Genomic DNA, 57,671 nt, shown 5'->3' on the forward strand with positions numbered 1-57,671 from the left:
TCGATGAACACGTACAGTGCCGCCAGAAGGGCGTCCAGGTCGGAAGTCACACTCAGGCCAACGGGCGCCCTTCGCCATGGTCGCGACCAGCCCAGACATCGGACTCAATCATCTAGGGGACAGCTCAGGGAAGGACAAGGGATCAGCGGCCCCCGATGGCCTGATCCCCCGCCTAGCATCGAAGGCAGCAGCTCGGGGGAAACGGAAGGAGAAGGAGATGGCCGTGCGGGAGATTTTCGAGGGACTGCCCTGGTGGGTGAAGTGGGTCGCGGTGCCGGCCATCGCCCTGGTCGTGTTCGGCGGGCTGATCCTCTCGCTGCTCGGTTTCGTCATAGGGCTCCTCTTCAAGGTGCTGCTCTTCGCCGCGCTCGTCGGCGGACTCATCTATGTCGTACGGAAGTTCATATCCTCGTCGCCCTCGTCGTCCTCGCGCAGCGACTGGTAGTCCGGGCACAGCAAGGGGCCGGTCCGGGCGCGCGTAGCGCGGTTTCGCTCGGCAGGGGGAATCTTTCGGCCATGAGGGTCGCCGAGGCGCAGTCGGCGTTAGAGTCCGGAACAGCGATGCGGGGTGCGTCCGCTCCGGGCAACCCTGCTTCCCCCTCGGGGGCTCCCCCCACGCGCCTCGGGAGTTGGACCTTGGCCACGGCAGTCAGCAGCCCCGCACCTACCCTCATCGGCTCCGTGCAGCGGGCGATGCGCCTCCTCGAGGCCGTCGCCGCCCACGCGGACGGAGCGCCCGCCAAGCAGCTGGCCAGAGAGGCCGGACTGCCCCTGCCCACCGCGTACCACCTGCTGCGCACCCTCACGCACGAGGGCTATCTCCGCCGGGACCAGGGCGTGTTCGTCTTCGGTCCCGCCGCCGAGCGGTTGACGAGCAGCGGGGCGGAGCAGAATCGTCGCAGCAAGATCGGCGATGTGCTCGCGCACTGGCGGGACGCGATCGGAGTGCCGGTGTACTTCGCGGTGTACCGCGACGGCGAGGTCGAAGTCGTGGACATCGCCGACAATCCGGGAAGCCCCGCGGTCGAGGAGTGGGCGGACTTCCGGCAGACCGCGCACGCCCACGCGATCGGCCAGTGCCTGCTCTCCCAGCTGGACGAGGAGCACCGGCGTGAGCACCTCGACCGCTACCCCGCCCAGTCGATCACGCCGTACACGGTCCAAGACGGCGGGACGCTGATGCGGCGCCTGGAGCGGACGGGGCGGATGCAGCCCGTCGTGGAACAGCAGGAGTACGCACTGGGGACGGTCTGCGCCGCCGTGCCGATCACCGTCGGCACCACGGCGGCGACGCTCGCCATCTCGCTGCCGCTGCACCAGCGCGGCCGACTCCTTCCGGCGGTGCGTGAGTTGCAGAGTGAGCTCGGCCGGAAGCTCGCCACGCTGGCGTTCTCTATCAGTATCTGAAAACTCACTCCTTGTGATTTCTTCAGTACGTTGAGCAAGATGCCATCAGGGTCGGGAAGATGGTTGCGGCCCAACTCAACGGCACAGCAACGGGGTAGGCGATGCGCGAGTCCGTCCAGGCAGAGGTCATGATGAGCTTTCTCGTGTCCGAGGAGCTCTCGTTCCGTATCCCGGTGGAGTTGCGATACGAGACACGCGACCCCTTCGCTGTGCGGCTGACCTTCCACTTGCCCGGCGACGCCCCGGTGACCTGGGCCTTCAGCCGCGAACTCCTGGTCGACGGAGTGGGCGGCCCGTGCGGTGACGGCGACGTCCACATCGCGCCCGAGGGACCCGAGCCGCTCACCGACGCCTTGATCCGCCTTCAGGTCGGCGGCGACCAGGCGCTGTTCCGCGCGGGCATCGCACCCCTGCTCGCCTTCCTCGACCGTACGGACAAGCTGGTCCCGCTCGGCCAGGAGCGGACACTCGCGGACTTCGAGGCCAACCTCGACGAGGCACTCGGCCGGATCCTGGCGGAGGAGCCCAGCACGGGCTGAGCCCCTCCCTGACCCCGACCGGCTGCGCTGAAACGCTTCGGCGCAGCCGGTTGTCGCTGTCGTACGGGCTCAGCGCTTGCGGCGCCGGCCGCGACCGCCACGTACCCCGGCACGCCCCGCCGCGGATGAACTCGCCTGCACCACCGCCGGCTTGTCGGCCGAGACCAGCAGGGCCGCGAGCGCCGTCGTCACCGGGACCGAGGCGACCAGGCCGATCGAACCGATCAGCGTGCGCACGATCTCCTCGGCCACCAGCTCACTGTTGGCCACCGTGCCCACGCTGCTCTGCGCGATCGAGAACAGGAGCAGCAGCGGCAGCGCGGCACCGGCGTACGCGAGCACCAGGGTGTTGACCACCGAGGCGATGTGGTCGCGGCCGATCCGGATACCCGCGCGGTACAGCTGCCGGGCGGTCATCGTCGGGTCGGCGTGGTGCAGCTCCCAGACGGCCGAGGTCTGCGTGACCGTCACATCGTCGAGCACACCGAGGGAACCGATGATGACGCCCGCGAGCAGCAGACCGCTCATGTCGATGTCCGGGTAGAGGCCGTGGATCAGGCCGGTGTTGTCGTCGGTGTTGCCGGTCAGGTGCGCCCAGCCGATGAAAAGCGAGCCGAGCAGCCCGATGAGCAGCAGCGAGACCAGCGTGCCCAGGACCGCGACCGAGGTTCTCGCGCTGAGGCCGTGGCACATGTACAGCGCGATCAGCATGATGGCGCTCGCCCCGATCACCGCGACGACCAGCGGATTCGAGCCCTGCAAGATCGCCGGCAGGATGAACAGGGTCAGCAGCGCGAAGCTCACCGCGAGCGCGACCAGGGCCATGAAGCCGCGCATCCGCCCCACCACGACCACGGCGAGCGCGAAGATCGCCGCGAGGATCCACATCGGAACGCTGCGGTCCACATCGGTGACCGAGTACTGCAGCTCCTTCGGCGCCCCGGGCGCGTACGCCACGACCACTTCCTGGCCCTGCTCCAACTGCCGCGGCGCGTCCGGCTGGACGACTTCGACGAAGGTGCGGCCCGTGTCCTTGCCGCTGGTCACCTCGATCGTGGCCTTGGCGCACATGCCGGTCTGGGAGCGCTGCGCCTCCTGGCCCTCGGGTGTCGAGGGGTCGCCGGTGGGCGGGACCTGCGAGGCGTTGACGTCCTTGCAGTCGACCTGGTCGAGCTGGACCACGCGGGCCGACTGCGTCTCGCGGTCGAAGCCGACGCCGCTGCGCTCGTGCGGCGGGGCACCGCCCGGCCAGAGCACGGCGAGGCCGACGAGCACCGCGGTGGCGAAGGGGATGAGGATCGCGGCGATGACCTTGCGCAGATGCTTCGAGACCGGTTCGGCCGGGCCGTGGCTGTGCGAATGCCCGTGAGCGTGGGGCGGTTCGGAGGGTGGCGGAGGTGGCTGCTGCGAGGTGGTCACCGACCGATCATCGCAAGAACGGCAGGGGCCCTCTGTTCAGCGTGGCCGTACGGGCGCTAGCGTGGGGGCCACCTTTGCAATCGCGGGAGCTCGGAGCACCGGGCTGAGAGGGCGCTTACCTCCGTACGGGATGGCTGGCCAATGCCAGTCCTTCGGATACGGAAGCCGCTGCGTCGACCGCCGAACCTGTTACCGGGTAATGCCGGCGTAGGGAGTAGGTCTCATGACCACATCGGACGCACGCACGCCTGCCTCCAGCAGCGACGAGAACAACGTCGGCACGGAGGCCGGGAAGTCCATCGGCTGGCACAAGGCGTATGTCGAGGGTTCGCGCCCCGACCTGCGCGTGCCGGTCCGACAGGTGCACCTCACCAACGGCAAGGCCGTGACCCTGTACGACACCTCAGGGCCGTACACCGATCCGACAGCCGATACCGACGTCCGCCGCGGCCTCGCGCCGCTGCGGGAGAACTGGATCGTCGCCCGCGGCGACACCGAGGAGTACGTGGGCCGTCCGCCGCGCCCCGAGGACGACGGCATCAAGCACACGTCGCCGCGCGGGGGACTGAAGAACCTTGACGCGGTCTTCCCCGGCCGCCCCCGGCAGCCGCGCCGGGGCCGTGGCGGGCAGGCGGTGACGCAGCTCGCGTATGCCCGTCGCGGGGAGATCACGCCCGAGATGGAGTTCATCGGGATCCGCGAGAACCTCGACCCCGAGGTCGTACGGGAAGAGGTCGCCGCGGGCCGCGCGGTGATCCCGGCCAACGTCAACCACCCCGAGATCGAGCCGATGATCATCGGCAAGCGGTTCCTGGTGAAGGTCAACGCCAACATCGGGAACTCCGCGGTCACGTCCTCCATCGAGGAGGAGGTGGACAAGATGACCTGGGCCACAAAGTGGGGCGCCGACACGGTCATGGACCTCTCCACCGGGCGCAACATCCACACCACCCGCGAGTGGGTCCTTCGCAACTCCCCCGTGCCGATCGGCACCGTGCCGCTCTACCAGGCCCTGGAGAAGGTCGACGGCAAGGCCGAGGAGCTGACCTGGGAGATCTACAAGGACACGGTCATCGAGCAGGCCGAGCAGGGCGTGGACTACATGACGGTCCACGCCGGCGTCCGCCTCCCGTTCGTGCCGCTGACCGCCAACCGCAAGACCGGCATCGTCTCGCGCGGCGGCTCGATCATGGCCGCGTGGTGCCTCGCGCACCACAAGGAGAGCTTCCTGTACGAGAACTTCGCGGAGCTCTGCGAGATCCTCGCCGCGTACGACGTGACGTACTCGCTCGGCGACGGGCTGCGCCCCGGTTCGATCGCGGACGCCAACGACCGTGCGCAGTTCGCGGAGTTGGAGACCCTGGGCGAGCTGAACAAGATCGCCAAGGCGCATGACGTACAGACCATGATCGAGGGCCCGGGGCATGTCCCGATGCACAAGATCAAGGAGAACATCGACCTCCAGCAGGAGATCTGCGAGGAGGCGCCGTTCTACACGCTCGGCCCGCTGACCACGGACATCGCGCCCGCCTACGACCACATCACGTCGGGCATCGGCGCCGCGATGATCGGCTGGTGGGGCACGGCGATGCTCTGCTACGTCACGCCCAAGGAGCACCTGGGCCTGCCGAACAAGGACGACGTGAAGACCGGCGTGATCACGTACAAGATCGCGGCGCATGCGGCGGACCTGGCGAAGGGCCACCCCGGCGCCCAGGACTGGGACGACGCGCTCTCGGACGCCCGTTTCGAGTTCCGCTGGGAGGACCAGTTCAACCTGGCCCTCGACCCGGACACGGCACGGGAGTTCCACGACGAGACGCTGCCGGCGGAGCCCGCCAAGACGGCGCACTTCTGCTCCATGTGCGGCCCCAAGTTCTGCTCGATGAAGATCAGCAGGAGCATCAACGAGCAGTTCGGCGGTGAGGAGGGCGCGTCCCAGGAGGAGATCGAGGCGGGCATGCTCGAGAAGTCGAGGGAGTTCGCGGCGGCGGGCAACAGGGTGTATCTGCCGCTCGCCGACTGATCGTTGAGCGTGGGCCCCGGGGAGTCTTCACTTCTGGTGGCCGGGGCCCACGCGGCCGTACGGGAGTCCGTGCGGCGCATGTCGATCAGCGCGTGGAGAGCGTCCCGTCCACCCCGATGTGCACGCGCCCCTGCGGACTACCCGGCGCACACCTGCGGCCGTTGGGATACGTGGGCTTCGGGACGACGGCGATCTGCTCGTCGACCACCGTCGCCCCGGACGCGTCCTTGAGAACGACCGTCACGCGGACCGCCGTCTTCCCGTCCTTCGGCAGATCGGGTACGACGGCGAAGCCGGGCCAGGGAGAAGCGGGCTCCGACGACGAGCCGTGGTTCTCCTCCTCCCGCAAGCGCAGGCCCCCCTCGCGGCAGCTGCCGTCCCAGCAGGCGGTGAGCCCCGCGTCGGCGACCTTGTCCGCCAGCTTCGGGGCTACGACCACCCGGATGCCGGAGAGCGAGCCCCGCAGGGTGCAGATGCGCTCGCCGGTGCCGCAGGCGGTGAGCAGCAACAAGGCGGACAGAGGGGCGGCGGCGCGGACGACGTCTCCGTGTTTCACGTGAAACCGTCCTGCCGTGGAGCCCCGCCGCCGACCTGACCCACTAGTCCGGCCGATGTTCCGGCCCGCCGAAGTCCGGGCTGGAGAAGTCCGGGCTGGAGTAGCGGGGGCGCGAGCTTGATGTGTCCGAGGGGCTCGACGGTCCCGTGTCCGTATCGCCCTCGGGGCTGCTGAACCCTGGCCTGTTGTAGCCGAGCGAGGGCATTCTCGTACCGGACGGGGCTGGTCCGGGGTCGGGGGTGCCGCGTGGCTGGGCCAGGGCCTCGCGCAGGAACGGCACCAGGCCACGTTCCAGGAGGGCGTCCCGCCAGACCTCCCTGGCGTGCGACACCTCCTCGTTGAACTCCTCGGGTGGGCCCGCCGCCTGAGCCGTGGAGCCGTTGCGCAGCGCCGTGAGGAGCAGGCCGCCCGCGGCGACCAGAATCCCGGCCGCGGTGAGCGCGCCGAAGATCCAGCCGGCGGTCAACAGCGTGTCCGCGAGGGCGGGTTCGGGGCTGATCATCTTCAGGATGTACCCGACGAGCAGGAAGATCGCCGCCGCCGTGCCCGCGAGCACCGGGGCGAGGACGGCGAGCACGGCCACCAGACCCGCGCCCGCGGTCTCGGTCACCTCGCCCATGGTGGTGGCCAGGCCGACGGAACCGCCGGTGGGTTCGGAAGTGTTCGGCTCCCGTGCGGACGCGGTGGAACGAGTGGGATCGCGCAGTTCCTCGCGGACCTTGACGTAGTGCTGGTACTCCGTCGCCGCGGCGGCGGTGATCAGGGCGGTGGCGTTCAACGCCATCGTGCGCAGTTGCTCGGGATTCAGCCGCTCGCCCACAGCGGCGAGTTCCGGACGGTGTGGTGCGGTGCGCAGCGCCTCATCGAGGATCCGCTCGTAGTCCTTGCGGTCCTCATTCAGCAGGTGCGGAGCGCTGTTCATGTGCATCCCCCGATGCTCCGTAGGGCCCGGACACCCGTGTGCTCACGGGCGGTTGGGCGGAAACGGAGGAGAGCCTGCTACGGATAAGCAGATGGTAGAGCGGTTACGGCGCGCCGTGACAGGGGGTTTGAAGAATTCGGCCCCTGGTCAGGGCCGTCCCCTGCGTTCTGCGCCTGCCCCGTCAACCGTCAGTTATCCAGGGGGAGTTGGCACACAAGGAGTTTTCCGGCCATGGTCACGCCGCCGTCCATCGCGATGGCGAGGCCGTCCGCGTACACATGCGGCCCCTCGACCTGCGGCGCGCTGTCCTCGCCCTCCTCGGACCCCACTTCGCCGAGGAGATACGGGATCGGGCTGTGGCCGTGCACGATGCGACGGCCGCCGAAGGCGCCCAGGAGCTGCTGGACGGCCTGCGAGCCGTCGTCGCGGAAGGCGAAGCGCTTGGTGAACTTGCGGAACAGGTCCCAGCACTCGTCGGCGTCGTTACGGGTGAGCGCCTCGCGGATGGTGTCGTTGACGGCCTCGATGGAGTCGCCGTACTCCAGATACGTGAGCGCGTCCGAGTGCACCAGGAGGTGGTCGTCCTCCAGCTCGATCGCGTCGAGCCGGGACATCCACTGCAGATGCACGTCCTGCAGCCGGTCCATGTCCGACTTCTGGCCGCCGTTGAGCAGCCACGCCGCCTGGAACGTGGCGGTGCCCGCGCCGGAGTTGACCGGGGTGTCGCCGAAGCGCTTGGCGCCGAGCAGCAGCAGCTCGTGATTGCCCATCAGCGCCTTGCAGTACCCGCCGGCCGCCGCGGCCTGTGCGGAGAGCCGCATCACCAGGTCGATCACGCCGATGCCGTCGGGACCGCGGTCCGTGAAGTCGCCGAGGAACCAGAGCCGGGCGTTGCCCGCGGCCCAGTCCCCCTCCTCGTCGATCAGGCCCTGCTCGCGCAGCGCGGCGATCAGCTCGTCGAGGTAGCCGTGCACATCGCCCACGACATAGAGCGGGCCGAGGCCGTTCGACGTGCCGGCGGGTTCGCCCGCGGGCGTGACGTGCACCTGGACGGTGTCACCGCGGTTGATGACCGGCAGATCGCGCTGTGTCGGCGTGTACGCCTCGGGCAGCTCGCCCTGCGCGGCGTCCTGGCCGGTGTCCGCAGCGGGCTCCTGGCCGGCCTGGTGCACATAAGCGGGTACGCGGAAGTCGCGCACCGTGTCCGTACGCACCGCGGGTACCTGACCGGCCCCCTGAGTCATCGACCCCTCCACCACCGTCGCGCCGCTTTTCTCCACCGGGTTCGGACGGCCTGGTCGCAGCGGTCCGCGGTGTCGTGCGCCCATCATAGGAATGCGGCTCGCACTGTGTGATGCACCAGGGGTGTTCAATGTGGCCGGAACCCAGGGTTGACCGGGGTTTTCTCCCGAATTGGGGGTAACTCTGCCCGGCGGCCGTGAACCTCGGCCGCCCGCCCGCTCCCGAAAGCGCGCCCGTGGGCGTCCCGAAAGTGCGCCGGCGGGTGTCCCGAAAGTGCGCCGGTGGGTGTCCCGAAAGCGTGCCGGTGGGCGTCCCGAAAGGCGCGCTTCCCTCCCCCGAGGGAGCGCTGTCCCCGCCCCCGAGGGAGCGCTACCCCTGCCCCGAGGGGCGCGGTGGGCTGACCGTCGTACGGGGTGGCCGCCGCTGCGACGAGGTCCGCACGATCAGCTCCGTCGGTATCACCTGCTCGATGGGTTGAGTCGTGTCGACGCTCTCGATGGCGTCGATGAGCAGTTGGACGACGGCCGTGCCGATCCGCCTCGGTTTGAGCGAGAGCGTGGTGATGGGCGGTTCGGTGCTGGCGTAGACCGTGGACTCGCTGCAGCAGACGAGCAGCAGATCGTCCGGTACGCGCATTCCGTACCGCCGGGCGGCGGCGAGCAGATCGGTGCCGTTGGGGTCGAAGAGTCCGTAGACGGCGTCGGGGCGGTCCGGGCGGGCGAGCAGCCGGTCGGCGGCGACGGCCCCGGCGCAGGGGTCGTGCGCGGGATAGGCCTCGTAGACCGGGTCCTGGCCGATGCGGCGGCACCAGCGCAGATAGGCGGTGGTGGAGAGTCGGGTGTACGTGTCCGTGGTGGTGCCGGTGAGGAGACCGATGCGGCGGGCGCCGGCGGCGGCGAGGTGGTCGAGGATGCCGAGCACGGCGGCCTCGTGGTCGTTGTCCACCCAGGCGGTCACCGGCAGCGAACCGGCCGGGCGTCCGTCGGAGACCACGGGCACGCCCTGCCGGACGAGTTCGCTGACAACCGGGTCCTGGTCGGAAGGGTCGATGACGACGGTGCCGTCGAGCGCGACGTTCGACCAGACGTCGTGGCGGGAGGTCGCGGGCAGGATGACCAGGGCGTATCCCCGGTCGAGTGCGGCGGAGGTGGCGGCTCTGGCCATCTCCGCGAAGTACGCGAACTCGGTGAAGGTGAAAGGTTCATCCCCGTACGTCGTCACGGTCAGGCCGATGAGTCCTGACTTGCCGGTACGGAGGGTTCGGGCCGCTGCGGACGGGCGGTAGCCCAGCCGTTCGGCGACCTCGCGGACGTGTTGGCGGGTGGCGTCGGGGAGCCGGCCCTTGCCGTTGAGCGCGTCGGAGACGGTCGTGATGGAGACGCCGGCAGCGGCGGCCACGTCCCGGATGCCCGCCCGGCCCTGCCGGTTGCCCCGAGTCTGTGCCCGGCTCACCTGGTGCTTCCCTGCTGCTGTCATGGCGAGCCGATAGTAGGGCTCATGAGGGTGGTCGTCGGGAGTGCATATTCACGCGTTGACAGGCACGTTTCTGCATGGTGAAACTCCCTCAACAGCCTTTGAATGCAAGGGAGTTGAGGGATTTCATGCTAGTCCGTGGCCTGTCGGCGCCCGTGTGCCTGGCGCGGGGCGGAGGTCTCGAAGAGGTCTCAACTCACCTTCACGGGGGACGCGCGCCACGGCGCAAGCCACCGGCGCACGGCTCAGCAGGGGGCGCTCCCCCCTCCCGGCACGCCGCGTGCGAGCGGCCGCTCCGGTCGTCCACGGCGCGGTTGTCCACAGGCACGGCGGTTCGTCGCTGCGGTTGTCCACAGGGCATTCGCACGGCGGCCGAATCCTCATAGGGTGAGCAGTATTCGAACCAGGCGGTACGAGGAGGAGCTGCAGTGAGCGAGAAGACCCCGAGGCTGCGTGCCGAGCTGGACGGCGTCCCGACGTACAAGCCGGGCAAGCCCGCCTCGGCCGGCGGCCCGGTGGCGTACAAGCTGTCCTCGAACGAGAACCCCTACCCCCCGCTCCCCGGAGTGATGGAGCAGGTGACGGCCGCCGCCGACAGCTTCAACCGGTACCCGGACATGGCGTGCACGGGCCTGATGAACGAGCTGGCGGACCGCTTCGGCGTCCCTCTCGCGCATCTGGCCACGGGCACGGGCTCGGTCGGCGTCGCGCAGCAGCTGCTGCAGGCCACGAGCGGCCCCGGTGACGAGGTGATCTACGCCTGGCGCTCCTTCGAGGCGTACCCGATCATCACGCAGATCAGCGGGGCGACCTCGGTGCGCGTGCCGCTGACCCCGGGGGAGGTGCACGACCTGGACGCGATGGCGGACGCGATCACGGACCGCACGCGCCTGATCTTCGTCTGCAACCCCAACAACCCGACCGGCACGGTGGTGCGCAGGGCCGAGCTGGAGCGGTTCCTGGACCGAGTGCCGAGCGATGTGCTGGTGGTCCTGGACGAGGCGTACCGCGAGTTCATCCGCGATCCGGAGGTCCCGGACGGCATCGAGCTCTACCGCGACCGCCCCAACGTCTGCGTGCTGCGCACCTTCTCCAAAGCGTACGGCCTGGCGGGGCTGCGTGTCGGCTTCGCGGTCGCCCATGAGCCGGTGGCGGCGGCGCTGCGCAAGACGGCGGTGCCGTTCGGCGTGAGCCAGCTCGCGCAGGACGCCGCGGTCGCCTCGCTGCGCGCGGAGGACGAACTCATGGGCCGCGTGGGCTCGTTGATCGGTGAGCGCACGCGCGTGGTCGAGGGGCTGCGGAAGCAGGGCTGGACGGTCCCCGAGACCCAGGCCAACTTCGTCTGGCTGCGCCTGGGGGACCGTACCGGCGACTTCGCGGCGGCCTGCGAGAAGGCCGGTGTGGTCGTGCGGCCGTTCGCGGGCGAGGGCATGCGGGCCACGATCGGCGAGCCCGAGGCGAATGACATCTTCCTGCACACGGCGGAGGCCTTCCGCAAGGAGCTGTAACGCCCCCGCGCCCCCGCGCCCCTGCGGCCCCACGCCGCCACGGCCCCGCGCCCTCACGGCCCCGCGCCCTCACGGCCCCGAGCCCTCACGGCCCGATGCCCGGCGGGTCGGTTTCGTCCGCCGCTCCGTCAGTCGGCGACCAGTTCCACCCGGATCGGGTCGCCGCTGCGGACGGTGGCGAGTTTGCGCGGGTCGTCGTCGAGCGCGCCGAGCAGATTGCAGGGGCTGGCGAGGCGGCACTCGTCGCCGCGGGATATCGGGGTCGGGCCGTACGGCAGGGCGAGCGCGTCGCCGTCGGTCCAGAAGGCGACGGTGCCGGGCTCGACGACCTGCTGGGCGTCGGGCTCGCGCTCGACGCTGATCCCGGTGTCGAAGTAGACCTCCTCACCCCAGGTGTTGGCGGTGGCGGAGAGCGGCAGGGCCTTGTGGAGCGCCTGGGTGGTCGGGGTGTCCTCGAGCGTCGCGGTCAGGTGCCCGGCGGGCCAGGAGATTCGGATCTGCATGCCGCGGATTCAACAATATGTTGAAGTTCTTGGGAAGGGGTCCGGCGGCGCGGCTCACCGCGTCCGGCGATACAGCCCGCCGCACGTCCGGCACCGCAGTCCGCTGCGACCGCGAGTAAGGGACCCCCCGGAGGAAGGCGTCGGAACCGGTACGACATAATGCTTGTGAATGTGAACGCGTTCACAAGCCTGCCCTGGTTGATCCCGTGATGGACGGGTTTGAAAGGGGCAAACTGCCGCTGTCACCACGGCGACGTAAGGAGAGTGACGACGTGGACCTGGCTTTGGCGCCGGAGACCATGGCGCGATGGCAGTTCGGTATCACCACCGTCTACCACTTTCTCTTCGTCCCGCTCACGATCTCGCTCGCCGCGCTCGTCGCCGGCCTGCAGACCGCCTGGGTGCGGACCGAGAAGGAGAAGTACCTCAAGGCCACCAAGTTCTGGGGCAAGCTCTTCCTGATCAACATCGCGATGGGTGTCGTCACGGGCATCCTGCAGGAGTTCCAGTTCGGCATGAACTGGTCCGACTACTCGCGGTTCGTCGGTGACATCTTCGGGGCCCCGCTCGCCTTCGAAGCGCTCATCGCCTTCTTCTTCGAGTCCACCTTCATCGGTCTGTGGATCTTCGGCTGGGACAAGCTCCCGAAGCGGCTGCATCTGGCGACGATCTGGATGGTCTCGATCGGCACGATCCTCTCCGCGTACTTCATCCTGGCGGCCAACTCCTGGATGCAGCACCCGGTGGGCTACCGGATCAACGAGGAGCGCGGCCGGGCCGAACTGACCGACTTCTGGGCCGTGTTGACGCAGAACACCGCCCTGGCGCAGATGTTCCACACGCTCACCGCGGCCTTCCTGGTCGGCGGCGCGTTCATGGTCGGCATCGCCGCGTACCACCTGGCGCGCAAGAAGCATGTGCCGGTGATGAAGTCCTCGCTGCGGCTCGGGCTCGTCACGATCACCATCAGCGGGCTGCTCACCGCGGTCAGCGGCGATGTGCTCGGCAAGATCATGTTCGAGCAGCAGCCGATGAAGATGGCCGCCGCCGAGGCGCTGTGGGACGGCGAGGACTCCGCGCCGTTCTCGATCTTCGCGTACGGCGATGTCGCGCAGGGCCACAACAAGGTCGCCATCGAGATCCCCGGTCTGCTGTCGTTCCTGGCGCACAACAACTTCGACGAGCACGTCCCCGGCATCAACGACCTCAACAAGGAGATGCAGGAGAAGTACGGGCCCGGTGACTACCGCCCGAACATCCCGGTCGCCTACTGGGGCTTCCGCTGGATGATCGGCTTCGGTATGGCCTCGCTCGCCATCGGTGTGCTCGGGCTCTGGCTGACGCGGAAGAAGTTCATGCTGCCGCAGTCGATGCGGGTGGGTGAGGACGAAGTGCCCCATCTGGTGCTCTTCAAGAAGGCGTTGAGCCCCAAGTTCACCCGGTGGTACTGGGTTGTGGCCCTGTGGACGATGCTCTTCCCGCTGATCGCGAACTCCTGGGGCTGGATCTTCACCGAGACGGGCCGTCAGCCGTGGGCGGTCTTCGGCGTCCTCAAGACCTCCGCCGCCGTCTCCCCCAGCGTGTCCCAGGCCGAGGTCATCACCTCGCTCGCCGTCTACACGCTGCTCTACGCGGCGCTCGCCGTGATCGAGGTCAAGCTCATCGTCAAGTACGCCAAGGCCGGCCCGCCCGAGCTCACGGAGGCCGACCTCAACCCGCCCACCAAGATCGGCGGCGACGACCGTGACGCCGACCGGCCCATGGCCTTCTCGTACTGAGCCTGAGGAGCTGCTGAGGCATGGAACTTCACGACGTCTGGTTCGTACTGATCGCGGTCCTGTGGATCGGCTACTTCTTCCTGGAGGGCTTCGACTTCGGGGTCGGGATCCTGACCAAACTGCTCGCGCGCGACCGCAAGGAGCGGCGGGTTCTGATCAACACCATCGGTCCCGTCTGGGACGGCAACGAGGTGTGGCTGCTCACCGCGGGAGGCGCCACCTTCGCGGCCTTCCCGGAGTGGTACGCGACGCTGTTCTCCGGCTTCTATCTGCCGCTGCTGCTGATCCTGATCTGCCTGATCATCCGCGGCGTGGCCTTCGAGTACCGCCACAAGCGGTCCGAGGACCGGTGGCAGACCAACTGGGAGCACGCGATCTTCTGGACCTCGCTGCTGCCGGCGTTCCTCTGGGGCGTGGCCTTCGCCAACATCACGCGCGGGGTGAAGATCGACCGCGAGATGGAGTACGTGGGCACCTTCTGGGATCTGCTCAACCCGTACGCGATCCTGGGCGGCCTGGTCACGCTCTCGCTGTTCACGTTCCACGGCACGGTGTTCACGGCGCTCAAGACCGTGGGTGACATCCGGATGCGGGCACGGAAGCTGGCGCTCGGGCTCGGTCTTGTCACGGCGGCTCTCGGGCTCGGCTTCCTGATCTGGACCCAGGTCTCCAAGGGCGACGGCACGAGCCTCGTCGCGATGCTCGTGGCGGTGCTCGCACTCGTCGGGGCCGTCGGGGCCGTGAAGGCGGGGCGCGAGGGCTGGTCTTTCGCGCTCTCCGGGATCACGATCGCCGCGGCGGTTGCGATGCTGTTCCTGACGCTCTTCCCGAATGTCATGCCGTCGACGCTCGACCCGTCCTGGAGCCTCACGGTCTCCAACGCCTCGTCGAGTCCGTACACCCTGAAGATCATGACCTGGCTCGCGGGCATCGCCACTCCGTTGGTGCTGCTCTATCAGGGCTGGACCTACTGGGTGTTCCGCAAGCGGATCGGCACGCAGCACATCGCCGATGCGCACTAGCCGGTAGTAGTCGGAACTAGTCGGTACTAGGGGCTGTTTCACGTGAAACCGATCGACCCGCGCCTGCTCCGGTACGCCCGGGCCACTCGCTTCTTCCTGATCGCGGTGGTGGTCCTCGGGCTCGCCGGGGCGGGCCTGGTCGTCGCCCAGGCGATGCTCATCGCCGAAGTGGTGGTGGGGGGCTTCCAACAGGGGCTCGACGCAGGCGCGTTGCGTACCCCGCTGCTGCTGCTCGTGGCCGTCGCGCTCGGCCGGGGCTTCGTCGGCTGGCTCACCGAGCTGGCCGCGCACCGGGCGAGCGCCGCGGTGAAGTCGGAGCTGCGCGGGCGGCTGCTCGAACGGGCCGGGGCGCTCGGGCCGGGGTGGCTGAGCGGGCAGCGCACCGGTTCGCTGGTCGCGCTCGCGACGCGCGGGGTGGACGCGCTCGACGACTACTTCGCGCGCTACCTCCCGCAGTTGGGCCTCGCGGTCGTCGTGCCGGTGGCGGTGCTCGCGCGGATCGTCACCGAGGACTGGGTCTCGGCCGCGATCATCGTGGTGACGCTGCCGCTCATCCCGATCTTCATGATCCTGATCGGCTGGGCCACCCAGGCGCGGATGGACCGGCAGTGGAAGCTGCTCTCCCGGCTCTCCGGGCACTTCCTCGATGTGGTCGCCGGGCTGCCGACACTGAAGGTCTTCGGCCGGGCCAAGGCGCAGGCCGAGTCGATCCGCCGGATCACCGGCGAGTACCGGCAGGCGACGATGCGTACGCTGCGGATCGCCTTCCTCTCCTCGTTCGCCCTGGAGCTGCTCGCCACGCTCTCGGTGGCGCTGGTCGCCGTGACGATCGGCATGCGGCTCGTGCACGGCGACATGGATCTGTACATCGGGCTCGTGGTGCTCGTCCTCGCGCCCGAGGCGTATCTCCCGCTGCGGCAGGTCGGCGCGCAGTACCACGCCGCCGCCGAGGGGCTCGCGGCCGCGGAGGAGATCTTCGACGTGCTGGAGACCGAGGTTCCGGCCTCGGGTGACGGGCCCGCGCCGAGCGGAGCGGTGCGCTTCGAAGGGGTCACGGTCCGGTACCCCGGGCGGGCCGGTGCCGCCGTCGAGGGTGCGATGTTTCACGTGGAACCAGGCGAGACCGTCGCGCTCGTCGGCCCCAGCGGCGCCGGCAAGTCCACGCTTCTGCATGTGCTGTTGGGGTTCGTACGGCCCGACGAGGGGCGGGTCACCGTCGGCGGCACCGACCTCGCCACCGTCTCGCTCGACGCCTGGCGCGAGCGCATCGCCTGGGTCCCGCAGCGCCCGCACCTCTACGCCGGGACGATCGCGGAGAACGTACGGCTCGCCCGGCCGGAGGCGAGCGACGAGGCGGTGCGGGAGGCGCTGCGGGACGCGGGAGCCCTGGGTTTCGTGGACGCCCTGCCCGCGGGGGTGCGGACCGAGCTGGGTGAGGACGGGGCCGGGCTCTCGGCGGGGCAGCGGCAACGGCTCGCGCTGGCAAGGGCGTTCCTCGCCGACCGGCCCGTACTGCTTCTCGACGAGCCCACCGCGGCGCTCGACGGCGAGACCGAGGCGGACGTGGTGGACGCGGTGCGCCGCCTCGCCGTCGGCCGGACCGTGCTGCTCGTGGTGCACCGGCCGGCGTTGCTGGCCGTCGCGGACCGGGTGGTGCGGGTCGAGGAGCCGGAGCCGGTTGCTTCGGGCACCTCGGCCGCGTCGCCGTCGCCGCAGCCGGCCGCCACGAGATCCGACGCGGCCGACGCCGATGTGGTCGTCGGCTCGGCGCCCGGGGACGAGTACGCGCCCGCCGCGCACACGGACACCGCGGGCATGGCAGAAACCGCTGCCGCCGAGCACCCTCCCGCCGGCCGGGTGCTCGCGCGCGTACGGGCGATGGCGCACGAACGCCATGGGCGGCTGCTGCTCGGACTGTTCCTCGGCAGCCTCGCGCTGGGCAGTGCCGTCGGCCTGATGGCGACCTCCGGGTGGCTGATCTCCCGCGCCTCCGAACAGCCGCCGGTGCTCTATCTGATGGTGGCCGTCACCGCGACGCGCGCCTTCGGCCTCGGCCGGGCCGTCTTCCGGTACGCGGAGCGCCTGGTCACGCACGACGCCGTGCTGCGGATGCTGGCCGACACCCGCGTCGCCGTCTACCGCCGCCTGGAGCGGCTCGCGCCCGCAGGGCTTCGGCAGTCCCGGCGCGGCGATCTCCTCGCCCGACTCGTCGGCGACGTGGACGCGTTGCAGGACTACTGGCTGCGGTGGCTGCTGCCCGTCGGCACGGCCGTCGTCGTCTCCGCAGGCGCCGTCGGCTTCACCGCCTGGCTCCTCCCGGAGGCGGGCGCGCTGCTCGCCGTCGGACTGCTCGTCGCCGGGGCGGGGGTGCCGCTCCTGAGCGGTGCGCTGGCCCGCCGGGCGGAGCGCCGGCTCGCCCCGGCGCGCGGAGTGCTCGCCACCCGCGTGGCCGATCTGCTCACCGGTACCGCGGAGTTGACCGTGGCCGGTGCGCTGCGGGCCCGTACGGCACTGGCGCGGGACGCCGACAAGGAGCTGACCGGCATCGCCTCCCGCGGGGCCACCGCCACCGCGCTCGGAGCGGGACTCTCGGCGCTCGCCTGCGGCCTTACCGTCGCGGCCACCGCGCTCGTCGGCGTCGGCGGCGTCCGCGACGGGCGGCTCGACGGGGTCGCCCTCGCGGTCGTCGTCCTCACTCCGCTCGCCGCGTTCGAGGCGGTGACCGGGCTGCCGCTCGCCGTGCAGTTCCGGCAGCGGGTGAAGAAGAGCGCGGAGCGGGTGTACGAGGTGCTCGACGCGCCGGAGCCGGTCCGCGCGACCTCGGCGGAGGGTGCCGCACCGCCCGCCGACCCCTTCCCCGTTCAGGTGACCGGGCTGCGCGCCCGCCACCCGGGCCAGGTGCGGGAGGCGCTCGTCGACGTGGATCTGACCCTGCAACGGGGCCGCCGGGTCGCCGTCGTCGGGCCCTCGGGCTCGGGTAAGACGACGCTCGCGCAGGTGCTGCTGCGGTTCCTGGACGCCGAGTCGGGGACGTACCGCCTCGGGGGGACGGACGCGGAGGCGCTCGACGGGGACGCGGTGCGCCGGGTCGTCGGGCTGTGCGCGCAGGACGCCCACCTCTTCGACAGCTCGATCCGCGAGAACCTCAGGCTGGCCAGGACCGACGCCGACGAGGACGCGCTGCGCGGCGCGCTGGCCGAGGCGCGGCTCCTGGAATGGGCCGACTCCCTGCCGCAGGGCCTGGACACGCTGGTCGGCGAGCACGGCGCGCGGCTCTCCGGGGGCCAGCGGCAGCGGCTCGCCCTGGCGCGGGCGCTGCTCGCCGACTTCCCCGTCCTCGTACTGGACGAGCCCGCCGAGCATCTCGACCTGGAGACCGCGGACGCCCTCACCGCCGACCTCCTCGACGCGACCGAGGGGCGGACGACATTGCTGATCACGCACCGGCTCGCCGGGCTCGACGCGGTGGACGAGGTGATCGTTCTGGACGAGGGCCGGGTCGTGCAGCGCGGCACGTACGCGGAGCTGGTGGGGCGCGCGGGGCCGCTGGCGCGGATGTGGGAGCGGGAGCGGGAAGTGGGCTTGTTGCTCACGTGAACCGGCGTCGGGGTTGCCGACACGGGGCTCCGCCCCGGGCCCCGTCCTGGGGGCTTCGCCCCGGGCCCCGTCCTGGGGGCTTCGCCCCGGGCCCCGTCCTGGGGGCTTCGCCCCGGGCCCCGTCCTGGGGGCTTCGCCCCGGGCCCCGCTTCGTCATTCGGCTGCGGCGCCGTCGTGGTTGCTCGCGCAGTTCCCCGCGCCCCTTGCGGGGCCTGGGTCCCGTACCCGACTTTCCTCGGCAAATAGGACTTACTACTCTCAAGGGCATGTCAGCCCCCGCAGTACCCGAAGACCCGCCCCCCTTCCCTGAGCGGGTGGACACCGGATCGGTGGCCGCCGAGCTGGCGGCGCGGAGCCTGCAGGCGCTGCCCGAGGAGCTGGCGGCGCGGTTGCCGCAGCTGCTGGAGGCGATGGTGTCGGTGGGCAGCGGGCTGCGGCTGCACTCCACCCTGGACCGGATCGCGGAGACCGCCGCGAGCCTCACCGGCGCCAGATACGCGGCGATCGGCGTGATCAACGACCAGGGCGACGGGCTCGCGGACTTCGTCACGTACGGCGTGACGCAGGAGGAGCGGGAGCTGATCGGGGAGCTGCCGGACGGGCGCAGCGGCATCCTCGGTGCGCTGATCCAGGACCCGGTCTCACTGCGCCTCGACGATCTCACCGCCGACCCGCGCTCGGTCGGTTTCCCGCCGAACCATCCGCCGATGCGCACCTTCCTCGGCGTCCCGATCCGGGTCGGCGACGAGGTGTTCGGCAACCTCTATCTGACCGAGAAGCAGGGCGGCGACGGCACGTTCAGCGTCTACGACCTGCACATGGTGAAGGTCCTCGCGACCGAGGCCGGGATCCAGATCGGCAACGCCCGGCTCTACGAGGCGACCCGGCAGCGCGAGCGGTGGATCGACGGTTCGGTGGCCGTCACCACGGCGCTGCTCTCCGGGGCCGACGCGGACGAGGCACTCAACGTGGTCGCCGAACAGGCCCGCAAACTCGCCGACTCGGAGGCGGGGCTCGTCCTGCTGCCCGCAGCCGAGGGCGGCCTGGAGATCGTCGCCGTCTCCACCGACCGGCCGCTGCGCCCCCTCGGCGTGGTGATCCCGCCGGAGTCGCCCGCGGTGGACCATCTGCTCGCCGGGGAGCCGGTGTTCATAGACGACGCGGCCGCCGACCCGCGCATGATCACCGACCTGGCCAAGGCGTACGGGCCCAGCATGCTGCTGCCGCTGCACAGCGGCGGCCGGGTGCTCGGCGCCCTGGCCACGCCGCGCTCGCCCGGCGCCGCACCGTTCACGGAGGCCGAGAAGGTCCTCGCCGGGCAGTTCGCCGCGCAGGCCGCGCTCGCCCTGATGATGGCCGAGGCGCAGCGCGACCGGGAGCGGCTCGCGGTCTTCGAGGACCGCGACCGGATCGCCCGTGACCTGCACGATCTCGTGATCCAGCGGCTGTTCGCGACGGGCATGATGCTGGAGAGCGCACAGCGCCGCTCGGTGGTGCCCGAGGTACAGGTCGGCGTGGGCAAGGCTGTCGACGAGCTGGATGTGACGATCCAGGAGATCCGGACGGCGATCTTCGCGCTCCAGCAGGGTCCGACGGAGGCGCCCTCCGGCCTGCGCACCCGGGTCCTCCGGGAGATCAACATGGCCGCCGTGCCGCTCGGCTTCAAGCCCGCGCACCGTTTCGTCGGCCCGGTCGACTCGGTGGTCGGCGAGCTCACCGGCAAGAACCTCATCGCGGCCCTGCGCGAGGCGCTGTCCAACGCCTTCCGGCATGCGCGGGCCTCCCGGATCGAGGTCGTCGTCGACGCGGAGGTGACGCTTCCGGACGGCACTGCGGGCGTACGGCTCGCGGTGGCCGACGACGGGGTCGGCATCCCCGAGGGCGGCCGCCGCAGCGGCCTGAAGAACCTCAAGCGCCGCGCGGAGTCCCTGGGCGGCGACAGCTGGTACGGGCCGGGGCTCGGGACGGATGCGTACGAGGCTGCATTCGGGGCCGACGAGGCGTTTGGGGCCGATGGGTACGGGGGCGGCGTACCCGGTGCGTACGGGAGCCGTGAGCCCGGTGGCGACAGTGGTGGTGAGCCCGGTGTCGACGGTCGTGGTGAGCCCGGTGTCGACGGTGGCGTCGGCCCGGCGGGCGGGAAGCGGATCCGGGGCGGTACGACGGTGGTGTGGCAGGCCCCGCACTGACGCGCGCGGGTAACGGGCGGGGCGGGGGCGGTTCGGGGTCCTGTGCCCCGTCCGGCAGAGTCCGCTTGGCCTGTACGGGGCACAGGCCGACCCGTGCGCACCCCTCGCCCGCGCGCCACGGGTGGTGGCGGGTGACGATCCGGGCATGCGCTCTTGTTCACGCCGAACGCCGCACGTGCCGGGGCTGCGCCTGCCGATGGCGCTGTCCGCGATCCTCGGGCTCCTCGCGCTCCTCATGGCAGGCGCTCCGGCCGCCACCGCCTCGGACGGGCCGAGCGCCAGCGCGGACGTGGCGCGGCTCTTCGAGGAGGCCGCGAAGGCCACCGAACGCTACGAGGCGGGCCGCAGGGCAGCCGATGTCCAGCGCGCCAAGGCCAGAAAGCTGGAGCGGCTCGTGGACCGCGAACGGCATCAACTGCGGCTGCTGCGCGAGGACTTGGGGCGAATCGCGCGGAACCAGTACCGCACCGGTGGCGACATCTCGTACACCGCGCAGCTCCTTCTCGCCGACGACCCGGACGCGCTGATGCGGGGTCAGCGGGCCTCATGGCAGGCGGATCTGGCGATGAACAACGCGATCGGCAAGGCCCAGCGGACCGCCCGCGCCCTGGACAGCGGCGAGCAGCGGGCGCAGGCCGCCTGGCGCGGGCTCGACGCGCACCAGGCCGACCTGGCGCAGCTGAAGCGCGGCATCGAGCGGAAGCTGGAGCAGGCGCAGTGGACGCTGCAGAACCAGGCCGACGAACAGGTCACCGCCGGCCGCTGCCGGGGCGCCGTACGCCTGGACGAGCGGGAGCCGGACACGGGGCGGCCGTGGGTGGCGCCGGTGGAGGAGTACGAACTCTCCGCCGGATTCGGGGGTTCCGGCGAACGCTGGGCGAGCCGGCACACGGGGCAGGACTTCGCCGTCGGCATCGGGGCGCCGGTGCGGGCGGCCGGGGCGGGTCAGGTCGTGCGGGTCACGTGCGGCCAGGGCTTCGGCATCGAGATCGTGGTGCGGCACAAGGGCGGCTACTACACGCAGTACGCGCATCTCGCGGCCGTCACCGTCGACCAGGGCGAGCGGGTCCGTACGGGCCAGTGGCTCGGGCAGGCGGGCACGACCGGCAACTCGACCGGCCCGCATCTGCACTTCGAGGTGCGGCTCACTCCCCACTTCGGCTCGGGCGTGGACCCGCGAACGTGGCTTGCGGAGCGGGGAGTCGATCTCTGAGCGGCACCCCCCAGCCCCGAGGCCGGGGCTGCCGTCACGGCGGTTGCTGAAACGTTCAGGCGCCGGTGCGCTGCGCGAGGATCCGCTCGATGACCACCGCTACGCCGTCCTCGTTGTTGGCGACGGTACGGCCGGATGCGGCGGCGATGACGTCCGGGTGGGCGTTCCCCATCGCGTACGACGTACCCGCCCAGGACAGCATCTCGACGTCGTTCGGCATGTCACCGAAGGCCACGACCTCGTGCGGGGCGATGCCGCGCTCGGCGCAGCACAGGGCGAGGGTGCTGGCCTTGGAGACGCCGGCCGCGCTGATCTCCAGGAGCGCGGTGGGGCTGGAGCGGGTGACGTTGGCGGTGTCGCCGACGGCCGTACGGGCCAGGGCGAGGAACGCGTCGGGGGACAGCTCGCCGTGGTGGGCGAGGATCTTCAGGACCGGCTGGTCGGCCTGGCCGGAGTCCTCGGCGAGCAGCTTCTCGACGGGGGCGATGGTGACCGCCGGGTCGAGGTGCAGCGGCGGGTAGGCCAGTTCGTGGCCGATGCCGCCCGTGCGCTCCACGGCGAACGAGGTGCCGGGCGCGGCAGCGCGCAGCAGGGCGACGACCTCGAGGGCGTTGGTCCGCTCGATGGCGCGGATCTTGACGAAGCTGTGCGTGCCCGCGCCGCCGTGCAGGTCGACGACGGCGGCGCCGTTTCCGCAGATCGCGAGGCCGTGGCCGTGTACGTGGTCGCTGACGACGTCCATCCAGCGGGCCGGGCGGCCGGTGACGAAGAAGACCTCGATCCCGGCTTCCTCGGCGGCCCCGAGCGCGGCGACGGTCCGCGCCGACACCGACTTGTCGTCGCGGAGCAGAGTGCCGTCCAGGTCCGTGGCGATCAGCCGGGTGCGCTGAGCGGGGGCGGAGGCGGAGGCAGGGGCGGGGTCAGGGCCGAGGTCGTCCGGTCGCGTCGAGGTCACTCCCGCATTCTTCCGCATATGCCGCACGGCCGGGCGGCTGGGTGCACATCTGAGTACGGGGCAGCGCAAACGCAGAGGCTGATGGCTCCGGAGGCGGAGGCTCCATCACGGTGCCGGATGCCGGATGCCGGATGCCGGGTGCCGGATGCCGGATGCCGGGTGTGGGTGCGGGTGCGGTGCGGGTTCCTCCGGAAGAAACGCCGCGGACCGGACCGTACGCTGGCCGCATGACCTCTCCGCTGCGTCTGAGCACCGTGATCCTGCCCATCCACCGCTGGCACGACGGCGGCAGAGCGCGCTGGCAGCGGGCCGAGGAGCTGGGGCTGCACGCGGCGTACACGTACGACCACCTCGCCTGGCGGAGCTTCCGCGACGGGCCGTGGTTCGGCGCCGTGCCCACGCTGACCGCCGCCGCGGCCGCCACCTCGCGGCTGCGCCTCGGCACCCTCGTGACCTCGCCGAACTTCCGCCACCCGGTGACCCTCGCCAAGGAGTTGATCACCCTCGACGACGTCTCCCAGGGCCGGATCACCCTCGGCATCGGTGCAGGCGGCACCGGGTTCGACGCCACCACCCTGCGCACCCCGGACGCCGAGCCGTGGACCCCGCGGGAGCGCGCCGACCGCTTCGGCGAGTTCGTCACGCTCCTGGACCGCCTCCTTCGCGAGCCCGCCGACGTGACGTTCGCCGGTGACTTCTACGCCGCGACCGAGGCCCGCAACCTGCCGGGCTGTGTGCAGCGGGGGCGGCTCCCGTTCGCCGTCGCCGCGACCGGCCCGCGCGGACTGCGCCTCGCCGCCCGCCACGGCCAGGCCTGGGTGACGACGGGCAACCCGAAGCTGTACGAGGAGGGCACCCCCGAGGAGTCGTACGCGGCCCTGCGCGGTCAGCTCGACGGGCTCTCCAAGGCGTGCGCGGACTCGGGCCGGGACGTGGCGGAGCTCGACAAGGTCCTGCTCACCGGGTTCACGCCGGACTTCCACCCGGTGCACCGGCGCGGTCGGCGGCCGATCGACTCGTTCGACGCGTTCGTGGACTTCGCGGGGCGGCATGCGGAGCTCGGCTTCACGGAGATCGTCGTGCACTGGCCGATCCCGGACTCGGACTTCGCGGCGGACGAGCAGCTCTTCGAGCGGATCGCCATGGAGGCGCCGGGTCAGCTCTGAGCGGCGGGCTGCCGGACTGCACCGGAAAACCGTCGGTCAGCTCCGAGCCGTCGGCTGCCGTCAGCTCTGAGCCGTCGGCATCCGGACTGCACCCGGCAAACTCCCGCCCGCGCCGACCTGCCGTGGTTCAGGCCCGCAGCCGCAGATAGCGCGGCGGCACCGCCTGGGTGAGCCAGACGCCGTTGGCGCTGCGGCGGAAGGTGTGGCCGTCCGCGTGCATCGCCCCCGCGTCCACGCTGAGAACGATCGGCCGGCCGCGGCGGGCGCCGACGCGGGTCGCGGTCTCGCGGTCGGGCGAGAGGTGGACGTCGTGCCGGTTCATGGGCCGCAGGCCCTCGCGCCGGATCGCCGCCAGGTGCGCGGCGACGGTGCCGTGGAAGAGGTACGCGGGCGGCGTCGCCGTGGGCAGGGCCAGGTCCACGTCCACCGAGTGGCCCTGGTTGGCGCGGATCCGCTCGCCGTCGATCGCGAACCGCTGCTTGTCGTTGGTGGCGACGACCTCGTCCAGCTCGTCGCGGCCGATCGGGAAGCCGTGTGCGGCGGCGGCTTCGAGGAGCGCGCCGATCTCCGTCCAGCCGGCCGCGTCGAGCGTCAGCCCGATCCGCTCCGGCTCGTGGCGGAGGTGTCTGGAGAGGTACTTCGAGACCTTCACGAGGCGTCGGTCATTCATGTGGCAAGGGTGCCCCGGGCCCGGATAAGTTCTCCAACTCTTTACCGTCGGAATGCATGATCCACAGCCAACCCGGGTTATCCACAAGCGAGTTGGCGTTTCTGTGGACAACAAACCTTGTCGCTAGGCCAGTTCGTCAAGTCCCGCCGCATAAGGTGGGGTTGCGGTCAATTCATCCAACTTGCGTGTGTGGATCTCCCGTTCGGCCGCAGCTGACACGAACGCGGCGACGTTCTCCGTGCCAACCAGCTGTTGCACGGCCTGAATTGTCGTGGCGGGCAGGGCGACCGGCGACTCCTCGGAGAGGGAGGTGGGCGGAGGCGTCCCTCCGAGGTGCTCTCTCAGGTGGCGGGTGGCGAACATCCGCATGGCGCGGGCCAGTTCGGCGTCCACCGTCTGCTGCGCGAGCGGCCGCAGCCGCCGCACGAGATCGGCTGCTTCCTCCGCCTCGTCGTCCGTCGGCGGCAGGTGCCCGCCGATGTAGCGCGCGAAGACATGCTCGGTCGTGAAGTCGAGGAATCTGGACGCGATGTACTCGACGTGGATGCGCAACTCCCTCAGGTGACCGGAGATTGCGATCAGCGGGACGCCCGCCGCGTGCAACTCCGCGGCCACAGCGAGCTCTTGAGGGCTCGGGACCAGGAACTCGTCGGCCCTGCCCGGGATTCGCTCCAGTACGCCGAGCTCCACGGCGTCCTCCACCGCCGCGTCGTCGGGCGCGCCGCCGAAGCGTTCGTCGAGCTCGGCGCGCGTGATGCGGCCGACCTTCTCGTCCGTCCACGGGCCGTCGACCTCCGCCACGAGGCCCAGGACGCCGCCGAGCCCACGGCCCGCGTCCCAGGCCTCCAGGAGTTCCTTTATCGAGGCCAGGGTGAAGCCCCGCTCCAGGAGGTCGGCGATCTGGCGCAGCCGGGCCAGGTGCGCGTCCGTGTACACATTGGCCCGGCCGCGCCGCTCCGGGCGGGGCAGCAGGCCACGGTCCTGATACGCGCGGATCGTGCGCACGGTGGCTCCGCTGTGGTGCGCCAGGTCCTCGATCCGGTACTCGACTGCAGGCCGCAAGTCCCGGCCACCTCCCCTGTCTGCTCGGCTTCTCGGTTTCTCGGTTTCTCGGCTACTCAGCTTTGCGTGCGTCCGCCGCTCTCCTCGGCGCCCATTACACCGGCCGACCGCCACCGGACCACACCGAGGGTTGCAACCGGACCACGCCGACGGTTGCCACCGGACCACACCGGTCGACCGCCACCGGACCACACCGGTCGACCGCCACCGGACCACACCGGTCGACCGCCACCGGACCACACCGGTCGACCGCCACCGGACCACACCGACGGCCGCAACCGGGCCACACCGGCCGACCACAACCCGGACTACACCGGCGGCTGCAACCGGGCTATCGCCCGCAGGGCCTTCGGCGCGAAGCGCGACAGGGCGTGGGCGCCGCGTGCCTCCGGGGTCACCGGGACGACCGCCTGATTTCTGACCACCGCGTCGAGCACCGCGCCCGCGACCTTCTCCGGCGGGTAGTTCCGCAGGCCGTACAGCCGCGAGCTGCGCTTCTGGCGGCGCTTCTCCTCCTCCGCGTCGACGCCCGCGAACCGCGCCGTGGCCGTGATGTTGGTGTTGACCAGGCCGGGGCAGATCGCCGAGACCCCGATCCCTCGACCGGCCAGCTCGGCGCGCAGGCACTCGCTGAGCATCAGCACCGCGGCCTTCGACGTGCTGTACGCGGGCAGGGCCCTGGACGGCTGGAAGGCCGCGGCCGACGCGGTGTTGACGATGTGGCCGCCCTGGCCGCGGTCGGCCATCTGCTTGCCGAAGATCCGGCAGCCGTGGATCACGCCCCACAGATTGACGTCGAGAACCTTCTTCCAGTCGTCCGCCGTCGTGTCGAAGAACGAGCCGGAGAGGCCTATCCCGGCGTTGTTCACCAGGACGTCCACCACGCCGTACTCCCTGGCGACCTTCTCGGCGAGCTTCTCCATGGCCTGCTCGTCCGAGACGTCGACGGTCTCGCCCCAGGCCGCCGGGGCGCCGATCAGGCCCGCAAGCTCGGCCGTGCGCGCCGCGCCCTCCGCGTCCCGGTCCACGGCGACGACGCGGGCCCCGGCCTCCGCGAAGGCGAAGGCGGTGGCGCGGCCGATGCCGCTGGCCGCGCCGGTGACCAGGACGAGCTGGCCGGCGAACCGGTCCGCGTACCGGCCGGAGGCAGCCGCACCGCGGGGCGCGACGGCGGCGCCCTGCGCGCCCCGCTCCCCGAGGTCCTCGGTGGTGGTCACGAAGTCCGTGATCCAGGCGGCCAGTTGGTCCGGCCGGGTACGCGGCACCCAGTGCTTCGCGGGCAGCGTACGACGGGTCAACTGCGGGGCCCACAGCTCCAGTTCGTCGTAGAGGCGCGGGGAGAGGAACATGTCGCCCTGCGGCGTGATCAGCTGCACGGGCGCGTGGGCGTACGCGTCCGCGCGCGGCCTGCTGAGGCGGGCGCGGACGTTGTCGCGGTAGAGCCAGGCGCCGTGGGCCGCGTCCGAGGGCAGCGACGACGTCGGGTACCCGTCCTGCGGGACGTTCTCCATGCGCTGCAGGATCTTCGGCCAGCGGGCGCCGAGCGGACCGCGCCAGGCGAGCTCGGGAAGGACGGGGGTGTGCAGCATGTACACGTACCAGGACTTGGCGCCCTGGCCGAGGAGCTGGCCGACCCGGCGCGGGGTCGGGCGGGCCATGCGCTTCTTGATCCAGTGGCCGAAGTGGTCGAGGGACGGGCCCGACATCGAGGTGAAGGAGGCGATCCGCCCCTCCGTGCGCTTGACCGTCACGAACTCCCAGGACTGCACCGAGCCCCAGTCGTGCCCGACGACATGCACCGGGCGGTCCGGGCTGACCGCGTCGGCCACCGCCAGGAAGTCGTCCGTCAGCTTCTCCAGGGTGAAGCCGCCGCGCAGCGGCACCGGGGCCGTCGACCGGCCGTGGCCCCGGACGTCGTACAGGACCACGTGGAAGCGGTCCGCGAGGCGCGTCGCCACCTCGGACCACACTTCCTTGGAGTCCGGGTATCCGTGGACAAGCAGGACCGTCGGCTGTGTGGCGTCGCCGAGCTCGGCCACGCAGAGCTCCACCCCTCCCGTACGGACCCAGCGCTCGCGCGCGTCCTTCAACAGCCCACCGTTCATTACGAGTTCGCCCTCTCGGTCCCGCTCACTGTGATCCGTGCTCATGCCGTGATCCGTGCTCATGCCGTGATCCGTGCCCATGTGCTGCCCGCCCTTGCCCAGCCGGTCCTCGTGAGGCTCCGGCTCGTCCCGCCTGCTCACAGTGACCTCGCCTCCGCCCAGCGCCGTACGTGCGGAAGGTCGTCGTCCAGCCAGAACGCGCTCTCCTGCGGGTCCTTGGAGTCCGTGACCACCAGGATCTCCTCGAACTTCGCGCCCGTCCCCCGGAACCCGAGGTGCGGCTCGACCGCCCACAGGCCGGGCTGCGGCGGGTGGTCGGAGAACTTGTACGGACTCCACAGCGGGGACCAGCCGTCCCGGTGGCCGTGCAGCGCGTCGCTCGCCAGGCCCTTCAGGGACTGCGTGCCGAAGCCGAAGACATTCGGCGAGAAGCGGCGCTGCTGCACCCGGTCGACCTTGTGCGCGATCACGCCGAAGGGATAGGCGCGGTGGCGGTTCGCGTACCCCTGGCGGTTCATGAGGCGCTCCACGTCCTCGTAGATCTCGCGCAGCGAACGGCGCTCGCGGACCTCGCGCAGGATCAGCTCGCGGTGCTCCTCCAGATCCGCCATCAGCCGGTCCTGCACCGGGTTCGGGCCGAGGCTGCCCGAGTACCCGATGTCCGCCGTGAAGCCGTTGAACACCGGGGCCATGTCGAGGATGAAGGGCATCCCCGGCTCCAGCCTCCGGCTGGTCGGGAAGAACTGCAGCGGGATCCTGAAGCCGGCGAACGCCGTGCGGTCCCCGAACCAGGCGAAGGGCAGGTGGAACCAGTCACGCACCCCGTGCTCGCGCAGCCACTCCCGCTGCATCCGCGCCGCCTCGCGCTCGGTCACGCCCGGCACGAGCTGCGCCGCGACCGCTTCCGCGCAGGCGTAGGCCAGGGACTGCACTTCCCTGAACCCTCGCAGTTCCGCGCCGAGTTCCGTGTCCACCGCTGAGGTCATGCCACCGTCCGTCCCGTGAAGTCCCGCCGGTTCCCGCCTTGCTGCGCTACGCGTTCGTAACGTGACACTGATGAATGTGACAATGACTGACGGCTACGTCAATAGGTGTGCACAGACCCTGTGGACAACGCTGTGCAACGCCTTCCGGGTGTACCTCAGCCCTATAGCCCCTACGGGTCCGTACGCCTGGAGTCGGACACGTATCCAGTCGTCTGGGCTGACGCCCGCTGTGAAGCGCGCCACTACCGTCGAAGCGTGACTGTGATCGCGACCGAAAGCCTCAGCAAGCGGTTCCCCCGGGTGACCGCGCTCGACCGGCTCTCCGTGGACATCGGCCCGGGTGTGACCGGGCTCGTGGGGGCCAACGGAGCCGGCAAGTCCACCCTGATCAAGATCCTGCTCGGACTCTCCCCCGCCACCGAGGGCCGCGCCCAGGTGCTCGGCCTCGACGTCGCCACCCACGGCGGCGACATCCGCGAGCGGGTCGGATACATGCCGGAGCACGACTGCCTGCCGCCCGACGTGTCCGCCACCGAGTTCGTGGTGCACATGGCCCGGATGTCCGGCCTGCCGCCCACCGCCGCCCGCGAGCGCACTGCCGACACCCTGCGCCACGTAGGGCTCTACGAAGAGCGCTACCGGCCCATCGGCGGCTACTCGACCGGCATGAAGCAGCGGGTCAAACTGGCCCAAGCCCTCGTCCACGACCCGCAGTTGGTCTTCCTGGACGAGCCGACCAACGGCCTCGACCCGGTCGGCCGGGACGAGATGCTCGGCCTGATCCGCCGCGTCCACACCGACTTCGGCATCTCCGTCCTGGTGACCTCGCACCTGCTCGGCGAGCTGGAGCGCACCTGCGACCACGTCGTCGTCATCGACGGCGGGCAGCTGCTCCGCTCCAGCTCCACCAGCGACTTCACCCAGACCATGGCGACGCTCGCCGTCGAGGTCACCGACACGGACGAGCACCCCGACGGCACCGCGGTCCTGCGCGGCCGGCTCGAGGACCGCGGAATCAAGCTGCACGCGCGCGTGGAGGAGGGCCTGCCGGGCGCGGGACACGTACTCCTCGTAGAGGCGACCGGTGAGGAGACGTACGACATCGTGCGCGACACCGTCGCCGAACTCGGCCTCGGCCTGGTCCGGATGGAACAGCGCAGGCACCACATCGCCGAGGTGTTCCACGTCGACGACCAGCAGCAACCCGTACCCCAACAGGTGGACACCCAGGCCCCGTTGCAGCCTGCGGCACAGCGAGGAGGCGGCAGCCGTGACGGCAGCTGACACCCGGCGCCCGGACGGGGCGCAGACCCGGATCCACAACATCGGATACCGGTCGTACGACGGCCCCAGGCTCGGCCGCGCCTACGCCCGCCGCAGCCTGTACTCGCAGTCCCTGCGCGGCGCGTACGGTCTCGGCCGCAGCGCCAAGTCCAAGGTGCTGCCGATGATCCTGTTCGCCGTGATGTGCGTGCCGGCGGCGATCGTCGTGGCCGTCGCCGTCCAGACGAAAATGACGAGCCTGCCGCTCGACTACACGCGGTACGCGATCACCACCCAGGCCGTCATCGGCCTGTTCCTCGCGGCCCAGGCCCCGCAGTCGGTCTCCCGGGACCTGCGCTTCAGGACCGTGCCGCTGTACTTCTCGCGCCCGATCGAGCGCGGCGACTACGTGACGGCGAAGTACGCGGCGATGGCCTCGGCCCTGTTCATCCTCACCGCGTCACCGCTGATCGTGCTCTACCTCGGCTCCCTGCTCGCCAAGATGGACTTCGCGGACCAGACCGCCGGGTTCGCACAGGGGTTGGTCTCCGTGGCACTGCTCTCGCTGCTCTTCGCCGGACTCGGCCTGGTCATGGCCGCGCTGACGCCGCGCCGCGGCTTCGGCGTCGCCGCCGTCATCGCCGTACTGACCATCTCGTACGGGGCGGTCTCCACCGTGCAGGCCATCGCCGACGTGCAGGGCTCGACGGGCGCGGTCCCGTGGCTCGGGCTGTTCTCGCCGATCACGCTGATCGACGGCGTGCAGACGGCGTTCCTCGGGGCGACCTCCGCGTTCCCCGGCGGCCACGGTCCCGGTACAGGTACCGGCGCTATCTATCTTCTGGTCGTCCTCGCGCTGATCGCCGGCTCGTACGCAAGCCTGATGCGCCGCTACCGAAAGGTCGGGCTGTGACCCCCGCACCGTCGCCCACCACCACCCTTCCAAAGAATGGGCTGCGCCCATGAGCACCCTTCACATCGACCACGTCTCCCGCTGGTTCGGGAACGTCGTCGCGGTCAACGACATCACCATGAGCATCGGCCCCGGCGTGACCGGCCTGCTCGGCCCCAACGGTGCCGGAAAGTCCACCCTCATCAACATGATGGGCGGCTTCCTCGCCCCCTCCACGGGCACCGTCACCCTCGACGACCGGCCGATCTGGCGCAACGAGGAGATCTACAAGGAGATCGGCATCGTCCCCGAGCGCGAGGCGATGTACGACTTCCTCACGGGCAAGGAATTCGTCGTCGCCAACGCCGAGTTGCACGGCCTCGGCGACAAGGCGGCAGGGCGGGCCCTCGCCACGGTCGAGATGGAGTACGCGCAGGACCGCAAGATCTCCACGTACTCCAAGGGCATGCGCCAGCGCGTGAAAATGGCCTCCGCTCTTGTGCACGATCCGTCGGTGCTGCTGCTTGACGAGCCCTTCAACGGCATGGACCCGCGCCAGCGCATGCACCTCATGGACCTGCTGCGGCGCATGGGCGCGGACGGCAGGACCGTGCTGTTCTCCTCGCACATCCTGGAGGAGGTCGAGCAGCTCGCCTCGCACATCGAAGTGATCGTCGCCGGCCGGCACGCCGCGAGCGGTGACTTCCGGCGTATCCGCCGCCTGATGACGGACCGCCCGCACCGCTATCTGGTGCGCTCCGACGACGACCGGGCGCTTGCCGCCGCGCTGATCGCCGACCCGTCGACGGCGGGCATCGAAGTCGACCGCGCGGAGGGCGCGTTGCTGATCCAGGCCGTCGACTTCGGGCGGTTCACACAGCTCCTGCCGAAGGTCGCCAAGGAGCACGGCATCCGCCTCCTGACGGTCTCGCCCTCGGACGAGTCCCTCGAGTCGGTCTTCTCGTACCTCGTCGCGGCCTGAAGGGAGCCCCCGACATGTATGACCCCACCGTCGCCCGGCTCACCTACCGGGCCCTGCTCGGCCGCCGCCGCGCACTGATCCTGTTCTCGCTGCCGGTCCTGCTGATCGTCATCGCCTCTCTGGTACGTGGTTTCACCGGCGTCGACGACCAGGTCGCCGCGGACGTCCTCGGCGGCTTCGCGCTCGCCACGATGGTCCCGCTGATCGGTGTCATCGCGGGCACCGGCGCCATCGGCCCGGAGATCGACGACGGCTCGGTCGTCTATCTGCTCTCCAAGCCGATCAAGCGCCCCACGATCATCGTCACCAAGCTGATCGTGGCCATCGCCGTGACCATGGCGTTCTCGGCGATCCCCACGTTCATCGCGGGGCTGATCCTGAACGGCAACGGCCAGCAGGTGGCGATCGCGTACACCATCGCGGCCCTCGTCGCCTCCATCGCGTACGCGGCGCTGTTCCTGCTGCTCGGCACGGTCAGCAAGCACGCCGTGGTGTTCGGCCTGGTCTACGCCCTGGTCTGGGAGGCGCTGTTCGGCTCCCTGGTCGAGGGCGCGCGGACGCTGAGCGTGCAGCAGTGGTCCCTCGCCGTGGCGGAACGCGTCGCGCGCGGCGACCTGGTCAGCTCCGATGTCGGACTGCCGCTTGCCGTCGTCCTGCTGACCGGTGTGACGGTCCTCGCGACCTGGTACGCGGGCCAGAAGCTGCGCTCGCTCACGCTGGCCGGGGAGGAGTAACTCCCTTTGTAGTGCGGGTTTTCGGCCCGCCACCGCAGTACGTGTTTTCGGTACGCACGAGAACGGCCACCACGCGCGCGTGGTGGCCGTTCTTACATAGGGGTCAGACCGTACGGTCCCGAGCCGCGAGCAGTCCGACGGCCAGGGCCGCGGCGCACACCCCGAGAACGAGGCAGATCGGCACGGTCCAGCCGCCCGTCGCCTGGTGCACGGCACCGGCCGCCAACGGGCCCGCCGCGGCGAGGAGATAGCCCACCGTCTGCGCCATCCCGGAGAGCCGGGCCGCCGTCGTCGCGTCGCCGGAGCGGAGCACGATCAGCGTCAGGGCGAGCCCCACCGCACCGCCCTGCCCGACACCCAGCACAGCCGACCACAGCCAGGCACCCGACACCGGCGCGACCATCAGCCCGGCGTACCCGGCCGCGACCAGCGCCGTCACCAGGGCGACCAGCGGCCGCTGGCTGCGCATCCGGCCGGCGAGCAGCGGAACGCCGAACGCGCCCGCGACCTGGATGAGGTTGTTGAACGCGAAGATCACGCCGGCCGTGGCGCGGCTCATCCCGTGGTCCGTGAAGATCGTCGGCATCCAGGCGATCAGGACGTACGACCAGAGCGACTGCAGGCCCATGAAAAGCGTGACCTGCCAGGCGAGCGGGGAGCGCCACACGCTGAGCGCGGGCCGCGCGGCGGGGGCCGCGCGCACCTCGTGCCCGGTGCGGCCGCGCGCGATCAGGACCTGCGGCAGCCACGCGACGGCGGCGACCGCGGCGAGAAGCGACCAGAACGCGAGCGAGGCCTCCCAGCTGTCGCCGAAGGCCTTCTCCAGCGGCACGGAGGCGGCGGCCACGACCGTGGCACCGGCGATCATCGCGCCGGTGTAGACGGACGTCATGGACGCGGCGCGGTCCGGGAAGTCCCGCTTGATCAGGCCCGGCATCAACACGTTGAGCAGGGCTATCGCGGTGCCGACCAGGACACCCCCGCCGTACAGCGCGCCCACGGTCGGCACGACCCGTACGAGAATCCCCACGCCGAGCAGCAACAGGGCGCAGAACAGCACCACTTCGGTGCCGAAGCGCCGGGCGAGCCAGGGAGCCACGAGCGCGCCGACGCCGAGGAAGAGCACCGGCACCGAGGTCACGAGGCTGGTCGCCGTCGAGGAGAGCCCGAAGGCCTCGCTGATCTCGCCCACCAGCGGCGAGACGCTCGCGAGCGCGGCCCGCATGTTGAGCGAGGCGAGCACGATCCCGATGAGCAGCACCACGGGGTGCGCCAGCAACTCCCGCCGCGCGGCGAGCCCTCGGGGCGAGGGGCGGACGTCGGCCTCGGCGTCCAGGAGGAGCTGTTCGGCGTCGCCGGGCGCGGTATCGGGGCGTGACAAAAGAGGGCACCTTTCTCGGGCGTACGGCTGTACGGGCCCGTACGTGTGTGGGGGGTGTGGGGGGAGAGGGGCGGCGCGAGTCAGCGCACGCCGAGCTGCCGGAGCGCGTCGATGGGCACCTTCAGGAGCGCGCGCACGGCGGCGTCGGCCGCGACCGGGTCCCCGGCCTCGACGGCGTCGACGAGGGCTTCGTGCACGGCGATGTCCACGGGCGGCATGTCCTGGTCCCCGAGCGCGTGCACGAGCACCTCGTGCACCCGTACCGAGAAGAAGCGGTAGACCTCGATGAACGCGGTGTTGTGGGTGGCCTCGACGACCGCCAGGTGGAAGGCCATGTCGGCGTCCGCGTCCCGGTCGCCCTCCTCGTGCAGCGTGGCGAGCGCGGCGCGCAGCCGCAGCAGGTCGTGGGTGTCGCGGCGCTCGGCGGCGAGCCGGGCGGCCTCCGCCTCCAGGGCGACACGGACCTCGGTGACCTCCAGGGCGCCCGCGTGCCGCATGCCGCGCAGTACGGCGGAGGGGTCGGCGGCGGAGCGTACGAACGTGCCGTTGCCCTGCCGCGACTCCAGCAGCCCCGCGTGCACCAGGACGCGGACGGCCTCCCGGACCGTGTTGCGGCCGACGCCGAGCTGTTCGGCGAGCGTGTGCTCGGTCGGGATGCGGTCGCCGACGGTCCACGCGCCGCTGGTCAGCTGCGTGCGGAGCTGGTCGACGACCGTGTCCACGAGGGACTGCCGTCCTGCGGCCTGCAGCGCCATGCGCGTACCTCTCTGTTTGCCCTGTTGCCCAGTCATCCTACAACTCGGTCTGTGGAGGGCTTGCGGGGATCAAATGGAGCCCCTCCGGCGATTGAGGAGGCCCGTCCGGCAGGACTTTCGGGAAGGGGCGGGGCGGGGAGGGAAAGTCTCCCTACCTCAAGCGCTCCGCCAGCACGCCCGCATGGCTCCGCTCAAGATCCTTGACCGCCGACAGCAACGTGACCGTGCCCTTCGCGGCCAGCCCCCGAACCTCGGCGAGCGCCGCCCGGGCTGCATCCCCGTCAAGCTCCGCCTCGTAGCGGGAACGGAACTCCTCGAACTCGCCCTGTCCGGGCCCGTGGAACCACCGGCGCAGCTCCGTCGACGGAGTGAGGTCCTTCGGCCAGACGTCGATCCGCGCGTCCGCCTTGCTCAGGCCGCGCGGCCACAGGCGGTCGACGAGGACGCGCGTACCGTCCTCGTCCTCCGGTGTCTCGTAGACCCGGCGGAGTCGGACGGTACGCGCGGCGGTCATGATCCAGGTCCTCCGAAAGATCCCCGGTCGGCGAGCAGCCGCTCCAGGACGAGCGCGATCCCGTCGTCCTCGTTGGACGCCGTCACCTCGTCCGCCACGGCCTTGAGTTCCTCGTGGGCGTTGGCCATCGCCACGCTGTGCGCGGCCCAGCCGAACATCGGGACGTCGTTGGGCATGTCGCCGAACGCGATCGTGTCCTTGGCCTTCGCGCCCAGGCGCCGCGCGGCGAGCGAGAGACCGGTCGCCTTGGAAAGCCCGAGCGGCAGCAGTTCCACTATGCCGGGGCCCGCCATGGTCACGCCGACCAGATCACCGGCGATCCGCCGCGCCACTTCGGCGAGCGCGTCGTCGGAGAGGCCGGGGTGCTGGACGTACAGCTTGTTCAGCGGGGCCGACCACAGGTCCGCAGAGTCCGTGAACTCCACGACCGGAAGCGGGCCTTCCTGCACGCGGTAGCCGGGGCCGACGAGCACTTCGCCGTCCACGCCGTCCCGGCTCGCGGCGAGCGCGAGCGGGCCGATCTCGGCCTCCAGCTTGGCCAGGGCGAGCCCGGCGAGCTGGCGGTCGAGCGTCACGGAGGTGAGCAGCCGGTGCTCGCCCGCGTGGTAGACCTGCGCGCCCTGGCCGCACACCGCGATGCCCTCGTACCCGAGGTCGTCGAGGATGTGCCGGGTCCAGGGCACGGCCCGGCCGGTGACCACGATGTGCGCCGCGCCGAGCCCGCAGGCGGTTTCGAGCGCGGCGCGCGTACGCGGCGAGATCGTCTCGTCGGACCGCAGAAGCGTGCCGTCGAGATCCGTCGCGATCAGCTTGTACGGGAAGGTGCCCGGCTCGGCCGCGGGCGCCAGGGCGTCCCGCTGGGCGGCGGCCTGCGCGGCGGCGCCGGCCTTCATCGAGCCGACGGTGACGACGCGCGCGGCGTCGGCGTCCCCCGCGGTGGCCTCCGGACTCTTCGGACCGTCCGGACTGCCAGGACCCTCCGGACCCTCCGGACCAGGAAGTGAACTCACTTGGCGACCGGCTCCAGTACCTCACGCCCGCCGAGGTAGGGGCGCAGTACCTCGGGCACGCGCACCGAACCGTCGGCCTGCTGGTGGTTCTCGAGGATCGCCACGATGGTCCGCGGCACCGCGCACAGCGTGCCGTTCAGCGTCGCGAGCGGGCGGATCTTCTTCTCGTCGCGCATCCGGATGGAGAGGCGGCGCGACTGGTACTCGGTGCAGTCGGACGTCGAGGTCAGCTCGCGGAACTTGCCCTGCGTCGGGATCCAGGCCTCGCAGTCGTACTTGCGGGCGGCCGAGGAGCCGAGGTCACCGGTGGCGACGTCGATCACGCGGAACGGCAGCTCGAGCGAGGTCAGCCACTGCTTCTCCCACTCCAGGAGCCGCTTGTGCTCGGCCTCGGAGTCCGCCGGGTCGACGTACGAGAACATCTCGACCTTGTCGAACTGGTGGACCCGGAAGATGCCCCGGGTGTCCTTGCCGTGCGAGCCGGCCTCGCGGCGGAAGCAGGGCGAGAACCCGGCGTAGCGCAGCGGCAGCTTGTCCGCGTCGATGATCTCGTCCATGTGGTACGCCGCGAGCGGGACCTCGGACGTGCCGACCAGGTACAGGTCGTCCTTGTCCAGGTGGTAGACGTCGGCGGCGGCCTGGCCGAGGAAGCCCGTGCCGGCCATCGACTGCGGGCGGACAAGGGCTGGGGTCAGCATCGGCGTGAACCCGGCGGCCGTGGCCTGCGCCAACGCGGCGTTCACCAGGGCGAGTTCGAGCAGGGCGCCGACGCCGGTGAGGAAGTAGAAGCGCGAGCCGGAGACCTTGGCGCCGCGCTCGACGTCGATCGCGCCGAGGAGCGTGCCCAGCTCCAGGTGGTCCTTGGGCTCGAAGCCCTCGGCTCCGAAGTCGCGGATCGTGCCGTGCTGCTCCAGCTCGACGAAGTCCTCCTCGCCGCCGACCGGGACGTCCGGGTGCACGAGGTTGCCCAGCTGGAGCAGGAGGCGGTCGGTCTCGGCCTTCGCCTCGTCCTGCTCTGCGTCGGCCGCCTTGACGTCGCCCTTCAGCTGCTCGGCGCGCTTGAGGAGCTCGGCCCGCTCTTCCGGCGAGGCCTTGGGGATCAGCTTGCCGAGCTGCTTCTGCTCGGCGCGCAGCTCGTCGAAGCGGACGCCGGACGACCTGCGGCGCTCGTCGGCGGAGAGCAGAGAGTCGACGAGCGTGACGTCCTCTCCACGGGCGCGCTGAGAAGCGCGGACACGGTCGGGGTCCTCACGGAGCAGGCGAAGGTCAATCACGCGCTCCAGGCTACCGGTGCGTGCGCGGGGCCCTCGACCGTATTCCGCTGCGCCGTCGCCGGGGGCAAGCCGGGGGTCAAGCCGGGGGCAAGAGAGCGGTCCGTGAGCTGCGCTTGTCCACAGGGGGTGGACCTCGAAGGAAAGTTATCCACAGGCTGTGCGAAAAGTCTGTGGATACCGGAAACGATCATTCCGGAAGCGAGATGCGGACCGAAGAATTCCTGGCGCAAACCCCTCGCATGCTCACTTTCGAGTGGAAAGGGCTCGCTCTAAAGCGTTAATGAAAGGAATTGAGTGGACGACGGCTGACGTGCGGGACTGTGGAAGGGAATGGGGCGACCGGGGCGATTTGTCGACCAAGCCAGGGGTTGGTGTCGACTTGTCCCCAGGTCGAGAAGCCCACCTGTGGATAACCCTGTGGACAGAGAAAAATCCGCAGGTAGGACAAGGTGAAAGAGGAGAGGGAGAGGCGGAGTGAAATGCGGGGAGAGGCGGAGTGAACGAGGGGAGAGAGGGAGTTGAGGGGAGAGAGGGAGTTAACGAGGGCAGAGAGGGAGTGAACGAGGGGACGGGCGGAAAACTCAGGCCCGGCCGTCCTGGACCCGGGCCAGCCAGTCCGCCGCCGACGTGAACTCGGCGTCCGTCGTGCCCGCGCGCAGCGTCCGCACCTCGGCGGGCGTCACACCGGCGCGCGGGTAAGAGCCGAGGAAGCGCACCTTCGGCGCGATCCGCTTCAGCCCCATCAGGGCCTCGCCGACCCGGCGCTCCGCGATATGCCCCTCGGCGTCCACGCAGAAGCAGTAGTTGCCGATGCCCGCGCCCGTGGGCCGGGACTGGATCAGCATCAGGTTGACCCCGCGCACCGAGAACTCCTGGAGGAATTCGAGCAGCGCGCCGGGGTGGTCGTCGTCGAGCCAGATGACGACGGAGGTCTTGTCGGCACCGGTCGGCGCCGCGGGCCGGGCCGGGCGGCCCACGAGCACGAAGCGGGTCTCGGCGTTCTCCGCGTCGTGGATCTCGGTGACCAGCGGTTCGAGCCCGTACGTCGCGGCCGCGAACTCACCCGCGAACGCGGCGTCGTAGCGGCCCTCCTGCACCAGGCGCGCACCGTCCGCGTTCGAGGCCGCCGACTCCCACAGCGCGTCCGGCAGATGGGCCGCGAGCCAGTTGCGGACCTGCGGCTGGGCGACCGGGTGACCGGTGACCGTCTTGATGTCGGACAGCTTCGTGCCGGGCCGGGCCAGGAGCGCGAAGGCGATCGGGAGCAGCACCTCGCGGTAGATCATCAGCGGCTCACCGGTGGCGAGCTCGTCGAGGGTCGCGGTGACGCCGCCCTCCACGGAGTTCTCGATCGGCACGAGCGCCGCCGCCGCCTGGCCGCCGCGCACGGCGTCGAGCGCGGCGGGCACGGACACCATGGGCACGAGCTCACGGGTCGCCGCTTCGGGCAGGGTGCGCAGGGCGGCTTCGGTGAAGGTGCCCTCGGGTCCGAGATACGTGTAGCGCGTGGCCGACATACCGTCACCTTAATGCGCCGATCGAGAGGGCGGCGCCGCCGTCTTCAGGACTCGAGCAGCCGCTGCCCCACGTATTCACCGGAACGTGCACCTCCGGGCACCGCGAACAGGCCGCTCGACTCGTGCCGGATGAACGCCGACAGCGCATCGCCCCGGTCGAGCTTGCGCTGCACCGGTACGAAGCCACGCATCGGATCGGCCTGCCAGCAGATGAACAGCAGGCCCGCGTCCGGCACGCCGTCCTCGTCGTACCCGTCGTGGAAGGAGAACGGTCTGCGCAGCATCGCGGCGCCGCCGTTCTGGTCCGGGCGGGAGATCCGGGCGTGCGCGTCCGCGGCGATCAGCAGCTTGCCGTCGGGGCCGGTCTTGTCAAGCGCGGGCTCCGTCGTCTCCGAGCCGCCGGTCAGCGGGGCGCCGTCGGACTTCTTGCGCCCGATGACCTGCTCCTGGTCGCTCAGCGAGAGCTTCTCCCAGTCGTCGAGGAGCATCCGGATCCGGCGTACGACCGCGTAGGAGCCGCCCGCCATCCAGGCCGGGTCGGCCGAGCCGTCCGCCGGGACGAAGATCCGCTTCTGGAAGTCGGCGTCCGACTCCTTCGGGTTGTTGGTGCCGTCGACCTGGCCCATCAGGTTGCGCGTCGTCATGGGCTTCTCCGTCGCGCCGGGCGTGCGGTTGAAGCCGTTCATCTGCCAGCGCACCCGCGCCGCGTCGCCCGCCTCCCGCTGCAGGGTGCGCAGCGCGTCGAAGGCGACCAGGGCGTCGTCGGCGCCGATCTGCACCCACAGGTCGCCCTCGCCGCGCTTGGCGTCGAGCTGGTCGGAGGAGAACGCGGGCAGCGGGTCGAGCGCGAACGGCCGCTGCTTCTCAAGGCCCGTACGGCCGAAGAGGCTGCGCCCGAAGCCGAACGTCACCGTCAGCGAGGACGGTCCCGCGTCGAACGCGACCGCGGAGTCGTCCGCCGCCGTGCGCCCCGCCATCAGCCGGCGGGCCGTTGAGGACCAGCGGCGCAGCAGCGCGGCGGCCTCCTTGCGGCCCGCGCCCGGCGCCAGGTCGAAGGCGACCAGGTGGCCGCGGGCCTGCATCGGCGTGGTGATGCCCGGCTGCTGCTCCCCGTTGAACGGCACCGACGTACGGCCCACCGAGGCCAGGCCCGCCCCGGGCTCGGACTGCGCCGCCGCGTGCCCGGCCACACCGCCGACCGCGCCGAGCGCGATCCCGCCGACCCCCGCCGCGCCCACCGTTCCGAGCAGCCGCCGCCGGGACAGCTCGACGGTGGACCCGCCGGCCGCCTCCGGCCCGGTGTCCTGCGGCGTACGGGTACGGGTGGAGGCCTCTTTCTGCGTACGGGTACGGGAGGAGTCCTCCTTCCGCGTACGGGTACGGGAGGGGCTCTCTTCGCGGTCGTCAACAGCCATGGCGTCAGCCGATCTTCACGTTCTTGTGGACGGTCACTTGGTCGATGTCCGAGGTGCGCACGGTCACCGAGAGCTGCCAGTTGCCCGGCATCGGCACCTGCACGCCCGCCGAGCTCCAGTGGCCGGTGGAGATCCGGTCCGGCTCGACCGGGAGCGGCCCGATGTCCTTGGCCTTCAGGGTGAGGGCGACCTTCAGCTCGGGTACGTCGAAGGCCTTGCCGTTCGGGCGCTCGGCGTAGACGTGCAGCGTGTTGCTGCCCGTACGACCCGGGTCGAGGTCGATGCGGACGGTGCCCCTGCCGTCCTGGCCGCCGGTGTCGAAGGGCAGCGTCATGTTCACGGGGCGGTTCGGCACGGCGCTGCCGGTGGCCGCGCCCGCCCGGTCCACCTGCTCCTGGGTACGGCCCGGCTCGGTGGTGGTCAGGGCCGTGGTGACGGCGAGCAGGACGACGGCGACGGCCGCCTCCACGAGCACCGAGCGCCTGAGGCCCGCACGGTCCGGGTCGGCGTCCCTGATCCGCTTCTTGCGCGCGGTGTGCACGGCGGCGCGCTGCCGGGCGAGTTGAGCGGCCCGCTCGGGGTCGGCGTCGTGGTCAGCCTCGGGTTCGGGTTCGCGTCCGGGTTCGCGTCCGGGATCGGGTTCGGGTTCGCGTCCGGAGCCGGGCACGGGCTCGGGTTCAGGTCCGGCGTCCGGGGCGTTTTCAGGTCCGGCGTCCGGGGCGGCGTTCGCGTCGGCCTCGGGTGCGGTGCCGGTGGCACGCGACGTTCGTACGGACACGGGCTCGTCCGCACGCCGCCCCGCCCGCTGCCCGACGACACGTGCCGCCTCGCCTGCGTCGCGTTCCTCTCCGTCCGCGACGCCCTCCGCCGTCTCCGGCTCAGCGCCCCGCACGATCCGTGCCGTCCAGCGCCGCGAGATCGACGCGACTCCGACGAGCAGCACCACGAGCCCGACCTTCACGAGCAGCAACTGCCCGTACGCCGTGGACACCAGCGCGTTCCACGAACCGACCTGGCGCCACGACTGGTAGAGGCCCGTCGCCACCAGGACGAGCACGGAGCCGAACGCGATCCGGGAGAACCGCTGCACCGCGCCCCGGCCCACCGGTTGATCCGCCGGGGCGCGGTAGAGGGCGACGAGCAGCGCCGTCAGACCGCCGAGCCAGGCGGCCACGGCCAGCAGATGGACCACGTCGACGGGCATGGCGATCGCCCTCTGGATCCCCGTCGAGGCGTGCTCGGCCAGCGCCCACGTCGAGGCGAGCCCGGCCGCCACGACCCCGCCGCCGACGGCGAGGCCGAACGTCAGGTCCCGCTTCTCGGCCGGGTCCTCGCGTCTCGCGTACGCCCCGAACAGCACCACGACGAACAGCGCGGCCGCGCCGAGCAGCAGCAGCCGGGAGACCAGGGCGGCGCCCGTCTTGGTCTCGAGCACCGCGCCGAGCCCACCGAGGTCGAGGACGTCCGCGAGCTTCCCCGAGTCGGTGTACGGCCCGCGCAGCAGAAGCAGCGCCAGCGTCCCCCCGGTCAGTCCGACCCAGCTGTATGCGATCAGCCGCTGCATCGCCCGTACGCCCACGCCCTGCCGCCAGCAGGCAAGGAGGAACGCGGCACCACCGACGAGCAGGGCGAAACCGGCGTACGAGACATAGCGCGCGATGTCGTACAGCACGCCGACCGGACCGCCGCCCGCCTCCTGCTCCGGCAGCGCCACGCTCGTCTTCGACGGGGCGCCGATGGAGAAGCTGAACGCGCCGGAGATGGGGTGGCTGTCCGCGGAGACCGCCCTCCAGGCGACCGTGAAGGTGCCCTCGGGCAGCCCGCTGTGCAGCGGGACGCCGTACTTGACGACGCTTCCGCTGCACAGGTCCTGCAGCTCGCCGGTGTCGACCCGCTTGCCCTTCGGGTCGAGCACCCGGATCGAGTCGTCCGACATGGCGACCTGCTCGGAGAACTGCAGGGTCACCTCTTCAGGAGCCTGCTGCACCACCGCGCCCTGCTTCGGGTCGCTCCCGGTCAGCGCGGCGTGCGCGGACGCGGGTGAGGCACCCGCGAGCAGGACGCCGACGGTGGCCGCGAGCAGCAGCACGAGGTGCAGCAGCGGACCGGTGCGGCCGAGGCGGGGAGCGGTGGGCAGCATCAACTCGTCTTCCCTCAGTGGCTGTTCGGGTTGTGGGTCGGATCCATCACCTCGAGCTCGGCCTTGACCGGCGCGGACTTCTCGAAGTGCAGCTCGACGGCGATCTTGTCGCCCTTCTTCGGCATCTTCTCCAGCTCGAGGAACATGATGTGGTTGCCACCGCGCTCCAGCTTCAGCGTGCCGTTCGCGGGGATGTCGAAGGACTTCGCCTTCTTCATCTTCTGGCCGACGGTTTCGTGGATCTCCGCCGACTTCGACACGTCACTGGTGACCGACGTGAGCTTGTCGGCGCCGCCCTTGTTGGTGACGGTGAGGAAGCCGCCGGCCATGTCCTTCGTGACGGGCTCGGGCATATAGCCACCGGCCACGCCGAGTTGGGGCTTCGCGTCCGCCGCGGCTGCCTTCTCCTTCGACGCGCCGGTCTTCTCGGAGCCGTCGGAGGAACCGCAGCCCGCCAGCGCCAGAGCCGAGACGGCGGCTATGGCGACGACGAGGGTGGTGCGGGGGGTGATGCGGGTGGCGCGGGTGGTGCGGGGTGTCACGGGTTCTCTCCCTTGATGATCTTCGGCAGGTCCTTCACGTAGTCGTCGGCGGTCGCTTCCTCGCCGTTGTAGAGGACGTAGCCCGCGTCGCTCTTCGGCGAGAACGCGATGACCTGCTTGCCGTGCATGGACGTGACCGAGCCGTCCTTCTCCTTCTTCGGCGCATCGATGCTGATGCCGAGGGTCCGGGCGCTCGCCTGGATGGTCGGGAAGTCACCCGTCAGACCGATGAACGAAGGGTCCTGCGCCTTCAGCCACTTGCCGAGCTCCGCCGGAGTGTCCCGCTCCGGGTCGGTGGTGACGAAGACGACCTGGAGGGCGGCCAGTTCGTCCTTGGGGAGCTTCTGCGCGAGGCGCCGCTTGGCGTCCGCGATGTTGCTCATGGTGAGCGGGCAGACGTCCGGGCAGTGCGTGTACCCGAAGTACATCAGCACCGGCTTCCCCTTGGTCCGCTCGCGCAGGTCGAACTCCTTGCCCTTGGTGTCCTTCAGGACCAGGTCCGGCTTCTCGAAGGGCCGGTCGAGTACGGTCGCGGCCTTGTCCTGCGCCTGCGCGGACACGTCCGCGACGGGCTGGTCGGAGTCCGCGCCACCGGTGCCGCACGCCGACAGCGTCAGCGTGGCGGCGGCGAACAGGGCGGTGACGGCGAGAGCGGTCTTCTTGCGCATGACGGGTGTTCCCATGGGTTTCTCGTGATGGCCCGGTGAGCGGCGGGGGCGTACGGATGCGCCCCCGCGCGGCACCGGCTGTCTCAGCTCGCGGACTCGCCGCGGCGGCGCCCGGCCAGGACGCCGAAGGCCACGCCGGCGGCGCCGACGAGGATGCCGGCGACGCCGAGGCCGCGGGCCAGGCCGTCGCTGCTGTCGCTCGCGGCCTGCTCGGTGGCGCCCTCACCGGACTTGGCGTCGTCCGAGGCCTTGTCGGCCGCGGCGCCGTGGCCGTGGCCGTCGGCCGCCTCGGTGAGCTTCAGGACGGGCGCGGGCGACTCGGGCTCCGGCGCGCCCTCCTGCGGCTCCTCGATCCAGCGGACGACCTCCTTGTCGGAGTACGTCTGCAGGGCCTTGAAGACGACCTGGTCGGCGTCCTCGGGCAGCGCGCCGACCGAGACCGGGAACTGCTGGAACGTGCCGGGCTCGATGCCCTTGTCGTCCGCGGTCCAGGTCACCTTGGAGACGGCCTCGTCGATCTTCTCGCCGTGCATCTCGATCGGCTTGTCCAGCTTGGACTCGGTGACCTTCACGTCCCAGCCGTCCACCGGCTGGGGCATGACGGAGGCGAGCGGGTGGTCGGTCGGGAAGCTCACCTCGAGCTTGGTCGTCGAGGCGTCGTCCCGCTCGTTCGGCACCTTGAAGTTGACCGTGGCGAAGCCGCCCTTCGCGGCCTCACCCTGCGGCTGCACGCTGACGTGCGCGAAGGCGGGGGCGGACAGGACGAGCACGGCGGAGGCGGCGACGGCACCGGCGGCGGCCACACGCTTGAGCTGACGATTCATGACGGACATGGCAGACAAACTCCACTTTCGGCAGTGGGAACGGTGAAGGGCGCGCGGCCCACCCGCTGGTCGGCAGGGCACGGGCACACGACGCGCGAGCACGCAGCCGGTGCCCCAGGGGCACGGGACCACGCGCGCGTGGCGCGGCTTCCTCCGTACTGCCGAAGGGCCGCGTCAGGCAGCGAGCGTGAACGCCTCGGCGGGTGGCCCGCGCCTGATCACCGTGTCGTCGAGAACCGCCGTACGCGGCTGCCACGGCACCCGGCGCGCCGTACGCACCGCGCACGGCAGGCAGCCGAGCAGCGTCCGCAGCCCGGCCCGCAGCAGCAGCGCCAGCGCGAGCGCCACCCGCAGCGGACGCACGAGCGCGCCCTCCTCGATCCCGTACGCCGCGTACGCGGACAGCTCGAAGAGCCGCACCAGGGCGAGGTCGCCGCGGCGCAGCAACCAGCCCGCGGCGATCCCGGCGAGCAGGTGGCCGAGCAGCATGGGCACATCGGGCGCGAGCCCCGTACCCATGCCGGACGCCGCCGCGTGCGTGGCCGCGGCCTCGCCGTGCTGGTGCGCGGCGACCGCCGAGTCCGGGTCGATGCCCGCGGTGCTCAGGATCCGGCGGGCCTCCGTGGGACTGATCGCGGCGGCACCCGCACCGCACACCAGGCGGGCGGCCTGCGCGATCAGCGCACTGTCCGCCGAACTCTGGGCGACTTGCGAGCCCTGCTGCCCGATCCCGAACAGCGCGTGCAGCCCGAGCTGCCCCAGCGTCAGCGAGACGGCGATGCCGGGCATCGAACGCGGACGTCCGGCGAGCGGCAGCGCCACCGCGAGCACGAGGAGGAACCCGATCCCGAGCGACCACAGCGGGACCGTGGCACAGGAGGCGAGAGCGTGGCCGCCCGCGGACAGCGCGACGCAGACCGCGGCGAACACCGCGGCCCGAAGCGCCCGAAGGCTCACTCCGGGGCGGGTCTCGCGCGTCTCACGCGCTGCGCGCAGGGTGCGCGGAAGGGGGGCAGCCATGACCGGGTCATCATCGCACTGGCCCCGGTCGCCCCATACGGCAGGTCCGCAAGGTCCGAAAGGTCGGCTCCGGCCCCTGTGGGCGAACTGATCGCTCCCGTACCTTGCGTCGTGCCTCCGCGCATCCGCCGTATGGGCGGCATCACGTCAACTCTGCGCTTATATGCGGTCGGTCGCGGCAATAGGTATCGGTATGTCGAGCCGCAGCCAGGAGGCTTCAGCATGAGCATCTGGTGGTCCCTCCACTTGCGGCGCGAGGCTGCGAGCGTTCCGCTCGCCCGGCGCCATCTGCTCGGCACGATGGAGACGGCCGGCGTCGATCCGGACATTTCCTACGACCTCTCGGTCGCCCTCAGCGAGGCCTGCGCCAACGCCGTCGAGCACGGCGGCCGCGCCCAGGCGTCCGACGGCACGGCCCCGCACACCGGCTCCCCCGGCGGTTTCCGGGTCACGGCCTATCTCGACGGCGACATGTGCCGCATCGAGGTGGTCGACTCCGGCCCCGGCTTCCCGCCCGCCGGTCACGACCGCCCGGTCAGGACGCCCGGCGCGGACGCGGAGCACGGCCGCGGCCTGTATCTGATCCGGGAGATCGCCGACCACGCCTCCTTCGACAACAAGCCGGGCCGCAGCGGCGCCGTGGTCCGCTTCGACAAGATCCTCAAGTGGCGCACGAACGCTCCGCTGGTGAGCGCCTGACCGTCCCCTCAGAGCGCCTGACCGTCCCCTCAGAAGGTCTCTTCCCGGACCTCCCCGAGGAGTCCGGATGTGAGGAATCCGGATGTGAGGAATCCGGATATGAGGCCGAGCCATTCCTCGGGGCGTTCCGCGAAGGGCAGATGGCCCGAGTCGAGCTCGGCGAAGCCCGCACCCGGCAGCAGCGCCGCCACCTCGCGGTGGTGCTCGGGCCGGACCAGCAGGTCGGCCGCGGTCGAGATGACCAGGGAGGGGATGCCGAGGCGGGCCACCGTGCCGAGGTCGTCCCGTACATCCACGCGCGTGACCAGGTCCGTGTGCTCGGCGGTCCCGGCGGGCAGGGTCTCGCGCGCCCCCGCGAGCGCCGCCGCCAGCTCGTGCGGGGTGAGGGCCGCGAGAGCCGCCGGGCTGAGGGCCTTCGGGAGCATGAACTTCGCCAGCGACTCGTGCTGCCCCGCCGCGTACAGGTCCCGCCAGACCTCGGCGTCGAGCCGCAACCGGGCGTCCGGCCGGGCGAACGTCGCCGTCAGGACGAGCCCCGTCACCCGTCCCGGATGCCGGGCCGCGGCACGTACGGCCACGGCGCCGCCCAGTGAGTACCCCACGATCGCGAACCGCTCGAGCCCCTCCGCGTCCGCGGCGCCGACCAGCTCGTCCGCCAACTCGTCGAGGGAGAGCGGGTGTTCGGCGCGCGGCGTGGCCCCTGTGCCCGGATAGTCCACGCCGACGACGGTGCGGTGTGCGGCCAGGCCGTCGAGCAGCGGGCCGTAGTTGGCCTCGACGCCGCCTCCCGCGCCGTGCGCGAGCAGCAACCCGGGACCGGAGCCCCGCACGGTCCGGGCGTACGAGGCGCTGGGCGCAGCACTGCGCGCAGGCATGGGTGTGGACATGGACATGGGCGTGGACATGGGGCTCCCCCTCGTTCGGCGTTCACATTCCGTATCGGCCCCTACAGAAAGACCGTAGCACGCTTTCTGTATCGACCACTAGGGAAAAAATCCCGCTCGACGAACGACAAAGGCCGGCCACCCCCGACGGGGGCGACCGGCCATGAGCCGATGCTCAGCTCAGCCCTTCAGCTCAGCCCTTCAGCTCAGCCCTTCAGCTGAGCCATCCACTGCTCCACATCCTCCGACCGGCGCGGCAGCGCGGCCGAGAGGTTCCTGTTGCCGTCCTCGGTGACGAAGATGTCGTCCTCGATGCGGACGCCGATGCCGCGGTACTCCTCCGGCACCGTCATGTCGTCCGCCTGGAAGTACAGACCCGGCTCGACCGTCAGGCACATGCCCGGCTCCAGCGTGCCCGCGACGTACGCCTCGGTGCGGGCGACCGCGCAGTCGTGGACGTCCATGCCGAGCATGTGACCCGTGCCGTGCAGGGTCCAGCGGCGCTGCAGACCCAGCTCGAGCACCCGCTCCACGGGGCCCTCGACGAGCCCCCACTCGACCAGCTTCTCGGTGAGCACGCGCTGCGCGGCGTCGTGGAAGTCGCGGAACTTGGCGCCCGGCTTGACCGCCGCGATGCCGGCCTCCTGCGCCTCGTACACCGCGTCGTAGATCTTCCTCTGCAGCTCGGTGTAGCGGCCGTTGATCGGCAGCGTGCGGGTCACGTCGGCGGTGTAGAGCTCGTTCGTCTCCACGCCCGCGTCCAGGAGCAGCAGGTCGCCGGAGCGGACCTGGCCGTTGTTGCGGACCCAGTGCAGGGTCGTGGCGTGCGGGCCGGCGGCGCAGATCGAGCCGTAGCCGACGTCGTTGCCCTCCACGCGGGCGCGCAGGAAGAAGGTGCCCTCGATGTAGCGCTCGCTGGTGGCCTCGGCCTTGTCCAGGACGCGTACGACGTCCTCGAAGCCGCGGGCCGTGGACGTGCAGGCCTGCTCGAGCTGGGCGACCTCGAAGGCGTCCTTCACCAGGCGCGCCTCGGACAGGTGGACGCGCAGCTCCTCGTCGCGCTCGGCGGTGACCTTGTCGGTCAGGGCCTTCTCGATGCCGGTGTCGTGACCGCGCACGACACGCGTCGGGCCGGTCGACTCGGCGAGCGCGGCGGGCAGCTCGCGCACGTCGGAGGCGGGGATGCCGTAGAGCTTCTCGGCCTCGGTGAGGGAGTTGCGGCGGCCGACCCAGAGCTCGCCCTGGCCGTCCAGCCAGAACTCGCCGTTCTCACGGTTGGAGCGCGGCAGCAGGTAGATCGTCGCCTCGTGGCCGTCGTCCTTCGGCTCCAGGACGAGGACGCCGTCCTCAGTCTGGTTGCCGGTGAGGTACGCGTACTCGGTGGACGCGCGGAAGCTGTACTCGGTGTCGTTGGAGCGCGTCCGCAGGTTGCCCGCGGGGATCACCAGGCGCTCGCCGGGGAAGCGCGCGGACAGCGCCGCGCGGCGGCGGGCGGTGTGCTCGGCCTGCGGGACGGGCTGCAGGTCGTGCAGCTCGGTGTCGGCCCAGCCGGACTGCATGTTCGCGGCCAGCTCGTCGGACACGCCCGGGTACAGGCCGTTCTTGCGCTGCTTGATCGGCTGCTCTTCAGACTCGTCCGGGGTCTCCGGGGTGAGCTGTTCGGCCACGGTCTGCCTCCTCAGTACGACACTGGACCGCTCTCCATCGTATGTCCGTACGGAAGACGTCCCAGAGCCTTTAGACCTATGGCCAACGTCACCTGAGGCGCACGATTCGAAAACCGTCTCTCTAAAAGAGGCGCGCGGCAGACCCGTCTCTCTTAAGAGGCGCCCAGCAGACCCGTCACTCGAAGCGGGCCGCCAGCATCACCACGTCCTCGCGGCTGTCCGCCGCGTCGAGGCCGTCCGGCAGCACCGTGCGCAGCACGTGGTCGGCGATCGCGCCCGGGTCGTGCCGGATCGAGCGGGGCACTCCGGACGCCGCCGAGTGGAGCCGGGCGAAGGCGCGGTCCATGGCGTCGCCGGTGCGGTGCAGCAGGCCGTCCGTATAGAAGAGAACGGTTTCGCCAGGTGCGGGGGACAGGTCGACGCTCGGCGCCTCCCAGCAGGCCAGCATCCCGAGCGGAGCGGAGAGCGAGGTCTCCACGAACGCGGTGCGCCGCTCGCCGATGATCAGCGGAGGCGTGTGTCCGGCGCCCGCGAGGACGATCTTGCGCTGGTGCGGTTCGCAGTAGGCGAAGAGAGCGGTCGCGCTGCGCGCCGGCTCGGTCAGCCGAAGGAGAAGTTCCAGATCGGACAGGACCGCGACCGGATCCTCGCCCTCCATCACGGCGTACGCGCGCAGCGAGGCGCGCAGCCGCCCCATCGCCGCCACCGCGCTCGGCCCCGATCCGGTGACCGAGCCGACCGCGAGACCGAGCGCGCCCTCGGGCAGCGGCAGCGCGTCGTACCAGTCGCCGCCGCCGCGCGGTCCCGTGCGGTGCCGGGCGGCGAGCTGCACCCCGGCGACCCGCGGCAGCCGGCTGGGCAGCAACTCCTCGGCGACGGTCGCAAGGGTGGTGCGCGCCCGCTCCAGTTCGAGCAGGCGGGCCAGGTGCTCGGTCGCGTACCGCGTGTAGAGGCCGATCAGATGGCGCTGGTGCTCGACCGGTTCGGCGGGCTCGTCGTACAGCCAGACCGCGGCGCCGAGCTTGCCCGCGGCATCGGTGGCGAGGGGGACGGCGTAACTCGCGGCGTAGCCGAGGCGGGCGGCGACCTCGCGGTGGCGGGGGTCGAGGCCGTCCTCGGAGAGCAGATCGGGGCTGGCGATCTCGGTCTCGCCCTCCGGCAGTCCGTCGAGGATGCGGCCGTACGAGGTGGAGCTGCGCGGCACGGTCTCGATGTGCCCGAGGTCCGCGTGGGCGAGGCCGAGACCGATCGTGGTGTCGGGGCCCTGCCCGTCGGCGGGTTCGAGGACGACGAGGCCGCGGCGTGCGCCGACCAGGGCCGAGCCCGCGCGCAGCAGTTCCTGGAGTGCTTCGTCGAGGGAGGCGGTGCGGGTCAGCCGCTCGGTGAGCTCGTGCAGCGTGGTGAGGTCCGAGACCCAGCCGGCGAGGCGGTCCTGGAGCACGGCGCCGGCGGGCGGCGGGGGCGGGCTCGTCGAGGTGGCGCCGGGGGAATTCTGGACGGACGCGGCAGTCTGCGCAGGAGAGGGAACCGTTGAGTCGATTCCAGCCACATTCGGAAGGTGCGGGGCGTTCATGGCGTCCGGCTTTCGGGCCGGTGCGTATTGCTCAATAGCATCGCAAACCCCCTGTCATTCTGCGCCGTCAGCAGTGCCTCCACATGTACACGGCCCGGTGATGGGATGTCCAGCATTGTCCGGATGGGAAAGCTGGTGTCCATGGGGTTTCAGAGGTCTGGCGGAGTGTGTGAGGCTGCTTGTGAAGCGAAATACAAGTTGGCTGAAAAATGACAGCAGTAAGGGCATATTGCGGTCGACTGGCCTCGTTCAACACGGCGTCACAGCGGTCGTGATGGGTACGTAATCGGTGTAGGGCAGGGGCAGTTGGGCCGTCCCGGAACCTGGCACCGGACCTCCGCGTCTTAACCTGCGGCGGCCGCTCCCCACTCGTTCGAGGGTGGAAACGGCGGGACTGCGAGCACAGCGAGCAAACGCACACGGCATACGCAACGGCACACAAACGCCATGCACGCGCCACCCTCCGCCAGGCTTTAATGGAGCACAGCCAACGCTCGACCCCATTGGGGTTCCCCATGCTTGAGCTGGGGTGTGAAGCGCCGACTTGTACGCACGGTGAACAGATGCACGCATGGTGTGATGTGGCCCTCGGCGTTCAACGGAAAGGAACGAGCGCTCATGCGCGAGATCCTCGGAAGGCGACGCAAGCTCCTGTCGAACCTGTCGAAGCGAACCAATGGCAGGCCTGAGCAGATCAGCGCAGCCCTGACCTTTGCCACGGCGTGGCAGTGGCCGGTGCTTCCCGGAGTCGGACCCAAGCAGACCGGCTTGCCCGGCTGTGCCTGCCCGGACGCCGACTGCGCCCAGCCCGGTGCCCACCCCTTCGACCCCGGCCTCCTCGCCGCGACCACCGATGAGCGCATGGTCCGCTGGTGGTGGACCAACCGCCCCACCGCTCCGGTCATCCTGGCCACCGGCGCCCCCGGCCCCTGCGCGGTCAGCCTGCCCGCCCTCGCCGCGGCCCGCGCCCTCGGTCAGCTCGACCGCGCAGATCTCCGTCTCGGCCCGGTCGTCGCCACCCCCGAGCGCTGGTATCTGCTCGTCGCGCCCTACTCCCTCGCCCGGCTCGGCGAGTTGCTCTACGCCAAGGACGAGGTGCCCGGCTCGCTCCGCTTCCACGGCGAGGGCGGCTATGTGGTGCTGCCACCCTCCGAGACCGGCCGCGGCCAGGTCCGCTGGGAGCGCGCCCCGCTGCCCGGCTCGGCCCGGCCCTGGGTGCCCGACGTCGAGGCGGTCGTGGACGTCCTCGTCGAGACCCTCACTCGTACGGGTGTGAGCGCGCCCGAGATGTAGCGGAAACGGGCGCGGACCGCTCCGCGGCCCTGTGCTCCGCCGATATCTTCGGGCCATTCCCTTCCCCCGTAGCAGTCGAGCAGGTGGGTCCCTTGCAGCGAGCTCGCTTGGCGGCGCTCATCGCCGCCGTGGCACTCACCACCTCCCTGCCCCTCGCCGGGGCCCTCGCAGGACCGGCGGGCGACGCCACCTCCGAGGCCGTACGGCAGGGATCGGATGTACGGCAGGGGTCAGACGTACGGCAGGAATCAGGCGTACGGAACGAAGGAGATGTACGGCGGGAATCCGCCGAGCCGAGCGGGGCCGGTGGGCAGGCGGAGGCCGGCGCGCCGGTCGAGGGTGGCGCGCAGCAGGGCAAGAGCCGTGGGTCGAAGGGCGCGGAGGCGTCCGGCGACGGGTTGCTCTCCGGGCTCGGACTCACCACCGCCGCGCAGTGCGGACCGGAACTCGTCTCCCCCGAGGGTGTGGAGGCCCAGACCTGTGTGCTGGCGCAGAGAGGCGACATCTGGGCGCGGACGTACTACCGCAATGCGACCGGTGAGCAGCTGCGCGCCGTGCTGACGCTGATGGGTCCCGGCGGGCGGACCGTGCAGATGCACTGTGCCGTCGGGGCCGACGACGAACCCGGCGCCTGTGAGACCCCGCGCGAACCCGGGCAGGGGGAGCCCTCGGCGTATACGGCGATCGCGGAGTTCGCGGCGCCGGAGGGGGCTGAGGGGGAAGCAGCGGAGCGGCCGCTGCTACTGCGCTCCGGGAGCAACTCGCCCCACACACCCAGGAGTTGAGCCGGGGAGCAGGCGCCGGGCCTGGCGGGGAGCTGAATGCGGGATTCCGCAGAAAAGACAAGCGCCCGGTTGCTGGCGACGGGGGATGCACCAGCAACCGGGCTACCTGAACGGTAACAAGAGATCGGCGGTTCGCAAATTCGATCTCTGCTATTCGGACACGGATTTACCTGTGCTTACCGGGAGTTGTGACACGAGTCATATGTTCCCGGCTGCTTCAGGGCCGTTCCGGACGCGTCCGACGGGTCAGTTCAGGGTGACCTGGCGGTTGGTGAGGCCGCCGCGGGCCCGGCGCTCCTCGGTGGTCAGCGGGGCGTCCGTGGCGAGCGCGGCCGCGAGGCGCTCGGCGAACTCGGCGGCGGGCTTCTCCACGTCGGCCGCGGTGACCTCGCTCGGCAGGTCCCAGACCGGCACCATCAGGCCGTGCGCACGGAACGAGCCGACCAGGCGTGTGCCCTCGCCGAGGCTCGAGGTGCCCGCGGCGTGCAGCCGGGCCAGGGCGTCGAGCAGCTTCTCCTCGGGGTGCTGCATCACCCAGCGCAGGTGGTTCTTCTCCGGGGTCTCGCACCAGTACGCCGCGTCCACACCGGCCAGCTTGACCGTGGGGATCGCCGCGGCGTTGGCGCGCTCCAGGGAAGCGGCGACGTCCGGCGTGGCGTTCTCCGAGTCCGGGATCCAGAACTCGAAGCCCGTGTGCACCACCGGCTCGAAGGGTGCGGCCGGGTCGAGCAGGTCCTGCAGACGTGGGCCGTCGGCGGGGGCGCGGCGGCCGCTCACCGGCTTGCCCGGCTCCGTTTCCAGGGCCTGCAGCAGGGTGTCGGCCAGGTCACGGCTGAGGTCGCCGGAGGCCATGTCGTTCTGCAGGCCGATCAGCACCGAGCCGTCCTCGCGGCGCAGGCCCGGCCAGGCCATCGGAAGCACCGTGGCGAGCGTGACCGACGGGACGCCCTCCGGCAGCCCGTCCTTGAGGGTGAGCTCGGCGGTCGCGGCGGGCACGAGCTCGCGCAGCGCCACCCAGTCCCCCTCGCCGGTCAGGCCCTCGAAGGGGCGGTGCACCAGCTCGGTCACGGCGTGCGCGGCGGCCCGGCCGTGACAGGCCTTGTACCGGCGGCCGGAACCGCAGGGGCAGGGCTCACGGGCACCGACGACCGGGATCTCTCCATCGGTGAGCTGTGCCTTCTTGCCCTGGGGCTGGCCCTTGGTCTGGGGGCGCTTCTTGGCCATCGTGGGTGTCTCCCGGTGACGTCTTCCTGCGTACGGCGCGAGCCTAGCCGTTCGTACGCGAAGACCGAGGTGCCTGTGGATAACCCGGACGGGGATCGAGCCGGGCCGCGCTCACCGCGCCGGGACCGCCGGGCGACGACCGGGCGACGGGCGGGCGACAACCGGGCGACGGGCGTGCGCTCAGGCCAAGTCCTCGAAGGGGTCCGCGAATTCGAGCTCGGCGACGGCCGCAGGGGCAGCGACGCGCGTAGCGAAATCCGTACGGCACGTGACGTCCTTCAGGACGACCCACACGGTGACTTCGCCCGTCGTACCGTCCCTGACACCCCAATCCTCCGCCAGCGACGTGATGATGTTCAGCCCGCGGCCGCCATGAGCGGTGACCGAGGGCGTGGCCGGAACCGGTCGGGTGGGACCACCGCCGTCCGTCACTTCCACCGTCAGACGCCCCGCCGGTTCCACCCGCCACGCGGCCCGCACGTCTCCGTCTCCGACCATCGATCCCCGGCCCAGCGGCCGGCCGTGCCGGCACGCGTTGCTGAGCAACTCCGACAGGATCAGGACGGCATCGTCAATGACCGAATCCGACACCCCGCTGATGCGCAGCTGATCCCGCATCCGGTGTCGTGCCTTGCCCACGCCCGCAGGGCCATGGGGTACGGCCATGCTTGACGACGCGGGCACCTCCTGTGCCACCACCAACGCCACCCCCGAGACCTCCTTTGCCCCACGCCACGGTGTGAATGCCCCACTGGACTGGACCGGAAACCGGCCAATCCACCTCCGGTGACGCACTCGTGACGATCGCGTACCGAATGAACGCGCCGGTGCACTCTGCGTGAGTGGCGGGAGAGGCTCCTGAGCGTTGCCCGACCTGCCTTCCGGGGCGCGGGATGCGGCACGCGCGCGTCGTGCGGCACGCGCGCGTAGTGAGGGATGGGTCGTACGGGGCGTCAGGTGCGGCCGAGTTGGCTGAGCACGGCGCGCGGGCGGTTGGTGATGATGGCGTCGACGCCCAGGCGCACGCAGAGTTCGACGTCCTCGGGTTCGTTCACCGTCCACACATGCACACGGTTTCCGGCGCGCTTGAGCCTCTCGATGTACGCCGGGTTGTTGCGGACGATGCGGATGCCGGGGCCGGCGATGCCGACACCGCGCGGGAGCCGTCCGTCGCGGTGCCGGGGCGAGACGAACTGCATGAGGTAGACGGTCGGGACGGTCGGGGCCGCGGCGCGCACACGGTGCAGGGAACGCGCCGAGAAGCTCATGACCCGTACCGGCGAAGGGCCTTCGGGCGGCGGCGCGTCCAGGCCGAAGCGCTTCAGGAGGAGCAGCAGCCGCTCCTCGACCTGGCCGGCCCAGCGCGTGGGGTGCTTGGTCTCGATGGCGAGCTCGACCGGGCGGCCCGCGTCGGCGACCAGCTCCAGGAGCCGTTCCAGGGTCAGGACGGAGGTGTCGGCGCGATCGGGGTGCTCGGTCCAGTCCGGGGACTCGGCGGGCTGCTCGGCGTCGGCGCGGAGCTTCCAGGAGCCGAAGTCGAGGGCGGCCAGATCGGCGAGCTCCAGCGTCGAGACCGCGCCGCGACCGTTTGACGTACGGTTGACGCGACGGTCGTGCACGCACACGAGGTGGCCGTCGGCGGTGAGGCGGATGTCGCATTCGAGGGCGTCGGCGCCGTCCTCGATGGCCTTCTTGTAGGCGGCGAGGGTGTGTTCAGGGGCCTCGTCCGAAGCGCCCCTGTGCGCGACGACCTGAGGGACCCCGGCGGAGGGTCGGATCGGGCCCGCGGGAGGTGTCTGTGGTGCGGAGGTCACCGCGTCATGGTGTCACTCGTGGAGCCTCCTTCGTGCGGCCCCTCCGGGGGGCGGGTGCGCCCGTTTGGTCCGACATAAAGGTTGAGGGCAGGACGCACAGGTGCGGCTTATGGTCCCCTGACGTCCCATGGGAAAAGCTGAAACCACACAGTGGGAAAAGCTGAACTGCAACGGGACAACCGCACAGCCGGGTCAGGACGGCCCGGCGCCGTGGATCGAGGAGAGAGAGCTGTGAGCACCGAGAACGAGGGCAACGAGGTCAACCCCGCCCCGTCCGCACCTTCCGTGCCTGTGCCTCCGGCGGCCGCTCCCGACGCGACGTCCGGCACGGAGTCGGCACCGACCGAGCAGCAACGGACGGTTTCGGCGGACCAGCAGCGACCGGTTTCGGCGGACCAGCAGCGACCGGTTTCGGCGGACCAGCAGCGGCCGGTTTCGGCCGAACCCGGGAACCCGGATCAGCAGCACACCGCGCCGCTCCCGCCCGTGCCGCCGCCTCCGCCGGGACCGGCCCCGGGGCCGCACGCCGAGGGTGCCGGTGCCGGTGGGCCCACGCCGCCCACTCCGCCCGCCGTGCCCGCGTACGCGTACGGGGGCGGTGGCCACGGGTGGGGCGCGGGCTATCAGCCGCCCGCGCCTGTGCCCGGCCGGCGCAAGGGCGGGCTCGTCGCCGGAGTTCTGGTCGCCGCGCTGCTCGCCGGTGGCATCGGCGGCGGGATCGGGTACTGGGCGGCGGAGCGCAACGACTCGGCCGTGGACTCGACCACGGTCTCCGCCTCGGACACCCCCGCCGACCTGAAGCGTGATCCGGGCACCGTCGCGAACATCGCGGCGAAGGCGCTCCCCAGCGTCGTCACCATCGACGCACAGGGCGGCGGCGCGCAGGGCGAGGGCGGCACGGGCACCGGCTTCGTGTACGACAAGCAGGGCCACATCCTCACCAACAACCACGTGGTGGCGTCCGCCGCGGACGGCGGCCGGATCCAGGTCACGTTCTCGGACGGCAAGAAGTACGAGGCGCAAGTGGTCGGCCTGGCGCAGGGGTACGACGTGGCGGTCCTGAAGCTCAAGAACGCCTCGGGGCTCAAGCCGCTGCCTCTCGGCAACTCGGAGGGCGTGGCCGTGGGCGACTCGACCATCGCGATCGGCGCGCCCTTCGGCCTGTCCAACACCGTGACGACGGGCATCGTCAGCGCCAAGAACCGCCCGGTGGCCTCCGGCGACGGTACGAGCTCGAAGAACTCGTACATGAGCGCGCTGCAGACGGACGCGTCGATCAACCCGGGCAACTCGGGTGGGCCGCTGCTCGACGCGCGCGGTGCGGTGATCGGCATCAACTCCGCGATCAAGCCCGCGGAGAGCGGTGGCGGGCTCGGCGGCGGTCAGGGCGGTTCGATCGGCCTCGGTTTCGCCATCCCGATCAACCAGGCGAAGAACGTCGCCGACCAGCTGATCAAGACCGGCAAGGCGGTCTACCCGATGATCGGCGCCTCGGTCTCCCTGGACCAGTCGACGAGTGACGGTGCGCGGATCTCCGACGAGGGCGTGGGCGGTTCGGCTCCGGTCACCAAGGGCGGGCCCGCGGACAAGGCGGGGCTCAGGGCGGGCGACGTGATCACCCGGCTCGACGACCGCCCGATCGACAGCGGCCCCACGCTGATCAGCGAGATCTGGACCCACAAGCCGGGCGACACGGTGGAGTTGACGTTCAAGCGCGGCGGCGAGGAGCACACCGTGGACGTCGTGCTCGGCAGCAAGGGCGAGGACTGAGCGAACGCGCGGCCGTGGGCCCGGTTTCCGGATCATGCGGTCGCGCTCCGGGCAGAACGCGCCCGTACGCCCACGGCGGCCCCGGAGGCCGGTAGGCTGTAGCCCGCTCCGCAGCAGGTGAGGCGGGGCGAGGGTGGGTTGCCCGAGCGGCCTAAGGGAACGGTCTTGAAAACCGTCGTGGCGCAAGTCACCGTGGGTTCAAATCCCACACCCACCGCGTGAGTTGAGGGCCCTGACCGGCAGGATCGGTCAGGGCCCTCGTCATGGGCGGAGGCCGCGGAGGTCATGCGGATCGGCGGCTGTCACGCGGGCGGGTGGGCGTCACTCGGAGTGCTGTGCCTGGGAGGGCCACTGCCCGTCGGCGAACTGCGGGCCCCAGTAGTACGGGTTCACTTCTGCGAGCGTCCGCGCCTCCCACTGGGTGGGATCGCCCTCCCGTGGGACGCCGACCTCGACGGACGGACCCCACAGGGCGAGACGCTCCTGGCAGATGCCGCAGGGCGGCAGGATCAGTACCCGGTCCCGCTCCAGGTCACGGCAGACGCAGACGGAGGCGGTGACGGCACGGTTCTGCGTGTACGCCTGGATGAACGCCCCTGCCTCCTGGCAGAGCGTGACCGAGCCGTGCATGTTGTCGAGGCCGACGCTGGTCAGGATGCCCCCGTCGGCGAGCCGTACGGCGGCCGCGCCGCC

At 71.0% G+C, this 57,671-nt stretch carries 48 protein-coding genes, 1 tRNA gene, 1 pseudogene and 1 riboswitch (1 of these 51 running past the window's edge); of the genes and pseudogenes, 20 read left to right on the forward strand and 30 right to left on the reverse strand.

The annotated features are described in order from the left end of the window. The first annotated feature begins 223 nt into the window (after window positions 1-223). From RCO28_RS25585 to RCO28_RS25595, 3 genes are all read left to right on the forward strand, one after another. The gene (locus RCO28_RS25585) at window positions 224-445 is read left to right on the forward strand and encodes a DUF5326 family protein (RefSeq protein ID WP_308943782.1); all 222 of its coding nucleotides are present in this window, start codon (window positions 224-226) and stop codon (window positions 443-445) included. A gap of 191 nt (window positions 446-636) precedes the next feature. Next, a complete protein-coding gene (locus RCO28_RS25590) occupies window positions 637-1,407 on the forward strand; it encodes a helix-turn-helix domain-containing protein (RefSeq protein ID WP_308943631.1) in 771 nt (256 codons plus the stop codon). A gap of 101 nt (window positions 1,408-1,508) precedes the next feature. Further along, window positions 1,509-1,946, forward strand: a complete 438-nt coding sequence (locus RCO28_RS25595; RefSeq protein WP_282540670.1) for an SsgA family sporulation/cell division regulator — start codon at window positions 1,509-1,511, stop codon at window positions 1,944-1,946. A gap of 69 nt (window positions 1,947-2,015) precedes the next feature. Here RCO28_RS25595 and RCO28_RS25600 read toward each other — a convergent pair whose 3' ends face one another. Next, complete coding sequence (locus RCO28_RS25600; protein WP_308943632.1) at window positions 2,016-3,365, reverse strand: YibE/F family protein; 1,350 nt, start codon at window positions 3,363-3,365, stop codon at window positions 2,016-2,018. 72 nt (window positions 3,366-3,437) lie between these two features. Then, window positions 3,438-3,596: riboswitch (TPP riboswitch) on the forward strand. Between RCO28_RS25600 and thiC the strand changes: the two genes are divergently transcribed. After that, entirely contained in the window at window positions 3,589-5,391 is a 1,803-nt protein-coding gene (gene thiC, locus RCO28_RS25605) for a phosphomethylpyrimidine synthase ThiC (RefSeq protein WP_308943633.1), read from the forward strand. It overlaps the preceding riboswitch by 8 nt. Window positions 5,392-5,476: 85 nt before the next feature. Here the strand turns inward: thiC and RCO28_RS25610 are convergent, their stop codons facing one another. From RCO28_RS25610 to RCO28_RS25625, 4 genes are all read right to left on the reverse strand, one after another. Next, complete coding sequence (locus RCO28_RS25610) at window positions 5,477-5,947, reverse strand: hypothetical protein (RefSeq protein ID WP_308943634.1); 471 nt, start codon at window positions 5,945-5,947, stop codon at window positions 5,477-5,479. A 43-nt stretch (window positions 5,948-5,990) separates the two neighbouring features. Next, window positions 5,991-6,875, reverse strand: a complete 885-nt coding sequence (locus RCO28_RS25615) for a hypothetical protein (protein WP_308943635.1) — start codon at window positions 6,873-6,875, stop codon at window positions 5,991-5,993. Between the two features lie 182 nt (window positions 6,876-7,057). Next, the gene (locus tag RCO28_RS25620) at window positions 7,058-8,128 is read right to left on the reverse strand and encodes a metallophosphoesterase family protein (RefSeq protein ID WP_374991250.1); all 1,071 of its coding nucleotides are present in this window, start codon (window positions 8,126-8,128) and stop codon (window positions 7,058-7,060) included. Between the two features lie 352 nt (window positions 8,129-8,480). Beyond that, window positions 8,481-9,587, reverse strand: a complete 1,107-nt coding sequence (locus RCO28_RS25625; RefSeq protein ID WP_308943637.1) for a LacI family DNA-binding transcriptional regulator — start codon at window positions 9,585-9,587, stop codon at window positions 8,481-8,483. 425 nt (window positions 9,588-10,012) lie between these two features. Between RCO28_RS25625 and hisC the strand changes: the two genes are divergently transcribed. Then, window positions 10,013-11,092 carry a histidinol-phosphate transaminase gene (gene hisC, locus RCO28_RS25630; RefSeq protein WP_308943638.1) on the forward strand — a complete coding sequence of 360 codons (1,080 nt, stop codon included), beginning with the start codon at window positions 10,013-10,015 and terminating at the stop codon, window positions 11,090-11,092. 128 nt (window positions 11,093-11,220) lie between these two features. Here the strand turns inward: hisC and RCO28_RS25635 are convergent, their stop codons facing one another. Further along, a complete protein-coding gene (locus RCO28_RS25635; RefSeq protein WP_308943639.1) occupies window positions 11,221-11,595 on the reverse strand; it encodes a cyclophilin-like fold protein in 375 nt (124 codons plus the stop codon). 272 nt (window positions 11,596-11,867) lie between these two features. On the opposite strand from RCO28_RS25635, the gene RCO28_RS25640 reads away from it, so the two are divergent. From RCO28_RS25640 to RCO28_RS25660, 5 genes and pseudogenes are all read left to right on the forward strand, one after another. Continuing rightward, complete coding sequence (locus RCO28_RS25640) at window positions 11,868-13,373, forward strand: cytochrome ubiquinol oxidase subunit I (RefSeq protein WP_308943640.1); 1,506 nt, start codon at window positions 11,868-11,870, stop codon at window positions 13,371-13,373. Window positions 13,374-13,393: 20 nt separating this feature from the next. Continuing rightward, a complete protein-coding gene (gene cydB / locus RCO28_RS25645; RefSeq protein WP_308943641.1) occupies window positions 13,394-14,395 on the forward strand; it encodes a cytochrome d ubiquinol oxidase subunit II in 1,002 nt (333 codons plus the stop codon). A gap of 42 nt (window positions 14,396-14,437) precedes the next feature. Next, complete coding sequence (gene cydD, locus RCO28_RS25650) at window positions 14,438-17,992, forward strand: thiol reductant ABC exporter subunit CydD (protein ID WP_308943642.1); 3,555 nt, start codon at window positions 14,438-14,440, stop codon at window positions 17,990-17,992. Window positions 17,993-18,258: 266 nt separating this feature from the next. Next, a pseudogene (locus RCO28_RS25655) lies at window positions 18,259-19,956 on the forward strand (GAF domain-containing sensor histidine kinase); the annotation flags it as partial. 370 nt (window positions 19,957-20,326) lie between these two features. Then, a complete protein-coding gene (locus tag RCO28_RS25660) occupies window positions 20,327-21,394 on the forward strand; it encodes a M23 family metallopeptidase (RefSeq protein WP_308943643.1) in 1,068 nt (355 codons plus the stop codon). A gap of 55 nt (window positions 21,395-21,449) precedes the next feature. Here RCO28_RS25660 and RCO28_RS25665 read toward each other — a convergent pair whose 3' ends face one another. Continuing rightward, on the reverse strand, window positions 21,450-22,367 hold the full coding sequence (locus tag RCO28_RS25665; protein WP_308943644.1) for an HAD-IIB family hydrolase: 918 nt from the start codon (window positions 22,365-22,367) through the stop codon (window positions 21,450-21,452). A gap of 209 nt (window positions 22,368-22,576) precedes the next feature. Here RCO28_RS25665 and RCO28_RS25670 point away from each other — a divergent pair, with 209 nt between their 5' ends. Continuing rightward, window positions 22,577-23,515 carry an LLM class flavin-dependent oxidoreductase gene (locus tag RCO28_RS25670; protein WP_308943645.1) on the forward strand — a complete coding sequence of 313 codons (939 nt, stop codon included), beginning with the start codon at window positions 22,577-22,579 and terminating at the stop codon, window positions 23,513-23,515. Between the two features lie 127 nt (window positions 23,516-23,642). On the opposite strand, the gene RCO28_RS25675 is transcribed toward RCO28_RS25670, so the two are convergent. The 4 genes from RCO28_RS25675 to RCO28_RS25690 form a co-directional block, all read right to left on the reverse strand. Then, entirely contained in the window at window positions 23,643-24,185 is a 543-nt protein-coding gene (locus tag RCO28_RS25675; protein ID WP_308943646.1) for an RNA 2'-phosphotransferase, read from the reverse strand. Between the two features lie 123 nt (window positions 24,186-24,308). Next, window positions 24,309-25,247: a MerR family transcriptional regulator gene (locus RCO28_RS25680; protein WP_308943647.1), complete on the reverse strand. Its 939-nt coding sequence runs from the start codon at window positions 25,245-25,247 to the stop codon at window positions 24,309-24,311. A 308-nt stretch (window positions 25,248-25,555) separates the two neighbouring features. Beyond that, complete coding sequence (locus tag RCO28_RS25685) at window positions 25,556-27,352, reverse strand: SDR family oxidoreductase (protein WP_308943783.1); 1,797 nt, start codon at window positions 27,350-27,352, stop codon at window positions 25,556-25,558. Between the two features lie 137 nt (window positions 27,353-27,489). Further along, complete coding sequence (locus RCO28_RS25690; RefSeq protein ID WP_308943648.1) at window positions 27,490-28,338, reverse strand: M24 family metallopeptidase; 849 nt, start codon at window positions 28,336-28,338, stop codon at window positions 27,490-27,492. Window positions 28,339-28,599: 261 nt separating this feature from the next. Between RCO28_RS25690 and RCO28_RS25695 the strand changes: the two genes are divergently transcribed. From RCO28_RS25695 to RCO28_RS25710, 4 genes are read left to right on the forward strand one after another with little or no spacing between them, the layout of a single operon-like run. Beyond that, window positions 28,600-29,622, forward strand: coding sequence for an ABC transporter ATP-binding protein (locus RCO28_RS25695; protein ID WP_308943784.1), 1,023 nt, complete (start codon window positions 28,600-28,602; stop codon window positions 29,620-29,622). Further along, window positions 29,609-30,514: an ABC transporter permease gene (locus RCO28_RS25700; protein WP_308943649.1), complete on the forward strand. Its 906-nt coding sequence runs from the start codon at window positions 29,609-29,611 to the stop codon at window positions 30,512-30,514. Before RCO28_RS25695 ends, RCO28_RS25700 begins: the two co-directional genes overlap by 14 nt. A gap of 49 nt (window positions 30,515-30,563) precedes the next feature. Further along, window positions 30,564-31,475, forward strand: a complete 912-nt coding sequence (locus RCO28_RS25705; protein WP_308943650.1) for an ABC transporter ATP-binding protein — start codon at window positions 30,564-30,566, stop codon at window positions 31,473-31,475. Window positions 31,476-31,489: 14 nt separating this feature from the next. Next, the gene (locus RCO28_RS25710; RefSeq protein ID WP_308943651.1) at window positions 31,490-32,209 is read left to right on the forward strand and encodes an ABC transporter permease subunit; all 720 of its coding nucleotides are present in this window, start codon (window positions 31,490-31,492) and stop codon (window positions 32,207-32,209) included. Between the two features lie 103 nt (window positions 32,210-32,312). On the opposite strand, the gene RCO28_RS25715 is transcribed toward RCO28_RS25710, so the two are convergent. The 12 genes from RCO28_RS25715 to RCO28_RS25770 all read right to left on the reverse strand — a co-directional run bounded on the left by RCO28_RS25715 (window position 32,313) and on the right by RCO28_RS25770 (window position 45,269). Then, the gene (locus RCO28_RS25715; RefSeq protein WP_308943652.1) at window positions 32,313-33,590 is read right to left on the reverse strand and encodes an MFS transporter; all 1,278 of its coding nucleotides are present in this window, start codon (window positions 33,588-33,590) and stop codon (window positions 32,313-32,315) included. A gap of 80 nt (window positions 33,591-33,670) precedes the next feature. Beyond that, complete coding sequence (locus tag RCO28_RS25720) at window positions 33,671-34,345, reverse strand: FadR/GntR family transcriptional regulator (protein ID WP_308943653.1); 675 nt, start codon at window positions 34,343-34,345, stop codon at window positions 33,671-33,673. 151 nt (window positions 34,346-34,496) lie between these two features. Then, the gene (locus RCO28_RS25725; RefSeq protein ID WP_308943654.1) at window positions 34,497-34,859 is read right to left on the reverse strand and encodes a DUF488 family protein; all 363 of its coding nucleotides are present in this window, start codon (window positions 34,857-34,859) and stop codon (window positions 34,497-34,499) included. Further along, on the reverse strand, window positions 34,856-35,869 hold the full coding sequence (locus RCO28_RS25730; protein ID WP_308943655.1) for an HAD family hydrolase: 1,014 nt from the start codon (window positions 35,867-35,869) through the stop codon (window positions 34,856-34,858). Before RCO28_RS25730 ends, RCO28_RS25725 begins: the two co-directional genes overlap by 4 nt. Next, the gene (serS, locus tag RCO28_RS25735) at window positions 35,866-37,143 is read right to left on the reverse strand and encodes a serine--tRNA ligase (RefSeq protein ID WP_308943656.1); all 1,278 of its coding nucleotides are present in this window, start codon (window positions 37,141-37,143) and stop codon (window positions 35,866-35,868) included. The genes RCO28_RS25730 and serS overlap by 4 nt, the downstream gene beginning before the upstream one ends. A 581-nt stretch (window positions 37,144-37,724) precedes the next feature. Further along, window positions 37,725-38,660, reverse strand: coding sequence for a prephenate dehydratase (gene pheA / locus RCO28_RS25740; protein WP_308943657.1), 936 nt, complete (start codon window positions 38,658-38,660; stop codon window positions 37,725-37,727). A 44-nt stretch (window positions 38,661-38,704) separates the two neighbouring features. Continuing rightward, on the reverse strand, window positions 38,705-40,075 hold the full coding sequence (efeB, locus tag RCO28_RS25745; protein ID WP_308943658.1) for an iron uptake transporter deferrochelatase/peroxidase subunit: 1,371 nt from the start codon (window positions 40,073-40,075) through the stop codon (window positions 38,705-38,707). 4 nt (window positions 40,076-40,079) lie between these two features. Then, entirely contained in the window at window positions 40,080-42,215 is a 2,136-nt protein-coding gene (locus tag RCO28_RS25750; RefSeq protein WP_308943659.1) for a copper resistance protein CopC, read from the reverse strand. 14 nt (window positions 42,216-42,229) lie between these two features. Further along, window positions 42,230-42,757 (reverse strand): copper chaperone PCu(A)C, encoded by a 528-nt coding sequence (locus RCO28_RS25755; RefSeq protein WP_308943660.1) that lies wholly within the window; start codon window positions 42,755-42,757, stop codon window positions 42,230-42,232. Next, window positions 42,754-43,425 (reverse strand): SCO family protein, encoded by a 672-nt coding sequence (locus RCO28_RS25760; RefSeq protein ID WP_308943785.1) that lies wholly within the window; start codon window positions 43,423-43,425, stop codon window positions 42,754-42,756. Before RCO28_RS25760 ends, RCO28_RS25755 begins: the two co-directional genes overlap by 4 nt. Before the next feature lie 83 nt (window positions 43,426-43,508). Then, window positions 43,509-44,249, reverse strand: a complete 741-nt coding sequence (locus RCO28_RS25765) for a YcnI family protein (RefSeq protein WP_308943661.1) — start codon at window positions 44,247-44,249, stop codon at window positions 43,509-43,511. Between the two features lie 174 nt (window positions 44,250-44,423). Beyond that, a complete protein-coding gene (locus RCO28_RS25770; RefSeq protein ID WP_308943662.1) occupies window positions 44,424-45,269 on the reverse strand; it encodes a hypothetical protein in 846 nt (281 codons plus the stop codon). A 222-nt stretch (window positions 45,270-45,491) separates the two neighbouring features. Between RCO28_RS25770 and RCO28_RS25775 the strand changes: the two genes are divergently transcribed. Further along, window positions 45,492-45,968 carry an ATP-binding protein gene (locus RCO28_RS25775; RefSeq protein WP_308943663.1) on the forward strand — a complete coding sequence of 159 codons (477 nt, stop codon included), beginning with the start codon at window positions 45,492-45,494 and terminating at the stop codon, window positions 45,966-45,968. Window positions 45,969-45,997: 29 nt separating this feature from the next. Here the strand turns inward: RCO28_RS25775 and RCO28_RS25780 are convergent, their stop codons facing one another. The 3 genes from RCO28_RS25780 to RCO28_RS25790 all read right to left on the reverse strand — a co-directional run bounded on the left by RCO28_RS25780 (window position 45,998) and on the right by RCO28_RS25790 (window position 50,092). Continuing rightward, a complete protein-coding gene (locus tag RCO28_RS25780; protein ID WP_308943664.1) occupies window positions 45,998-46,873 on the reverse strand; it encodes an alpha/beta hydrolase in 876 nt (291 codons plus the stop codon). Window positions 46,874-47,058: 185 nt separating this feature from the next. Next, window positions 47,059-48,519: an aminopeptidase P family protein gene (locus RCO28_RS25785; protein ID WP_308943665.1), complete on the reverse strand. Its 1,461-nt coding sequence runs from the start codon at window positions 48,517-48,519 to the stop codon at window positions 47,059-47,061. Window positions 48,520-48,694: 175 nt separating this feature from the next. Next, entirely contained in the window at window positions 48,695-50,092 is a 1,398-nt protein-coding gene (locus RCO28_RS25790; RefSeq protein WP_374991246.1) for a PP2C family protein-serine/threonine phosphatase, read from the reverse strand. Window positions 50,093-50,710: 618 nt separating this feature from the next. Here RCO28_RS25790 and RCO28_RS25795 point away from each other — a divergent pair. Both RCO28_RS25795 and RCO28_RS25800 read left to right on the forward strand, forming a co-directional pair. Continuing rightward, on the forward strand, window positions 50,711-51,385 hold the full coding sequence (locus RCO28_RS25795; protein ID WP_308943667.1) for a bifunctional DNA primase/polymerase: 675 nt from the start codon (window positions 50,711-50,713) through the stop codon (window positions 51,383-51,385). A 92-nt stretch (window positions 51,386-51,477) separates the two neighbouring features. Beyond that, the gene (locus RCO28_RS25800) at window positions 51,478-52,170 is read left to right on the forward strand and encodes a hypothetical protein (protein WP_308943668.1); all 693 of its coding nucleotides are present in this window, start codon (window positions 51,478-51,480) and stop codon (window positions 52,168-52,170) included. Between the two features lie 246 nt (window positions 52,171-52,416). On the opposite strand, the gene RCO28_RS25805 is transcribed toward RCO28_RS25800, so the two are convergent. From RCO28_RS25805 to RCO28_RS25815, 3 genes are all read right to left on the reverse strand, one after another. After that, complete coding sequence (locus tag RCO28_RS25805; RefSeq protein WP_308943669.1) at window positions 52,417-53,394, reverse strand: DUF5926 family protein; 978 nt, start codon at window positions 53,392-53,394, stop codon at window positions 52,417-52,419. A 180-nt stretch (window positions 53,395-53,574) separates the two neighbouring features. Further along, complete coding sequence (locus RCO28_RS25810; protein WP_308943670.1) at window positions 53,575-54,189, reverse strand: ATP-binding protein; 615 nt, start codon at window positions 54,187-54,189, stop codon at window positions 53,575-53,577. Between the two features lie 158 nt (window positions 54,190-54,347). Next, the gene (locus tag RCO28_RS25815; RefSeq protein WP_374991247.1) at window positions 54,348-55,208 is read right to left on the reverse strand and encodes a glycerophosphodiester phosphodiesterase; all 861 of its coding nucleotides are present in this window, start codon (window positions 55,206-55,208) and stop codon (window positions 54,348-54,350) included. Between the two features lie 231 nt (window positions 55,209-55,439). Here RCO28_RS25815 and RCO28_RS25820 point away from each other — a divergent pair, with 231 nt between their 5' ends. Beyond that, window positions 55,440-56,978: a trypsin-like peptidase domain-containing protein gene (locus tag RCO28_RS25820; RefSeq protein ID WP_308943671.1), complete on the forward strand. Its 1,539-nt coding sequence runs from the start codon at window positions 55,440-55,442 to the stop codon at window positions 56,976-56,978. Window positions 56,979-57,110: 132 nt separating this feature from the next. Further along, window positions 57,111-57,195 (forward strand) — tRNA-Ser (locus tag RCO28_RS25825). Between the two features lie 104 nt (window positions 57,196-57,299). Here the strand turns inward: RCO28_RS25825 and RCO28_RS25830 are convergent. Then, a protein-coding gene (locus RCO28_RS25830) for a cytidine deaminase (RefSeq protein WP_308943672.1) crosses the window boundary here: on the reverse strand, window positions 57,300-57,671 show its 3' portion. Its footprint extends 72 nt past the window's final position; the window shows 372 of its 444 coding nt (coding positions 73-444); its start codon lies off the right edge, out of view; the stop codon is at window positions 57,300-57,302.

Origin of the sequence: Streptomyces sp. LHD-70 (genome assembly GCF_031157275.1) — a bacterium.
Classification (GTDB): domain Bacteria; phylum Actinomycetota; class Actinomycetes; order Streptomycetales; family Streptomycetaceae; genus Streptomyces.

What these genes read in the sequence shown, in the direction of transcription:
- RCO28_RS25595 (WP_282540670.1), top strand. Translation starts at nt 1,509, where the DNA reads ATGCGCGAGTCCGTCCAGGCAGAGGTCATGATGAGCTTTCTCGTGTCC.
- thiC (WP_308943633.1), top strand. Translation starts at nt 3,589, where the DNA reads ATGACCACATCGGACGCACGCACGCCTGCCTCCAGCAGCGACGAGAAC.
- RCO28_RS25615 (WP_308943635.1), bottom strand. Translation starts at nt 6,875, where the DNA reads ATGCACATGAACAGCGCTCCGCACCTGCTGAATGAGGACCGCAAGGAC.
- RCO28_RS25625 (WP_308943637.1), bottom strand. Translation starts at nt 9,587, where the DNA reads ATGACAGCAGCAGGGAAGCACCAGGTGAGCCGGGCACAGACTCGGGGC.
- RCO28_RS25635 (WP_308943639.1), bottom strand. Translation starts at nt 11,595, where the DNA reads ATGCAGATCCGAATCTCCTGGCCCGCCGGGCACCTGACCGCGACGCTC.
- cydB (WP_308943641.1), top strand. Translation starts at nt 13,394, where the DNA reads ATGGAACTTCACGACGTCTGGTTCGTACTGATCGCGGTCCTGTGGATC.
- RCO28_RS25660 (WP_308943643.1), top strand. Translation starts at nt 20,327, where the DNA reads ATGCGCTCTTGTTCACGCCGAACGCCGCACGTGCCGGGGCTGCGCCTG.
- RCO28_RS25665 (WP_308943644.1), bottom strand. Translation starts at nt 22,367, where the DNA reads ATGCGGAAGAATGCGGGAGTGACCTCGACGCGACCGGACGACCTCGGC.
- RCO28_RS25670 (WP_308943645.1), top strand. Translation starts at nt 22,577, where the DNA reads ATGACCTCTCCGCTGCGTCTGAGCACCGTGATCCTGCCCATCCACCGC.
- RCO28_RS25675 (WP_308943646.1), bottom strand. Translation starts at nt 24,185, where the DNA reads ATGAATGACCGACGCCTCGTGAAGGTCTCGAAGTACCTCTCCAGACAC.
- RCO28_RS25685 (WP_308943783.1), bottom strand. Translation starts at nt 27,352, where the DNA reads ATGAACGGTGGGCTGTTGAAGGACGCGCGCGAGCGCTGGGTCCGTACG.
- RCO28_RS25690 (WP_308943648.1), bottom strand. Translation starts at nt 28,338, where the DNA reads ATGACCTCAGCGGTGGACACGGAACTCGGCGCGGAACTGCGAGGGTTC.
- RCO28_RS25705 (WP_308943650.1), top strand. Translation starts at nt 30,564, where the DNA reads ATGAGCACCCTTCACATCGACCACGTCTCCCGCTGGTTCGGGAACGTC.
- RCO28_RS25710 (WP_308943651.1), top strand. Translation starts at nt 31,490, where the DNA reads ATGTATGACCCCACCGTCGCCCGGCTCACCTACCGGGCCCTGCTCGGC.
- RCO28_RS25720 (WP_308943653.1), bottom strand. Translation starts at nt 34,345, where the DNA reads ATGGCGCTGCAGGCCGCAGGACGGCAGTCCCTCGTGGACACGGTCGTC.
- RCO28_RS25725 (WP_308943654.1), bottom strand. Translation starts at nt 34,859, where the DNA reads ATGACCGCCGCGCGTACCGTCCGACTCCGCCGGGTCTACGAGACACCG.
- pheA (WP_308943657.1), bottom strand. Translation starts at nt 38,660, where the DNA reads ATGTCGGCCACGCGCTACACGTATCTCGGACCCGAGGGCACCTTCACC.
- efeB (WP_308943658.1), bottom strand. Translation starts at nt 40,075, where the DNA reads ATGGCTGTTGACGACCGCGAAGAGAGCCCCTCCCGTACCCGTACGCGG.
- RCO28_RS25750 (WP_308943659.1), bottom strand. Translation starts at nt 42,215, where the DNA reads ATGCTGCCCACCGCTCCCCGCCTCGGCCGCACCGGTCCGCTGCTGCAC.
- RCO28_RS25760 (WP_308943785.1), bottom strand. Translation starts at nt 43,425, where the DNA reads ATGCGCAAGAAGACCGCTCTCGCCGTCACCGCCCTGTTCGCCGCCGCC.
- RCO28_RS25765 (WP_308943661.1), bottom strand. Translation starts at nt 44,249, where the DNA reads ATGAATCGTCAGCTCAAGCGTGTGGCCGCCGCCGGTGCCGTCGCCGCC.
- RCO28_RS25770 (WP_308943662.1), bottom strand. Translation starts at nt 45,269, where the DNA reads ATGGCTGCCCCCCTTCCGCGCACCCTGCGCGCAGCGCGTGAGACGCGC.
- RCO28_RS25775 (WP_308943663.1), top strand. Translation starts at nt 45,492, where the DNA reads ATGAGCATCTGGTGGTCCCTCCACTTGCGGCGCGAGGCTGCGAGCGTT.
- RCO28_RS25780 (WP_308943664.1), bottom strand. Translation starts at nt 46,873, where the DNA reads ATGTCCACGCCCATGTCCATGTCCACACCCATGCCTGCGCGCAGTGCT.
- RCO28_RS25790 (WP_374991246.1), bottom strand. Translation starts at nt 50,092, where the DNA reads ATGAACGCCCCGCACCTTCCGAATGTGGCTGGAATCGACTCAACGGTT.
- RCO28_RS25795 (WP_308943667.1), top strand. Translation starts at nt 50,711, where the DNA reads ATGCGCGAGATCCTCGGAAGGCGACGCAAGCTCCTGTCGAACCTGTCG.
- RCO28_RS25805 (WP_308943669.1), bottom strand. Translation starts at nt 53,394, where the DNA reads ATGGCCAAGAAGCGCCCCCAGACCAAGGGCCAGCCCCAGGGCAAGAAG.